Origin of the sequence: Curtobacterium sp. BNK-1, assembly GCF_048685235.1 — a bacterium.
Classification (GTDB): domain Bacteria; phylum Pseudomonadota; class Gammaproteobacteria; order Enterobacterales; family Enterobacteriaceae; genus Pantoea; species Pantoea agglomerans.
The window spans coordinates 2,348,695-2,406,365 of record NZ_JBLQTJ010000001.1 but is presented as its reverse complement, the minus strand read 5'-3'; the positions used below and the strand labels follow the sequence as shown (position 1 = coordinate 2,406,365).

Below are 57,671 nucleotides of genomic sequence, written 5' to 3'. Positions count from 1 at the left end.
CTGATAATTCTGGTAGCTGTCGTGAGTGTGGCGGCGCAGGAAGCCTTCGGTATAGCCACGATGTGCCAGGCCTTCCAGGGTTAACAGCAGTGAGGGATCAAACGGCTTACCGGCAGCGGCATCATCAATCGCCCGGCGATAAACCTGAGCGGTGCGGGCGCAGTAGTAGTAGGACTTGGTGCGTCCCTCAATCTTCAGCGAATGAACGCCCATCTCACTGAGCCGCTCCACGTGCGCAACCGCGCGCAGATCCCGCGAGTTCATGATGTAGGTGCCGTGCTCATCTTCGAACGCGCTCATCACCTCGCCGGGCTTCATCTTCTCTTCCAGCAGAAACACCTTGTCGGTGGGCTGACCAACGCCCAGCGTTGGCGTCACATCCTGTACGGCGACAGGCTGGTGGATACCGACGATATTCCCCACCTCATCCTGCTGACCCTCCGCCACTTTATACTCCCAGCGGCAGGCGTTGGTGCAGGTTCCCTGATTCGGGTCGCGTTTGTTCATATAGCCGGAGAGCAGGCAGCGACCGGAGTAGGCCATGCAGAGTGCGCCATGGACAAAGACTTCCAGCTCCATCTCCGGGACCTGCTGGCGGATCTCGGCGATCTCCTCCAGCGACAGCTCACGTGACAGAATCACCCGGCTCAGGCCCATCTGCTGCCAGAACTTTACCGTGGCCCAGTTGACCGCATTGGCCTGCACCGACAGATGAACCGGCATCGTCGGGAAAGCGTCGCGCACCAGCATGATCAGGCCGGGATCGGACATGATCAGCGCGTCGGGCTGCATCGCCACTACCGGCGCTAAGTCACGAATAAAGGTTTTCAGCTTGGCGTTGTGCGGCGCAATGTTCACCACCACGTAGAATTTTTTACCCAGCGCGTGCGCTTCACTGATGCCCAGTGCGAGGTTTTCGTGGGTGAATTCGTTGTTGCGCACCCGCAGGCTGTAGCGCGGCTGGCCGGCATAGACGGCATCGGCACCATAAGCAAACGCGTAACGCATGTTCTTCAGGGTGCCAGCGGGGGAAAGCAGTTCGGGTTTCATGATTTTCTCACTGATGTCAGGTCAGCATGTCGCCTCAGGCGGCAGGTGCAGGGCAGTTAAGCCCTGCAAAAGGTGCGGAATTGTAGGCAGTGAGAAAAGGGAAGTAAATTGATCGGGATCAAACTAGATCAAATGACAGGCATCGGCTTCCCAGCGATAGCCCATGCCGTAGACGGCGCGGATAAAAGGTTGCTCGCTGTCGAGAGTCTCCAGCTTGCGCCGCAGGTTCTTTATATGGCTGTCGATGGTGCGGTCCGTGACCACGCGGTAGTCATCATAGAGATGGTTAAGCAGCTGTTCGCGTGAAAAGACCTTGCCCGGCTCCAGCGACAGCGTTTTCAGCAGACGGAACTCCGCCGGCGTGAGATCCAGCGGCTTGTCGCGCCAGCTGGCGAAGAAGCGGCTCTCATCGACGCGAAGTAACGAGGCGCTTTGCGGCTCTTCCGCCGACCGTTTTACCCGGCGCAGAATCGTTTTAACTCGTGCCACTACTTCACGCGGGCTGAAGGGTTTACAGATGTAGTCATCCGCGCCCAGCTCCAGCCCCAGCAGCCGATCGATCTCCTCGGTGCGGGCGGTGACCATAATAATCGGCAGTTCGGAATGACGACGGATTTCACGGCACAGCGTTAAACCGTCGGTGCCTGGCAGCATCAAATCCAGCAGCATCAGGTCGGGTGGCGTCTGGCGCACATACTCCAGCACCGCGTTACCGTCGGCGATGTGATGGGTACGGTAGTTCGAGGCATGCAGATAATCGATCATCAGCTGCGCCAGTTTCGGCTCATCTTCGACCACCAGAATCAGCGGGTCGTGGTTTTCCAGGCTCATAAGCGTCTACACAAGGGGAACATAGCGCAAGTGTAGCGCGATTTTCAGTCCACCTAAATCAGAGTGCGCCGCATGAATATCGCCGCCATGCGCGTCAGCGATATTTTTACAGATGGCCAGGCCCAGGCCCGAGCCACCGCTGGCGCGATTGCGCGAGCCTTCGGTGCGGAAGAAGCGCTCAAAAATCTGGGCCTGATGTTCCCCATCCACGCCCGGTGCGCTGTCATCAAACTCGATGCGCCAGTTGGGTGCCTCATAGTTCAGCGTCACTTCAACCCGGCCCCCGCTGTCGGTGTAGCGCAGGCTGTTCTCCAGCAGATTAGTGAACAACTGCATCAGGCGGTCGGGATCGCCAAAGAAGGGGGCGTTATCGGGCAGATTGAGTTTCAGCGTCAGCCCGTGTGCACGATAGCGTTCGGCAAAGCTGCCCGCCGTCACTTCCAGCAGTTGCACCAGATCGGTTGCCTGCTTGCGATAGGCAAGGGCGCCCTCATCGGACAGCGACAGCTGGTGCAGATCGTCGACCAGCTTGGTCAGCACCACCACTTCGCTCTGTAGCGAGGCGATCGCTTCCGGCGTCAGTTTGCGCACGCCATCCTGCATCGCTTCCAGTTCACCGCGCAGGATCGCCAGTGGAGTGCGTAACTCATGGGAGATATCGGCCATAAAGGCGCGGCGCATGCTCTCATTTTTCTCCAGCGAGCTGGCAAGGAGGTTAAAGTCCCTGGCCAGCTGGCCCAGCTCATCCCGGCTGCTGACCTCAACGCGGGTGGCAAAATTACCGGCCGCCAGATGATGGGTGCCGTCAACCAGTCGTTTGACCGGAGCCAGCAGACCGCGCGCCATCAGCCAGGTTGCCAGCGCCGCCAGCAGCGTGGACAGCCCGACGATAATCCAGCTGGTGCGCCGCTGCTGCTGATCAAAGTTAATGTCGGTGCTGCGCGTCAGCCGCTCCGGCGGCGAGCCGATGACCCAGCCGACCACTTTATTATTGCTGGTGGTGATATTGCGTCGCGTGCCTTCGGGCGGCACCGGCGATTTTGGCCCGGCCAGCACTTTATATTGCTGATCGAGGATCCAGAACTGGGTGCGCCAGCCGTGCGGCGGCAGCTGACTGTTACTGTCGGGATTCTGCTCCAGCGAGCGCAGCATGGTGAACACCAGCCGATCGTTGTGGCGCAAAAAATCCCAGTTGCCGTGCTGCTCATACTGATCGGCCAGGGCATCGCTGAGCAGATTTAACCGCTGCTCGTTGCCGCGCTTAATGTAGTCGACAAAGCCATGCTCGAAACTGAGGCGAACCCCCCAGTGCATGGTAATCAGCACCAGCATGCAGGTGGCGAAAATCGCCATAAACAGTTTGGCACCGATGCCCAGGCGCAGGTTATCTCTCATTTTTTTCTCCGGCGTCGCAAATCAACGTTGGTACTCACCTGTGGCGGCACGCGCCAGAACACCAGCGCGGGCAGGATGATAATCAGCGACATGCAAAGGTAGGTATAAATAAACATCTGATGTTCCGCCGTGCTGTTCGCTGCGCTTTCCTGAGCAAATGCCCCCAGCAGCAGCCCGGCCACGGTAACGCCAATACTCATCGACAGCTGCATAATCATCGACAGCAGGCTGTTGCCGCTGGACGCCAGCTCATCAGGCAGCTCCTTCAGCGTCAGGGTATTCATTGAAGAGAAGCGGATGGCGTTGACCATGCCCTGCAGAAACAGCACCAGTGGCAGCAGCCAGACCCAGCCCAGAATTGCCACCAGCGGAAACAGCAGGACCACCAGCGCCAGCGCCACGGTCGACATCACCAGCACGTTGCGGTAGCCATAAAGATTGACGATGCGCACCACAATGCGTTTCATCCCCATATTCCCCAGCACCATCGGAATCATCATCAGACCAGCATGAAACGGGCTGTAACCCATGCCGAGCTGCAGAAAGATAGGCGTCATAAAGGGCAGCATGCCGCTGCCGATGCGGCCGGTAAAACTGCCGAGCAGACCAATGGAGTAGATGCGATTATCAAACAGCTTCAGGCTGAACAGCGCATTATCATTGCTGCGCGCATGCATCAGGTAGAACAGCAGAGAGAACATACCAATGAGGATCATGGCACCCAGCAGCAGCGGAGAGCCGCCACTGCTGCGCTGACCATCCAGCGCCAGCGTCAGGGTTGCCATTCCGGCGGCCAGCAGGATAAAACCGCCGAAATCAAAGCGCCGCGTCTGCATGCTGTAGTTGGGCATCAGCATCAGGGTGGCAATAGCGCCTGCAATGCCGACCGGGATATTGATCAGAAAGATCCAGTGCCAGCTGGCGTACTCCACCAGCACACCGCCCAGCGCCGGACCCAGCAGCGGACCGATCTGGCCGGGCAGAGTGACAAACGTCATGGCGGACATATACTGCTCGCGCGGCACGATTTTCATCACCGTCAGACGACCCACCGGCACCATCATTGCCCCGCCAATCCCCTGAACCACCCGCGACAGCACCAGCTGATCGAGGGTGCCGGAGAGGGCGCACAGCAGTGATCCCAGGCTGAACAGCACAATGGCGCAGAAGAAAATGTTGCGCACGCCAAAGCGATCGGCCAGCCAGCCGCTGACCGGCAGCATCACCGCTACCGTCAGCACGTAATAGACGATGACCGAGTGCATGTGCAGCGGGCTGACACCCAGATCGTGCGCCATCGACGGGATCGCGGTATTCACGATGGTGGTATCCAGCGTCTGCATAAAGAAGCCGATGGCAACAATCCACAGTTGCCAGCGGACGTTAGTGCTTTGCGTACTCATCGATCCCCCCGATAAAGGCGTCACGTCCGATGCCTGCTGCTGCCATACCTGTTACGGCTGCTGCGCGGCAGCCAGCGGGCGTTTTTTACGGCGCAACTTATCCATCATTAAATAGACCACCGGCGTGGTGTAGAGCGTCAGTAACTGGCTCATTACCAGCCCGCCTGCAATGGTAATCCCCAGCGGCTGACGCAGCTCTGCGCCGTCGCCGCTGGTCAGCACCAGCGGCAGCGCGCCAAACAGCGCCGCCAGCGTCGTCATCATAATCGGCCGGAAGCGCAACAGGCACGCCTGGAAAATTGCCTCCCGCGCGCTGAGCTGGCCGTTGCGCTCTGCCTCCAGCGCAAAATCGACCATCATGATGGCGTTCTTTTTCACGATACCGATCAGCAGCAGAATACCGATCAGCGCAATCAGGCTGAAGGGCGTATCGAACAGTTCCAGCGCCAGCAGCGCACCGACACCCGCCGAGGGCAGGGTAGAGAGGATCGTCAGCGGATGGACATAGCTCTCATAGAGGATCCCCAGCACGATATAGACCGCCGCAATCGCCGCCAGCATCAGCCAGAGCTGATTACTTTGCGACTGCTGAAACACCTGCGCCGTACCGGCAAAGCTGCCGCGAACGCTGGAGGGCACGCCAATCGCGGTCATGGTGCGTTCAATCGCCTCCGACGCCTGCGACAGCGACACCCCTTCCGGCAGGTTAAATGAGATGGTCGAGGCGGCAGACAGCCCTTCATGATTGACCGAGAGCGGCGCATTCGCGGGCTGCCAGTGGGCGAACCACGACAGCGGAATCGCTTTACCTTCGCTGTTTATCACGAACATCTGCGACAGGGCGCTGATATCCTGGGTGTAGCGCGGATCGACCTCCATCACCACTTTGTACTGGTTAAGCGGCTGATAGATGGTGGAGATCTGACGCTGACCAAAGGCGTTATTCAGCAGGGCATTGGCCTGAGAGACATCGATGCCAAGCCGCGCCATGCTTTCCCGGTCATAGGTCAGCGCCATCTCGCTGCCTTTATCCTGCTGATCGGAGTTCACATCCGCCAGCTGCGGCAGGGCAGAGAACGCCTGACGGATTTTTGGCTCCCACTCACGCAGGGCGTTGAGGTCGTCCGACAGCAGGGAATATTGATAACCGGCATTCGATTCCCGACCGCCGACGCGCAGATCCTGCACCGCATTCAGATAGAGACTCGCCCCGGGTTCTTTCGCCAGCTTATTGCGCAGGCGGGCGATAATCTCCACTGCACTCTCTTTCCGCTCCGACAGCGGCTTCAGCGAGATAAACATAGAGCCGCTGTTGGTACGCATCCCGCCGGTGAAGCCCACCACGCTCTCTACCGCCGGATCGGCCCCGACAATCTCCATAAAATCCTGCAGCTTACTGCGCATCGCCTGAAACGAAATGCTCTGGTCGGCAGAGATGAAACCGGAAAGTCGTCCGGTATCCTGCTCCGGCATAAAGGTTTTCGGAATATGAACAAACAGCCAGCCGGTCAGGACGATGGTGGCGAAAAACAGCACCATCACCCAGCGCGCATGGTTCAGTACCACGCTAAGCGAGCGGCCATAGCCCTGCTGGACCGCCATCAGCAGCCGGCCCGCGCCGCGCTGACGCGGCTGACTGCGCGGCGCGTGCGGCTTCAGCAGATAGGCGCACATCACCGGCGTCAGGGTGACCGAGATAAACAGCGAGATGACGATAGCCACCGACAGCGTAATGGCAAATTCTGAGAAGAAGCGGCCAATCAGTCCGCCAATCATCAGCAGCGGCAGGAACACGGCAATCAGTGACAGGCTCATCGACAACACGGTAAAACCAACTTCCCGCACCCCTTTCAGCGCGGCAGCCAGCGGCTTCATGCCCGCTTCCACGTGTCGGGCAATGTTCTCCAGCACCACAATCGCATCATCCACCACAAAGCCGGTGGCGATGGTCAGCGCCATCAGCGACAGGTTGTTGAGGCTGAAGCCGCACAGGTACATCGCGGCAAAGGTGCCGATCAGCGAAACCGGCACCGCAACGGCGGGGATCAGCGTGGCGCGGCCCGAGCGCAGGAAAACAAACACCACCAGAATCACCAGCGCCACGGCGATCACCAGCGACTGCTCCACCTCATGCAGCGAGGCGCGAATGGTGGGTGAGCGATCCTGAGCGATCTGCAGATCGATGGCGGCCGGGATCACCTCATGCAGCAGCGGCATTTCGGCGCGGATGCGGTCCACCGTATCGATGACGTTGGCTTCAGGTGTTTTGCGGATCAGCAGCAGCACCGCCGGTTTACCGCGCGACATCCCGGCGTTGCGTACGTCCTGCACTGAATCTTCGACTGTCGCCACATCCGACAGCCTGACCGCCGCGCCGTTGTTGTAATGCACTATCAGCGGCTGATACTCACTGGCGGTCTGCAGCGCGTCATTGGTACGCAACTGCCAGCGCTGCTGCGAATCATCCAGTGCGCCCTGCGGCCGTCGCTGATTGGCGTTGGAAATGGCGGTGCGCACTGCATCCAGCGAGACGCCCTGATTAAACAGCGCCTGTGGATTCAGGGCCACGCGGACCGCAGGCAGCGAGCTGCCACCCACGGTGACGTCGCCCACGCCCTCAATCTGTGACAGTTTCTGCGCCAGCTGGGTCGAGGCGTAATCGTAGAGCTGACCCGGATTATAGGTATCCGAGGTCAGCGTCATGATCATAATCGGCGCATCTGAAGGGTTCACTTTACGATATGTCGGGCGCGACGGCATCCCGGTAGGCAGCAGGCTTTGCGCCGCGTTAATCGCGGCCTGAACATCGCGCGCGGCTCCGTTGATGTCGCGATCAAAATCAAACACCAGAATGATGCGGGTGCTGCCCAGCGAACTGGTGGAGGTCATTTCACTGACGCCCGCGATGCGTCCCAGTGAACGCTCCAGCGGTGTGGCTACCGACGACGCCATGATCTCCGGCGCGGCACCCGGCAGCGAAGCCGAGATAACGATCACCGGAAAATCAACCTGCGGCAGCGGCGCCACCGGCAGCAGCCGGAAACCCAGCATCCCCGCCAGTGCGATGGCCAGCGTCAGCAGCGTGGTGGCGACGGGCCGGTTGATGAACAGGGCAAAGAACTTCACTCTGCGGCCTCCGTGCGGGCAAAGCGGCGGCGGGTAGCGTGCGCCAGTCGATCAAACAGCAGGTAGATCACCGGGGTGGTAAACAGGGTCAGCACCTGGCTCAGAATCAGCCCGCCGACCATGGCAATCCCCAGCGGATGACGCAGTTCGGCACCGACGCCGGTGCTGAGCATCAGCGGCAGCGCGCCGAGCAGTGCGGCCAGCGTGGTCATCAGAATCGGGCGGAAGCGCAGCAGGCAGGCCTGATAAATGGCATCAACAGGCTTCATACCCTGTTCACGTTCGGCCGCCAGCGCAAAGTCGATCATCATGATGGCGTTCTTTTTCACGATGCCGATCAGCAGGATGATGCCGATTATCGCCACGATATCCAGCTCATTGCCGCTGAGCATCAGCGCCAGCAGCGCGCCGACACCCGCTGTGGGCAGCGTTGAGAGAATCGTGATGGGGTGAATAAAGCTTTCATAAAGCACGCCCAGCACGATGTACATCGCCACAATGGCCGCCACAATCAGCCAGACGGTGCTGCTCAGCGCCGCCTCAAACGCCAGCGTGCTGCCCTGGAACTGCGTCATCAGCTCTGCGGGCATGCCAAGCTCGGCTTCAGCCTGCGACACCGCTTTCACCGCATCTTCCAGCGAATAGCCGTCAGCCACGTTGAAGGAGAAGGTCGCCGACGGGAACTGGTCGAGATGATTAATGCTGAGCGGCGTGTTGCGCTGTTCAATGCGGGCAATGGCGCTCAGCGGTACGCTGCCGCCGTCGCTGCTGTTAAGGCGAATCGCATTCAGGCTCTCCATGCCTGGAGTGGCACTATTGTCCTGCTCCAGCACCACCCGATACTGGTTCGCCTGGGTATAAATGGTGGAGATGAGCCGCTGACCAAAGGCGTTGTACAGCGCGTTATCGACATCCGCCATGCTGATGCCGAGGCGGCTGGCGCTGTCGCGGTCCACTTTGACATAGGCTTCCAGTCCCTGATCCTGCCAGTCACTGCTGACATCGCGCAGCTGTGGCAGGGTGCTGAGCCGGGTCAGCAGCGCCGGAACCCAGGTGCTGAGCGACGACAGTGAACCCGATTGCAGCGTGAACTGATAGGGCGTGCGGCTCGCCTGGGTATCGATGGTGAGATCCTGCACCGCCTGCAGCCACAGCTGCACGCCCGGTACCTCACTGACCTGCTGTTGCAGGCGCTGCTGAATGGCAGGAATGCGGTCGTCGCGTTGATCCAGCGGTTTGAGGTTGATCTGCAGACGCGCGCTGTTCAACGAGGCATTGGTGCCATCCACGCCGACAAACGAAGTCATGCTCTCCACTGCCGGATCTTTCATGATGATGGAGGCGACGTCGCGGGTGCGCTGCGCCATGCTGGCATAGGAGACCGACTGCGGTGCCTGCAGCGTGCCCTGAATAATGCTGTTGTCCTGCTGCGGGAAAAAGCCTTTCGGGATGATCATCCACAGCAACAGCGTCAGCACCAGGGTGCCAAGCGCCACCGACAGCGTGAGCCAGGGATGATTAAGTACCCGTTTCAGGCCGCGGCCATAGGCGGCCACGATACGATCAAACATCGCTTCGCTGGCCCGCGAAAAGCGGTTCTGTTTGCGCAGCGACTCTGCGCTCAGCATCCTGGCACACATCATCGGCGTCAGGGTCAGTGAGACCACCGCTGAAATCAGGATCGCCACCGCCAGCGTCACAGCAAATTCGCGGAACAGACGACCGATCACGTCGCCCATAAACAGCAGCGGGATCAGGACCGCAATCAGCGAGAAGGTGAGGGAGATAATGGTAAAGCCGATCTCGCCGGCACCTTTCAGCGCGGCGGTGAGCGGCTTTTCCCCTTTCTCGATATAGCGTGAGATGTTCTCAATCACCACGATGGCATCATCGACCACAAAGCCGGTGGCGATGGTCAGCGCCATCAGCGTCAGGTTGTTAATTGAAAAGCCGAGGAAGTACATCGCCGCGAAGGTGCCGATCAGCGACAGAGGCACCGCAACCGCCGGGATCAGCGTGGCGGGCACGTTGCGCAGAAACAGATAGATAATCATGACCACCAGCGCCATCGCCAGCATCAGCTCATACTGCGTGTCGTTGACCGAAGCACGAATATTGGTGGTGCGGTCGGTGAGCAGTTTAACCTCCACCGACTTCGGCAGGGCTGCGGTCAGGGCAGGCAACATGGCACGGATATTATCTGCTGTGGCGATGATATTGGCACCAGGCTGACGCTGAACGTTGAGCACAATCGCTGCATCGCGGTTGGCCCAGGCGCCAAGCCAGCTGTTTTCTGCTCCCTGTTCTATGGTCGCCACATCGCCAAGACGCACCGGTGCGCCGTTTTTGTAGCTGATAATCAGCTGGCGATAATCCTCCGCTGATTTCATCTGATCATTGGCTGACAGGGTAACTGAGCGGGTCGGACCATCCAGGCTGCCTTTGGCCGAATTTACGTTGGCATTGCTGATGGCGGTCCGCACTGTTTCGCTGGTCAGACCCAGTGCAGCCAGCGCCTGCGCATTCATTTTCACCCGCACCGCCGGACGCTGACCGCCCGATAGCGTCACCAGTCCGACGCCGCTGACCTGAGAGATTTTCTGCGCCACCCGCGTTTCCACCATGTCCTGCACCTGCGTCAGCGGCATGCTGCGCGTGGTGACGGCAAGCGTCATGATCGGTGGATCGGCAGGATTCACTTTGCTGTAGACCGGCGGATTAGGCAGGTCGTTGGGCAGCAGGTTAGTGGCGGAGTTAATGGCAGCCTGCACCTCCTGCTCTGCCACATCCAGCGGCAGCGTCAGCTGGAACTGCAGCGTCACCACCGAGGCACCGCCGGAGCTTTGCGACGCCATCTGTTTCAGGCCAGACATCTGACCAAACTGGCGCTCAAGCGGCGCGGTGATGGAGGAGGTGACCACATCCGGGCTGGCACCCGGATAGAGCGTGACGACCTGGATCGTCGGATAGTCGACTTCGGGCAGCGCCGAGACCGGCAGGAAGCGGTAGCCCAGCACCCCGGCCAGCAGGATCGCAATCATCAACAGCGTGGTGGCGACCGGCCGCAGGATAAACTGGCGTGACGGTCCGCCACTGTGATCGGGAGGCATGACCTGCATTACTCACGCTCTCCTTTTGACGGCAGGGTGGCGCGGGTAGCGCGCGGTGCGTTGCTCTGCGGCGCGACCACCTCGACTTTTGCGCCTTCCGTGAGGCGATCCAGCCCATCGGTCACGACGCGTTCGCCCGCCTCCAGACCGGCGCTGACCACCACTTTCTCGCTATCCTGCAAGCCGGCAATCACGCTTTTCTTGCTGACCTTGTTGTCACTGTTAACCACCCAGACAAAGTTGCCTTCGTTGCCCATCTGCAGCGCGGCAGGTGGGATAACAATCGCATCCTGCAGGGTGTTGACCTTCAGCCGCACATTCACGAACTGATTGGGGAACAGCGTGTCGTCCTGATTATCAAAACGCGCTTTGATTTTGATGGTGCCGGTGGTGACATCAATCTGGTTATCGAGGCTTAGCAGTTTGCCGCTGGCGATCAGATTCTGATTACTGCGATCCCAGGCCTCCACCAGCAGCGATTCACCGCTTTTCTGCGCCTTGAGAATGGAACTGATGCTGTTCTCAGCCAGGGTAAAGACCACATCAATCGGGTGCGTCTGGGTGATCACCACGATACCGGTGGTGTCGCCGCTGGTGACGTAGTTGCCGACGTCCACCTGTTTCAGCCCGACCCGGCCGGCAATCGGTGCGGTGATCCGGCTGTAGGTAAGATTGAGCTGCGCACTGGCGACGCTTCCCTCATCCGCTTTCAGCGTGCCCTGCGTTTCACTGACCAGTGAGCGCTGGGTATCCAGCTCCTGTTGCGACACCAGCGAGGTTTTTGCCAGCTTCTCGAAGCGTGCCAGGTCACGACGGGCGTTGGCCAGCGTCGCCTGATCTTTCGCCAACTGGCCCTGCGCCTGCGTTAACGCCACCTGATAAGGCCGCGGGTCGACTTCTGCCAGTAGCTCGCCCGCTTTCACCTGCTGCCCTTCGGTGAAGTGGATTGCCAGCAGATCGCCATTGACCCGGCTGCGCACCGTGGCCGTGTTAGCCGCGGTCACCGTACCCAGTCCACTCAGATAGTGCGGCACGCTCTGGCTGGTAGCCGTAGCGGCCTGAACCGGCGCGAGGGGACGACGGGCACCGTCACCGCCGCCTTTGCCGCCACGTGGCGCAGGTGCGTCACTCTGACTGCTGCTCTGCGGCTGGGCATGGCGCTGCCAGGCATAATAGCCGCCAGCGGCCACGGCGATCAGGGCCAGCACGATAAGGGTTTTCTTCATAACAGGATGTCGGGTGCTCATGATTGTTGGTGCTCTCCAGCAGTGACGTAGTCCCAGGCGCAGGCATCAAATGGGTAGCCTGCAAACGACAGAGTGTAGCCGCCTCTGACGGGCAGAAGTTGAAGGAAATAAGGATATCTGTCAGGGCGGGGTAATTATGCCTGTTCTTTCATTAATCGCATCACAATCGTCATAAAGCCGTGAAATCACTTTGCTATGCTGAAAGACAGACGGTTTTTTCAGGCAAATAAGGAGCAGGAAATGAGTCAGAATCAAACCCGGCAGTTGGGTGACAGTGGTATCGCGGTGCCGTTGCTGACGTTTGGCGGCAACGTGTTTGGCTGGACAGTGGATCAAACCACCTCCTTTTCGCTGCTGGATGCGCTGGTGGATCGAGGCCTGTGGTTTATCGATACCGCCGACGTCTATTCCCGCTGGGCACCGGGCAATAAAGGCGGTGAATCGGAAACCATTATTGGTGAATGGCTAAAAAAAAGCGGCAAACGCGACCAGATCGTGCTGGCAACCAAGGTTGGCATGGAATTGTCGCCGGAGAAAACCGGGCTGAAACCGCAATATATCCGTCAGGCGGTCGAAGATTCACTGCGCCGGTTGCAGACCGACTATATCGATCTCTACCAGGCGCACCGCGACGATCAGGATACGCCGCTGGCGGAAACCCTGAGCGCCTTCGACAGCCTGATCAGAGAGGGCAAAGTGCGGGCGATTGGTGCTTCCAATTACAGCGCGGCACGGCTGCAGGAGGCGTTGCAGGTCAGTGAAACGCAGGGGCTGGCGCGCTATGAAACCCTGCAACCTGAATACAACCTTTATGACCGCCAGCCCTATGAGTCGGAGCTGGAGCCGGTGGTGATGGCGCAGGGGCTGGGCGTTATTAACTACTACTCACTCGCCAGCGGCTTTCTCAGTGGCAAATACCGCGAGGCGGCAGATGCGGGTAAAAGCGCGCGCGGTCAGGGTGTCGTAGATAAATACCTTAACCCGCGCGGTTTGCGGATCCTCGACGCACTGGACGCTATCAGCGAAGCGCATCAGGTGACGCCGACGCAGGTGGCGCTGGCCTGGCTGATCGCCCGTCCCGGTATCACCGCACCGATTGTCAGTGCCACCTCGCTGAAACAGCTCGACGATCTGACTGGCGCGATGCAGCTGACGCTGACCCCGGCGCAGATTGAACAACTGAATCAGGCAAGCCAGTAAACACAAGGGGCGATAGCGCCCCTTTTTACGCTGCACCTGTCAAAAAATACGCACCCCGCCCAGAGAGTAACCAATCAGAGATCCCGATCACAAATGCGTTAATAAACGGATGTTACGGGTAATTATGCGCACGTATTTACAAAAAACAGAGGTTATCCAGCACTATCCTCTGCGCGTCATTTTCCGTAACTTACATAAGAATAAGCAAGATGAAAAACAGAAAAGCAGAGCAGCGTTTCCCGCTGCGCCGTGTGGCAACCGGCACCCTGATCCTGGCCATGTTTTCCGCGCAGGCGTTGGCCGCTGACGCCCTGAGCCCGGACTCCGAATGGATGTTTGGTGACTGGGGCGGTTACCGAACGCAGCTGCAGGACGACGGCATTAAGTTTGACGTTAACTACACCATGGAAAGCGCCGCGAATTTAGGCGGCGGGGCAGATACCAACACCACCATGCGCTACAGCGATCAGTGGACGTTCGGCACCAATTTCGATCTGCAGAAGCTGCTGGACTGGCAGGATGCTGAGTTCCAGATGACCGTGACCAGTCGTAACGGACAGAATCTTTCTGAACAGGTCGCGGATCAACGCACCGGTATGCTCTCCTCGGTGCAGGAGGTTTACGGTCGCGGCCAGACCTGGCGTCTGACCCAGTTCTGGTTACGCAAAGGATTGTTTAACGATGTGGTCGATGTGAAAGCCGGGCGGGTGACGGTAGGGGAAGACTTCGATAACTTCGATGGCAATCTGTTCCAGAACCTGGCGCTGGGTAGCGGGCAGGCGGGTAACTGGCGCGGCGATCGCTGGTTTAACTGGCCGGTCTCGCAGTGGGGCGGCCGGGTGAAATTCAATATCACGCCGGACGTTTTCTTCCAGGTCGGTTTCTATAATCAGAACAGCGCTAACTACGATCGCGGTGATGGTTTCCGTCTGGATACCAGCAATTCAGAAGGGAATCTGGTGCCGGTCGAACTGGGCTGGAAACCAACCTTCGGGCCGGAGAAATTACCGGGTAACTACCGCATCGGCTATTACTATTCCTCAGTGGATGGCGATGTTTATGGCAGCTGGCGCAACGGCGGCTATCAGGATCAGGCCCATTCCTATGGCGGCTATCTGCTGTTACAGCAACAGCTGACCGCGCAGGATGGCGATGTGAATCGCGGTCTGGGCGTGCGGGTGCAGGCGGTGATGAACGATCACAAGACCTCAAAGACCGACAACTATCAGTCTATTGCGTTTACCTGGACAGGACCGTTTGATGCCCGTCCTCAGGATGAGATCGGCGTGGGCGCGTCACGTATTCATGTGAACAGCGACTATACCCGCTCACTGCGTCAGCAGAATCAGGCTAATGGCGAGAGCCGCTTTGACAGCCCGACCTATCTGCCGATTCAGGAAGGTTCAGAGTACAACTATGAGGTTTACTACAACGCTAAAGTAACTAACTGGATGTCACTGCGACCTAACCTGCAGTATGTGGTTGCACCGGGCGCAGTCAGTGAAGTGAAAGATGCGTTTATCGGTGGTATCAGCGCCAATATCGCCTTCTGATTTTCCGGGCGAGCGAGCCGCAGTGCGGGCCAGCGCACCTCTGCTGCTGCCGGGCCGTCCTCGCGCCGCTCACGCGGTACCTTCGGCTTTGACGCCGTGCCGACGAACCGTTCGGGGATCGGCCCTCCCTGGCCGGCTCCGAACTGTCCACGCTTCCCGGCGTGGACTTCTGGCCCGGCGTCACGCCTCAGCGCTGCGGATAGCCCTTTCAGCAGCAGAGGCGCTCAGGCCTTCACTCTCGTGCCCTTTCTGACAACATGCACTCAAGCTTCAGAGCAGGCCGGGGCCCGGCACCAGACTGCGTTATCACCTGTCGCTTAACTGACTGGCATTACACCCTCAGGTGCCGTCTTTGTTATTGCAGTGCAAGCCTAGCGGAACATCACTTCCGCCCAGCGGGCCAGCCCTGCGGTGACGGAGGCGAAATCATCGCCGCCCGCAATCGGTGTATCCGGCAGCGTCTGCTGCAGCGCCGCGCGCAGCAACGGCGAACGCGCACTGCCGCCGGTCAGGTAAATCACATCAGGCTTAATCTGGCTGGTGGCTAATGCCAGCTGCACCTGTTCCAGAATTTTCTCCAGCGGCTGACTGATGGCGTCCTGCAGCTGATCCACGCCAATCTCTGTCTCTAATGCGGCGGCAATAAAGTCCAGGGAAGCGGTATGCGCCGGGCTGGCTGACAGCGCAATCTTGCTCTCTTCCGCTGCGCGCACCAGGCGATAACTGAGCTTCTGCTGCCACACTTTCAGCAGGCGAGCCACCACGTCACCCTGTTCCGCATCACGCACTAAATCCCGCAGCCACTTTCCGCAGGCGGGACTGTAAAAGTCACTTTGTGCCGGAACATCATTGATGGCGATCGCATTCCACCACGGCAGCGCAGGCAGGGCGGTGCCTTTCTGGGTGTTACCGCCCAGACCGAGTAGCGGCATCAGGGTCTTAAACGTCAGCATGATGTCCAGGTCGTTACCGCCGACGCGGCAACCGCTGTGGCCCAGCAGACTTTCACGGCGGTCAGCTTTATCACGCCACTTCGGCCCCATCAGCAACATTGAGCAGTCGGTAGTACCACCGCCAATATCCACCACCAGTACCCGCGTCTCCTGCTGTAGCGTGGCTTCGAAATCGAGTCCGGCCGCCACCGGTTCGAACTGAAACTCCACGTCGCGGAAACCGGCGCGGTGGGCGGCGCGCAGCAGAATACCTTCAGCCTGCTGGTTAGACTCTTCACTGCCTAAACCCTGGAAGTTGACCGGGCGTCCGATTACCGCCTGATCGATAACCTGATCAAGCTGGCTTTCACCCTGCTTGCGGATGTGCAGCATCATGGCGCAGACCAGATCTTCAAACAGGGCAATCTGCTGTGGCTTCAGGCCAGTAGCACCGAGGAACGATTTGGGGGATTTAACGAACCAGACATCTTCGGGATCGACCATATAGTGCTGCAGCGCGGTGAGGCCAAACTGCACGCTATTGGGCTGGACATCGATATCTTCTTCGCGGTTATATCGCAGCGCCCGCTGCAGCAGCGCCGTGGTTTCGCTGTCAGGTGTCGCGACCTGATGATGACGATAGAGCCATTCGCTGATCGACTCGCGGGTCGGCGCACAAATCATCGACGGCAGCAGGCGCTGATCATTTTCCAGCGTTAACAGACGTGGCGTGCCATTTTCGCTGACTGCAATAGAGCAGTTAGCCGTGCCGTAATCGAATCCTATGAACATTTTCGCCCCCATGCCGGAAAAAAGGGGGCGACTTTAGCGCAGCTTCAGCAGGGTGGCAAGCGGGCAGCGCCGGAATTAACGAATAGCGAAGATGTGATCTTCAGCCAGTGAACGTAACGGCTGGCGCTCCGCCACGGCACTGCCCCAGACGCCGTTAACATCAAGGTTAGCCAGGGTGCTGAGCAGGGCCGGTACCGAAACCGGACCGGCCAGCACCGAGATATTGCGCTGTGTGGCCTGGCCCTGAATGATGGTCAGCAGCATCTCATCCATCAGGTTATTGTGAACGTTGGCAACCAGTTCAGGCGCCAGCACCAGATAATCGACCACCTCGTCACTCAGCAGATTGAAGGCATCCAGATTACGGCCAAAATGCTGCAATACGATGCGGCAGCCGCACTGCCGCACTTGCAGCAGCGCGGCATAGAGCTGATCGCCCTGGCTCAGCACGCTGGCGGCAGGGAAAGCAAAACCACAGCCGCTGCTGGAGAGACCGGCGGCGACAAAGCGCTGACAGAGTTGCTGCACAAAAGCGACATCACTCAGCACCTGAGCATTGAGCGGCAGAATCACCGGAATGCCTTTGTTATTGAGCCGCTGCACGTCGTGGCGGAAAAAAGCCTCAAGAATATTATTATCCAGCCGGCGACGCAGCGTTTCATCAGGTAGGTTATTGCGCAGCAGTGTCTCATCCAGCAGCAATCCGTCAGCGGTTAACAGCTGCACCTCAAGCAGCCAGATAAAGGCGGCCTGCGGCGTTTTTGGCGGGGCAACGGCCCAGGCGGGCAGTTCGATCTGCAGCGCATCAATCATCGCCGCATCCATGCCCTGATGGTTGCCCGACAGCGGTAAGCGATGCTGTTCGTAGACCACCAGCCGTCCGCGCCCGCTGCGTTTGGCGTTGTAACAGGCGATGTCCGCCTGCGAAAGCACGTCGCTGCTCTGACAGTTTTCTGCTGAAATCTGCGTCACGCCAGCACTGGCACCGACCTGATAGAGGCGTCCCAGCCACTGGAACCGGTAATCATTTACCGCGGCGACAATGCGCTGCACCACATCATGCGCCTGTCGGATATCGCAATCGGGCATCAGTAGTGCAAACTCATCACCGCCCAGTCGCGCAAGGAAATCGCTGCTGCGCAGAGGGTGCTGCATCAGATCGGAGAGTTCGCGCAGTAACGCATCGCCTGCAGCATGCCCGGCGCTGTCATTGACCGCTTTAAACTTATCAAGGTCGATAAACACCAGCACATGCTGATGCTGATGTTCAGCGGCATCAAACAGCAGACGCTTAAGCTGAAGTTCGAAGCTGGCGCGGTTAGGCAGACGGGTCAGGGTGTCATGCAGCGCGCTGTAGCTCAGGCGCTTCATCAGTTTGCGTGACTCACTCACATCCTGAATGACCATCACCGCCCCCTGTTCCAGGCCCGCTTCCGAACGCAGCGGCGTGATGCTGTAGTGAATATCGATATGGCCGCCGTCCGGGGTATGCAGCACCAGATCTTCAGCGAGACCGGGGGTGACTTTTTCCGGCGGCAGCTGGCATAACAGCAAACTCTCTACCTCAGGGCCGTTACGTCCCTGCGTGATATGCAGCAGCTCACTCAGCGGCTGACCGGCGGCCTGCTCCTGCGACCAGCCACTCATTTTCTCCGCCACCGGGTTCATAAAGGCAACGCGCATCTCTTTATCGGTGCTGATGACCGCTTCGCCGATCGAATCCAGGGTGATCGCCATGCGCTCTTTCTCCTGAAACAGCGCCTCGTTAAGATTGCGTAGCGGCGTGATGTCCTGACAGATGCCCAGCATGCGCTCAATGCGCCCCTCTTTGCTTAGCAGCCGGTTGGCCTGAGTGCGCACCCAGCGATGTCCCTGGTCATCGACCACGCGGTACTCCATGTGAAACGCGCTGCGAAGCTCAATCGCCTGTTGCACCGTCAGTGCGGCATACTCGCGATCGGCGGGATGCAGCAGATGGATCCAGAGGTCATAGCTGGGTGACTCATGCGGGGCAAGACCAAACAGCGCGTACATGCGCTTGTCCCATAACATCTCGCCGGTCAGCAGGTTCCACTCCCATACGCCAATGCCACCCGCTTCGTTGGCCAGCGTAATACGCTCCATCAGCCTGCGATTCACCTGTTCGCTCTGCTTCAGCTCAGAGATATCGATAATCTGCGCAATAAAGTAGAGCGGTTCCTGGTTACCATCGCGCACCAGCGATACCGTCAGCCGCGCCCAGACAATCTCGCCATCTTTGCGGAAATAGCGCTTCTCAAAGGTGTAGGTATCAATCTCACCCGCCAGCAGTCGGTTCGCATGTTGCAAATCGAGGCTGAGATCGTCGGGATGGGTGATCTGCTGAAAAGTCAGCCGCTTCAGCTCCTCAGCCGGGTAGCCCAGGATCTGGCACAGCGAGCGGTTGACCTGCAACCAGCTGCCGTGGGGCGCCACCAGCGCCATCCCGATGGCGGAGTACTCCATGGCGTGACGGAAGCGGGTTTCACTGTCAGTGATATGGAGCTTTTCGCGCCGGAACGCATCCATCACCAGCGACATAATGTGACTGGGGACTAGCACCAGCAGGAACGGCAGCCAGCTGGAGACCGGGCCCAGCGCGCTGTTGTTGTTCACCACGCTGACCAGATCAAAGGCGAGCAGTATCGAGATAAAACTGGCGTTCAGGAAGAACAGCACGAACGCCTGCAGCTTGGGCAGGCGGACCGCGCACCAGAAGAGGATCACCACGATAAAGGTAAAGGGCCACGGCAAAAAGCGCAGCGCCAGATAACTGGCCCCGAGGGTGAGAAGAAGCGTCAGCAGAGCTTCGGCCAGGCGCAGATTGCTGAACCCCGTGCGACGCAGCGGCCACGGCAGAAGTAACAGCATCGGGCCTAACACCAGCATGCCGATGATTTCGGAGATCACCCAGGTATAAAAGAAGGGAAAAGAGGCGTGGCCGCTGACCTGTAGCGTCCAGAGTGCCAGCAGGCCGCCGAGCACCGGCGTCACGATGCCCACCGACAGTACCATCCGTGCCCAGTCATGCAGTGAATCCAGCGGCGCGCGCCGATCCAGCAGGGCGCGCAGCAGCATGCCACCCACACCGGCCTGGATAAGATTGAGCAGGGCGAATTTAATGTTCGAGAGGGCAGGCCCGATGATGATGGCGTTAGCCCCGGCGGTGCCAAGCACGCAGGCTGTCAGCAGCAGCGGGAGCTGGCGTGACGGGCAGCGGAAAACCACGACTGTCATTAACGTAGTCGGAAACCAGAGCGGGGAGATTTTGCCGCTGACGACGATCAGTTCCAGACAGAAGAGTGTCAGGACAAACACCACGCAGCCAAGGAGCAGCGCCGAGAGCCAGCGGTTTGGCGTGCTATTTTGCGGGGACAGGATCTCTATCGTCATGCGGACTTCCGGCAGGGTGCAGCGCTCCACAATGGCGTATCAGGCACCAGTCATTCTCTCACTGCATGCTAGCACATCCGGCAAAGAAAAAAGGGGTGAAATCAATATTGCCCGTTATTCGGCGAATTGACGGGCACGCTAAGATTGATTGCCAGCACGTTGATTACTGGCGGAAAAGATCGGCGCGGGTATAGGGTTTCTCCATGCCCGCAAGGCTGGCGGCGAAACGCTCCAGGAACTGCTGCGTGGTGGCGACACGACCGTGACTCATCAATACAAACGGCACTAACAGCGCAGCACCGACCTGCGGCCAGCTGAAGCCTTTGAGCGAGGTGCGACGCTGGGATATCAGAAACGCCGTGCTCAGCGTGAAGCCCAGCAGCAGCCCGGTGACCACCTCACTTTTTGAGTGTGCGTGGATGACCAGGCGGGAGAAACCGACCATCAGGGGAATCAGATAGCCAACCCCAATCGCCGCAATGCGCCACATCGCGGACCAGCGCCCGGAAATCAGCCACAGCATGACCGGCCACAGCGTGGCGGACATGGCACTATGACCGCTGAAACCGGTAAAATTAAAGCGGGCGCTGCCGATGCCAAACCCCAGAAACAGAATTTTAGAGATGCTGACGGTCAGGCCAGCCAGGCCAAATGCCACAATCCAGTAAAAGACCGTATGACGATTATCACTCTTCCACGGCAAAATCAGCGCAATAATTACCGCTGTTGGAATCAACAGCATGCTGTCGCCAAAATAGGTCAAAGTCTTCCAGTGCATACCACTCCTGATGCATCTTCGGTCGTCACGTTAGCGACACGCTTTGTCTGAACAGCGCGCCGCGCAGGCCATTTTTTTTATAGTATGGTGTGCCGCTAGTTTATCGGTGAAATGAGTGGCGTCCAAAGGAGAAAGTCTGAAAAGTCGTCGACGCCATTTCTCTGGCATCAAAAGGCCGAAATCCCTATACTTAGCGCGAACACACCCTCTCCATTTCGGCCCGTCCGCTGCCCGCGTAATGTGTGACCAGTGGCAGGCTCCAGTTATCAGGTCTTAAAAAAGTATGACTGACAAGTCTCATCAGTGCGTGATTGTAGGCATTGCCGGCGCTTCCGCATCCGGTAAAAGTTTAATTGCCAGCACGCTCTATCGTGAAATCCGTGATCAGGTAGGTGGCGAGCACATCGGGGTCATCCCGGAAGATGCTTATTACAAAGATCAAAGTCACCTCACCATGGAAGAGAGGGTTAAAACCAATTATGACCATCCGAGCGCGATGGATCATGATTTGCTGTTGCAGCATCTGCAGGCGGTTAAAGCTGGTCAGGATATTGAGCTGCCGGTCTACAGCTACGTTGAGCACACCCGCACCCAGCAAACGCATCATCTGAGCGCAAAAAAGGTCATTATCCTTGAAGGCATTCTGCTGTTAACCGATGCCCGTCTGCGCCAGGAACTCAACTTCTCTATCTTCGTGGACACGCCGCTCGACATCTGTCTGATGCGTCGTATGAAACGTGACGTCAATGAGCGTGGCCGCTCAATGGATTCGGTAATGAGTCAGTATCAGAAGACCGTGCGTCCGATGTTCCTGCAGTTTATCGAGCCATCAAAACAGTACGCCGATATCATTGTGCCGCGCGGCGGAAAAAACCGTATCGCCATCGATATCCTCAAGGCGAAAATCAACCAGTTTTTTGAATAACGCACGTCCGTCCGGACGTGATGCAGACCGGCGGCAGGCACGCATGCCGGTTTGCTACACTAATGCCATGGAGTTACCGCAATGAGATTATGCGATCGCGATATTGAAGCCTGGCTGGACAATGGCAAACTGGCCATTGAGCCACGCCCGCCGGTCGAGCGCATTAACGGGGCCACCGTCGATGTGCGTCTGGGTAATCAGTTCCGCACCTTCAGCGGTCATACCGCGGCCTTTATCGATCTGAGCGGCCCGAAACAGGAAGTGAGCGCGGCACTGGATCGGGTCATGAGCGATGAGATCGTGTTGCCTGATGGCGAAGCCTTTTTCCTCCATCCGGGAGAGCTGGCGCTGGCGGTGACGCTGGAGTCCGTGACGCTGCCTGACGATCTGGTCGGCTGGCTGGATGGCCGTTCATCGCTGGCGCGACTTGGGTTAATGGTACACGTTACGGCTCACCGCATTGATCCTGGCTGGCAGGGCCGTATCGTGCTGGAGTTCTACAATTCAGGTAAACTGCCGCTGGCTCTGCGTCCCGGCATGTTGATCGGCGCGCTGAGTTTTGAACCGCTTTCAGGCCCGGCTGCGCGTCCCTACAACCGGCGTGAAGATGCGAAATATCGCGGTCAGCAGGGCGCTGATGCCAGCCGTATCGACAAAGACTGATCTGAGGATGTAATGAAAAGAGTGATAACCACGCTGGCCATCCTGTTAGTGGTGGTCGTAACGGGAATGAGCGCGCTGGTGCTGCTGGTCAATCCCAACGACTTTCGTGCCTATATGGTGCAGCAGGTCGAACAACGCAGTGGTTATCGCCTTGAGGTCAGCAGCGATCTGCGCTGGCACGTCTGGCCTCAGCTCAGCATCCTTGCCGGCCGGATGAGCCTTACCGCGCCGGGCGCCAGCCAGCCGATGGTCTCGGCGGAAAACATGCGGCTGGATGTTGATCTCTGGCCACTGTTATCCCATCAGCTCAGCGTCAGCCAGGTGATGCTGAAAAATGCGATAGTGCGGGTGACGCCAGATAGCCGCGCGCAGCGTGCCAGAAATGCGCCCCAGGGTCCGCGTGATGCGGAGCCGGCTTCGCCTTCCAGCGGCTGGTCATTTGATATCGCTAAACTGCGGGTAGCAGACAGTCTGTTGATCTGGCAGCAGCCAGGCGGCGACGAATATAATTTCCGCGACCTCAACATTAATATGGAACAGGACGCGAACAAGCTGGCGACCCTGTCGCTGAGCACTACGCTGATGCGCAACCAGCGCAACGCCACACTGAATCTCAAAGGCCAGCTGGATGCCGCGCAATATCCCCATCGCCTCAGCGGCCAGTTGCAGCAGCTTGATTACACGTTGTCCGGCGCCGATATTCCGGCACAGGGGATCAAAGGCTCGCTGAGCCTGCAGGGCGAGTGGGATGGTGACCGCCAGCAGCTCTCCTTCAGTAATCTGCAGCTCACCGCCAATGACAGCACCCTGACCGGGCAGGGCAGTGGCCATATTGCGCCACCGCAGCAGCTGGCGCTGGATCTGAAAGCCAGCAACCTTAACGTCGATAATTTACTCACCAGTGCGCCCGTCTCTGACTCGCCTGGCGTGCAGCACGCCACCGTGGCTCGTTCGCCGGTGATTGCTGAGCCGCAGGAACGCAGCAACGCCGACTCTCCGCTGAATGACCTGGATCTGGCGCTGAAGTTACAGGCTGACAATGCGGTATGGCGCGGACTCTCTCTGACCAGTCTTTCGGTGAACGCCAGCAATCAGCAGGGAGTGATGACGCTGAAGACGCTCAGCGGCAAGCTGGGCAATGGCAGCTTCTCCATTCCCGGCAGTATCGATATCCGTCAGCCAGAGACGCGGGTCAGCCTTAAACCCCAACTCCGGTTAATTGCAATTCAGCCGCTGCTTAAAGCGTTTGAACTGCCGGAAAGTGTGCAGGGGAACCTGAGTCTGGATGGCGACCTGTCGGGCGATACGCTGACGGTCGAAGCAGCCAAACGTCGCTGGCAGGGCAGGGCGACCATCAGCGCCAGCAACCTGAAGCTGGCAGAGCTGAATCTGCAGCAGATGGTGCAGCGTGCCGTGGCGCGGGTCAGCGATAAGGTCAGCAGCGATCAGGCGGTGGATGAGGGGATTGAGTCGATTAGCGCACAGGTGGCGCTGAATAAGGGCGTACTCAGCTTCAGCGATATCAATGGCAACGGACAGAATCTGGGCCTGCAGGGTGCGGGCAAAGTTGACATGGTGCAGCAACAGCTGGATATGACCCTGGGGCTGAAAATCAGCGGCTGGCGTGGCGATGATGCGCTGGTGAAGGCGCTCTCCAGTCAGCCGGTTCCGCTGCGCATGTATGGTAGCTGGGACAGCCTGCAATACTCTCTGCCGGTGGATGACGTTCTGCGTAACCGGCTGCAGAGTGAGGCGAAATCACGGCTGAATCAGTGGATCGATCGCCAGAAAGAGGGCGAGAACAAAGAGAACCTGAAGAAAATCATGCGCCCGTAGCGGGCGCATTCCCTTCTGCCAGCTAACCACTCAGACCTCGTAACTGATATCGGGCTGCAGCAGGATCTCGACTTTCTGCACCCGATGATTTTCGACCTGCAGCGTTCGCAGCAGATAGTCACCCAGTTGCAACACTTCGCCTTCCTGAGGGATGTGTTGCAGCTTATCCATCAGTAATCCCGCCAGCGTATGATAGTCACCCTGCTCATCGAGCGGCAATTTCACATAGAGCGCCAGATCTTCCAGCGGCATATGACCGTTAGCAATCCAGTGACCTTCATCCTGAATCTGAATATCGTAGCGAGCATCGATTTCACCCGCCTCATTCGGCAGATTGCCGGCGATGGTCTCCATTACATCGCTCAGCGTCACCACGCCTTCCACCGAACCAAACTCATCAACCACAAAGGCGAAGTGAGTATGGGCCTGACGAAACTGTTCAAGCGCCTGCAGCACCGTCAGCCGCTCAGGAAAGACCAGCGGCTGTCGAATCAGGGCGCGTAAATCCAGGGAATTGTGGTGCAGTGACTGATGCAGCAGATCGATAACGTGAACCACGCCCAGCGGTTCGCTGGAGTGATCCGTTATCAGTATTCGCGTGTGCTGATTGCGGTCGAGGCGCGACATAATCTCTGCCGGATCATCACTGAGATCGATATGTTCGACGTCGTGGCGCGAGGTCATGATGCTGTTAATGTGGCGCTGACCCATGCCCAGTACGCGGGCAATCATCACCCGTTCCTGCCGGTTAAACAGCATGCTGTCATCGCTGTCAGCAATCAGTGACGAGGTTTTCGCATCCAGCTCCGCCGGTTCTGCCGCGCCGCGCAGCAGCCGTAACACCGCTTCCGCCGTGCGCTGGCGTAGCGGACGACCGGCCGACAGCACCCGACGACGATTAAAGTGCGCCAGCTGGTTCAGTGCCTCAATCACCACCGAGAAGCCGATTGCCGCATAGAGGTAGCCTTTGGGGATCACAAAGCCAAAGCCTTCTGCCACCAGGCTGAAGCCGATCATCAGCAGAAAGCTTAAGCAGAGGATCACAATCGTGGGATGGTTGTTCACGAAGCGGGTTAACGGCTTGCTGGCGAGCAGCATCAGCAGAATGGCGATGGTGACCGCAATCATCATGACCGGTAAGTCATTAACCATGCCGACGGCAGTAATCACCGCATCCAGCGAGAAGATGGCATCCAGCACCACGATTTGCGCCACCACCGGCCAGAATTTAGCGCCGCCTTTTTGTTGACCGGACGCCTCATCACCCCCTTCAAGACGCTCATTCAACTCTGTGGTGGCTTTAAATAGCAGGAAAATCCCGCCTGTCAGCAACAGTAAATCGCGCGCACTGAAGGGGTGGCCCATAAGCGTAATCCAGGGTTCTTTCAGCGTAACCAGCCAGGAAAGCGATGCCAGCAGCAATAATCGGCACAATAACGCCAGCAGCAGTCCAATCACGCGCGCGCGGTCGCGAAGCGGTCCTGGAAGCTTCTCAACCAGGATGGCGATGAAGATCAGATTGTCGATGCCTAAAACCAGTTCCAGAACGATTAGCGTTACTAATCCCGCCCATAGCGAGGGATCTGCAATTACCTCCAGCATGCGTTGTTCACCTGAATGTCTTAAATTGAGTTTTCTCTGATGATAGTGGAGTGCGAAGCCACGTACAAATGGCAGGGCAGGGGGCATGTTCTCAGATAACCGCGCTATATCGTGCAAAATATGAACATAATAGTGTGACGCTTTGATTAACTTCACAGGGCGCAGTAGAGATAATTCTTAGTCATTGGCTGACAGGAAAGAGATATTCACCTGCCGGGCTTATGCGATTTATCTCATCGGGAGTATGGCATTAATCCGAATTGTGAAGAAAGGATTGCACTGCCCGTCAGGCCTCAATACTAATTGCTGGTAGTCTTTTTCCTAAAATAGTCCAGGGATGGCGGGACCTGCTTGTAAACAAGCCAGTAATAACTAGTATAGCAACAAGTTAGCAAACTCTGCCCCAGAGTCGTAATCTGCGTACCTATTCGACATTAATCGCAATGTCACGAATGAGTAATTCGCCTGTGAACGTCTGTATGATGCGTTGCGGTAACGCTAACACATTACGGGGAGCATTATGAATGATGACAGCGATATTGGCAGCGACAGCCAAGGGCGGTAGCGTGCCCGAATCGCGTTTTTGTTGATAAAGTGAGCAGCGCTGGCGGTGGTTAAGTCAGAGTAATCTGTTGGTATTCATCACGATATTATTGGTTTCATGGTTAAGATCATTGGCGTAAACGCCGCAGGAGCTCCCCTTAGAAACGGCTCACTCTGGAGAGGTTTCGTCGCTTAATGATTAAACAGGCGATAGCCGTTGCGGGTTTAAGGAAATAAAATAAAGAGTTAAATATGCGCGATACAGAATTTACGTTTAAAAGTCTTATTACCAAATTAATGCTGGCATGTTCAGACTTAATTTGTTTCAACGCAGCGTTCTTTTTGGCGATGATGCTAATTAATTTGCAGTCAGATTCGCCGCTGGCAGATATTTCTGAAAAAGAAATGAATTTAAAAATTGCCACACACATTTGTCTGTCGGTAATTTGTATTGGCTGGTTCTGGGTAAGGCTGCGTCACTACACTTACCGCAAACCTTTCTGGTTCGAATTAAAAGAAGTTTTTCGTACCATTCTTATATTTTCTGTTATCGACCTGTCGATTACCGCCCTGTCGCAGTGGCAGATGTCGCGTTTCGTCTGGTTATTGACCTGGATCCTGGCGCTGATTTTAATTCCGACCTGCCGCGCGCTTTCTAAACGTCTGCTGAATAAAAATGGCTTGTGGAAAAAACAGACCATTATTATCGGCAGCAGCAAAAATGCGCATGAAGCCTGGCAGGCGCTGCAAAGCGAAGAGGTCATGGGTTTTGACGTTATCGCCTTCTATGACGTTGATGGAACCTGTCCGCAGGAGATCATGAACGGCGTGCCGGTGCTGCGCGACGAGCAGGAGCTCTGGAGCCTCACCAACAGCGAAACGCAGTTTATCGTTGCCGTTGAGTATGAGCAGAGTCAGTACCGTGATGTCTGGCTTAAATCGCTGGCGATGCACAACTGCCGTTCAGTGTCAGTGATCCCAACCCTGCGTGGTGTACCGCTCTACGGTACCGACATGGCCTATATCTTCAGCCATGAAGTGATGATCCTGCGGGTTCAGAACAACCTGGCTAAACGCACGTCGCGCTTCCTGAAGCGGGCATTCGATATCGTGGGTGCGCTCTCGATTATCCTGATGCTGATGCCAGCGCTGCTGGTACTGGGCTTCCTGGTGGGTCGTGACGGTGGACCACCGATTTATGGTCACGAGCGTGTGGGAATGAATGGCCGTAAATTCAAATGCCTGAAATTCCGCTCGATGGTCATTAATTCAAAAGAAGTGCTGGAAGAGGTGCTGCGCACTGATCCGATTGCCCGTGCGGAATGGGATAAAGATTTTAAACTCAAAAATGATCCACGTATTACTAAAGTGGGCCACTTCATCCGTAAAACAAGCCTCGATGAGCTCCCTCAGCTCTGGAACGTGGTGCGCGGTGATATGAGTCTGGTCGGACCGCGTCCGGTCATTGAAGATGAACTCTGTCGTTATGCCGGTGATGTTGATTATTACCTGATGGCAAAGCCAGGCATGACGGGATTGTGGCAGGTCAGCGGTCGTAATGATGTTGACTATGAAACCCGCGTCTATTTCGACTCGTGGTACGTGAAAAACTGGTCACTGTGGAACGACATCGCGATTCTGTTTAAAACAGTGGGCGTGGTGTTGAAACGCGATGGTGCCTATTAATCGTGAGTCGGAATGAGCGCGTTAATGCGCGCTCAGAGGTGTTTTGCCGTTGTCAGGCGTGTCGTTGATAGTGGCCATCATCAGGGATATCGCTGTGCATCCATAGTCCGCTATGATGCGTGGCGTTCAGGGTACACCCTGGTAGATGGCCGCTACTTATAACAAGTGGAGCAAGGATAATGAACGACAGGTTCAGTGCTTAAGTCAGGTAGGATTTACTTTTTGTTGGACGCTTACACAGCGGCGGTTTCGCCTCTATCAATAAATAACTGATAGCGAAGATCTAAATGATTACAATCAAAATGAAATTGATACCCTTGCTGGTATCCGCCACATTCCTTAGCGGGTGTACGATCGAACCAGGTTCTCACCTTTCTACATCAGGAAAAGATGTTGTTGAACAGCAGGATAGCAACTTTGACATCGATAAATATGTCAACGTCTTCCCGTTAACGCCTTCACTGGTTGAAAGGATGCGTCCGAAGCCACTGGTGGCTCAGACGAATCCTGCCCTGCAGAACGAAATTCAGAACTACGAATACCGTATCGGTGTGGGCGATGTCCTGACCGTAACGGTCTGGGACCACCCGGAACTGACCACCCCAGCGGGTCAGTACCGTAGCGCCAGCGATACCGGTAACTGGGTGCATTCTGACGGCACCATTTTCTATCCCTACATCGGTCGTGTGCGTGTAGCGGGCCGTACCGTCGGCGAAGTGCGTGACGAAGTGTCACGTCGTCTGGCTCAGTACATTGAAAGCCCACAGGTTGATGTCAGCATCGCCTCGTTCAAATCACAGAAAACCTATGTGACGGGTTCAGTGACCACTTCTGGTCAGCAGCCCATCACCAACGTTCCGTTGACGGTGCTGGATGCGATCAACGCCGCTGGCGGCCTGGCCGCTGATGCTGACTGGCGCAACGTGGTGCTGACGCACAACGGTCGTGAACAGCGCATCTCTCTGCAGGCACTGATGCAGAATGGTGACCTGAGCCAGAACCACCTCCTCTATCCAGGCGATATTCTTTACGTTCCGCGTAACGATGATCTGAAAATCTTCGTGATGGGTGAAGTGAAGCAGCAGACCACCCTGAAAATGGACCGTAGCGGCATGACGCTGGCGGAAGCACTGGGCAATGCGGCCGGGATGGATCAAACCACCTCTGACGCCACCGGTGTATTCGTTATCCGTCCACTGCACGGCACCGATCGCAACAAGATTGCCAACATCTATCAGTTGAACACCAAAGATGCGGCATCCATGGTGATGGGAACCGATTTCCAGCTCCAGCCTTACGACATCGTTTATGTCACCTCTACGCCGCTGACGCGCTGGAACCGTGTGATTGGGCAGTTGATACCGACCATCGCAGGTATCAACGATGCAACACAGGCCGCATCGCGTATCCGTACCTGGGGTAATTAAGGTCCCGTCATGATTAAGTCCGTGTTAGTCGTTTGCGTCGGCAACATCTGCCGCTCTCCTACCGGAGAGCGCCTGTTTAAACGTGCGCTGCCTGATTTAGACGTTCGCTCTGCCGGCCTGGGGGCGCTGGTCGGCCACCCGGCCGACAAGACGGCGTCTGAAGTCGCTGCTGCGCAGGGTCTGTCGCTGGAAGGACATGAGGCGCAACAGTTGACGGCAGAGATGTGCCGCAACGTTGACCTGATTCTGGTGATGGAAAAGCGACATATTGAACAGGTGAATCGCATCGACCCGGCCGCGCGTGGCAAAACCATGCTGCTTGGGCACTGGCTCAATCAGAAAGAAATTGCGGATCCGTACAGAAAAAGCCGTGAGGCCTTTGAAGAGATTTACGGATTACTGGAAAACGCTACCCAGAAGTGGGTGAACGTATTAAGCCGATAGTTGGGATTATCCATGAATATAAAAAATAAGGTCAGAACCGCGCCGGGAGAGGATTCGAATGGATGGGATCTGGCGCATCTTGTGGGACAGCTAATTGATCATCGCTGGATCATTGTTGCCGTTACCGCTTTTTTCATGCTGGCGGGAACACTCTACACACTGTTTGCAACACCCATTTATAGCGCAGATGCGTTAGTTCAGGTTGAGCAGAAGAATGCCAGCACCGTTCTGAACGAAATTGACAGCATTCTGCCACCGACACCAGCCTCTGATACGGAAATCGAGATTCTGGAATCCCGTATGGTCATCGGCAAAACCGTTGACGATCTGGGTCTGGATACCGTCGTTGAGCAGAACTATTTCCCGGTTATCGGTAAAGGTCTGTCGCGCCTGATGGGCAACAAACCCGCCAGTATCGCGATTTCGCGCCTGGAAATCCCACGCACTATCGACAAACGTAACGTTGAACTGGAAGTGACCGGTCCGGATAGCTACACCGTCTCAAAAGATGGCGATGAGCTGTTCAAAGGTAAAGTCGGCCAGCTGGAGTCGCACGGCGACATCAGCATGCTGGTCAGCGAGATTCACGCTGATGAAGGCACCAGCTTCACCGTGACCAAGCTGAATAACCTGCAGGCGATCCGTTCAGTGCTCTCTAACCTGACCGTGGCAGACAAAGGTAAAGATACCGGCGTGCTGGGTCTGGAGTATCTGGGTGAAGATCCAGAGCAGATCAGCAAAGTGCTGAACCAGATTGTGAATAACTATCTGTTACAGAACGTTGAGCGCAAGTCAGCGCAGGCAGAGAAAAGCCTGGAGTTCTTACGCACTCAGCTGCCTGCCGTGCGCAGCAAGCTGGATGAAGCGGAAGACAAGCTGAACACCTTCCGTCGTCAGAACGAATCTGTTGACCTGTCACTGGAAGCGAAATCCGCTCTGGACTCCTCTGTCAGCGTGCAGAGTCAGCTGAACGAACTGACCTTCCGTGAAGCCGAAGTCTCTCAGCTGTTTACCAAAGATCACCCGACGTATCGCGCGCTGCTTGAAAAACGCAAAACGCTGGAAGGTGAGCAGGCTCAGCTGAACAAGAAAATTGCTGGCATGCCGCAGACTCAGCAGGAAATCCTGCGTCTGACCCGTGACGTTCAGTCTGGTCAGGAGATCTACATGCAGCTGCTGAACCGTCAGCAGGAGCTGGGTATCAGTAAAGCGAGCACCGTGGGTGATGTCCGCATCATCGATGGCGCGCAGACCGCTAACTCGCCTGTTGCACCGAAGAAGCTGCTGATCATCGCCGCGAGCCTGATTTTCGGTCTGTTCGTGTCAGTGGGTCTGGTTCTGCTGAAAGCGCTGCTGCATCACGGCATCGAGAACCCGGATCAGCTGGAAGAGCTGGGCATGAATGTCTATGCCAGCGTTCCACTGTCAGACTGGCAGCGTAAGAAGGATACCGAAGCCCTGGCGCGTCGTGGCAGCAAGGTGAAAACCGATCCGCACGAAACGCTGCTGGCGCTGGGTAACCCGACTGACCTCTCCATCGAAGCTATTCGTAGCCTGCGTACCAGCCTGCACTTCGCGATGATGGAAGCGAAAAACAATATCCTGATGATCACCGGTGCCAGCCCGGGTATTGGTAAAACCTTTATCTGTGCCAACCTGGCGACCCTGGTCGCGAAAGCGGGTCAGCGTGTTCTGTTTATCGATGGCGACATGCGTCGTGGTTATACCCACGAACTGCTGGGCGCAGATAACAAATCAGGTCTGTCCAACGTGCTGTCCGGTAAAACTGAGTTCAGCCCGGCGCTGATTCAGCAGGGCGTGTACGGTTTCGACTTCCTGCCACGTGGTCAGGTTCCGCCGAACCCGTCTGAGCTGCTGATGCATCGTCGCATGGGTGAGCTGCTGGAGTGGGCGAGCAAGAACTACGACCTGGTGTTAATCGATACGCCGCCAATCCTGGCCGTCACCGATGCCTCTATCATCGGTAAGCTGGCCGGCACCTCACTGATGGTGGCGCGTTTCGAAGCCAACACCACCAAAGAAGTGGACGTCAGCTTCAAACGCTTTGCCCAGAACGGTATTGAGATTAAAGGTGTGATCCTCAACGCCGTGGTGCGTAAAGCCGCTAATGCGTATGGCTATGGGTATGACTACTACGCCTATGACTACGGCAAGACGAACAAAAGCTGATCATTGAGCAATAAAACAGGGGGCGGTCTGACCGCCCCTTTTTATCGTCCCTTTGAATGACGACACGCATCAATTTACACAGGTTATTCTGTCCAAACCCACAAAAGCGATACATCTATAAATCGCATGGCGAGCGTCACTCAACAGAATTCATCACCAGCAGGCATCGCCCGCACGCAATTTGTGACCGTGCAATCAGACTCGCTGTAAAGCCAGTCGGTAAGGCGAAGCGTGATTATTGCTGGCATGAGAACTTGTGGAATTAAGGAATCACACCATGGCTCCATATTGGTATGTATCAGGCTTTTTACTGCTGCTTTCGCTGTTTGAAATAGCGCTAAAAAAAGACGAACGCACAAATTATATTCTGACCTGGCTACTCTGTTTTGCCGCCGTGACTTTGATTATTTTCGGGGGAATACGCGGTCTTGGTACCGGCATGGATGACTTTCAGTACCGGAGCTTCTTCGAAGACTTTGTAAGACGTATTGAGATTAATGGCTTCTTTAATACCGTTGCGTTTTTCCGTTACGAACCGCTGATTTTTGCGATGGCCTGGCTCACCAGCCTGTTTTCGCACAATGCCAGCATCTTCCTGTTTGTCTTCTGCGCCATTGCCGTTTCCATCAATACCTGGTTTTTCAGGAAGATGTCTCCGTATCCGGTGCTGGCGCTGGTGCTCTATTCGGCGCACATCTTTATCAACAAAGACATTAACCAGATTCGCTTTGGCCTGAGTTCTGCGCTGTTCCTTGGCGTTCTCTGGTCGATCTATCTCAAGCGCTACTGGTGGGCATTTGCCTTCTTTATTCTGTCGTTCACGAGCCATAACACCGGCGTCATGGTGGTGACGCTTGTGCCGTTCCTGTTTATCCGGGACTGGCGCTGGTGGCCGGTCATTATCATCGTTGCCAGTCTGCCGCTATCGGTTGTGGGCGGCTCGGGCTTTATTGCCCTGATTGCCGGTCATCTGGGATCGCTGGGAGAGAGGGCATCGGGCTATAACAATGACCCCTCCTATGCAATGGGTGGCAGCATCCTGGCCGTATCGAACCTGAAAAACATCATGCTGGTGTTTGTCTTCTTCTATTTCATGCTGACCGATAAGCTGAAGCGCGAGAATTACGCCCAGTATCGCCTTAACTATCTGCTGATTTTAAGTTTTGCCATCGGCGGAGCGATCAGGATCTTCCTGTATAACTTCCCGTCAGGTTCGCGCCTGTCCAACTATCTGCAGCAGGTTGAGCCGATCATCCTGACCTCGCTGATTTATCAGGCAAGGCGATCCTGGAAGCCAGCGCTGTATGCCATGCTGGTGTTCTTCCTGCTCTATTACCTCTACTACAACACCATTTCAACCAAACAGGCCGTTACCGGTTATGAAGTGGCGCGGGAGTTTTGGCTGATCCACTAATCAATCTGACGACCGCCTCTGGATGACGAGTTTCACCCAGGGGCGGTCGTCGGTCAGAACACAGGTTTTTCATCGACCGTTGTCGAATGAACTGTTTATTTTTGAACTACTTTAATGAGGTGCTGGCAATGAAGGACATTCGTTTCTCCATCGTAATTCCGGCTTATAACGCGTCAGAATCGATTGTCACGACGCTGGATTGCGTTAAAGCACAAACGTATCGCAATTTCGAAGTCATCATCGTTGATGATAAATCTGCGGATGCCGCCGCGCTGGCGGATGTGGTGCGCAGCGAACGCTACCGGGATCTCGATATCAATCTGGTGCTCTCCGAGGTCAAACTCAACGGAGCCGGTGCACGTAACAAAGGCATTGAGCTGGCGACCGGTGACTACGTCAGCTTCCTTGACGCCGATGATGAGTGGGCGGCGGACAAACTGCAGCAGGTGAGCGAAAAAATTGCTCAGCTGGACGCGCAGGGCAGAAAGAATTTCGTCATTTTCAGCCAGGTGAATATCTATCAGGATGGCACGTTCCTGAAAGTGATGCCGATGCAGCCGCCAGGCAAAAATGAAACGGTCGCGGAGTATCTGTTCGGCTGCTACGGCTTTATCCAGACCAGCACCATTGTGCTGAAGCGGGAAGACGCGGCGAAAATTCAGTTCGATACCCGCTACATCCGTCATCAGGACTATGATTTCTGCATACGTGCCGACCGCATGGGCTATGACTTTGTGATGATCGCTGCACCGCTGGCGAACTACCACCTGGTCACTAAGTTTGGCTCGAAACACAAAGGCGAATCGGTGAACTACTCGATGTTCTGGCTCGATAGCATGAAGCCGCATCTGACCCCGCGTGATATCCACACCTACAAAGCTTTTAAGCTGCCGCTGCGCTACAAGATGGATGGTAAGTCGCTGATGGCGAGCCTGAGCTTCGCGCGCTACTTCTTCCTCACCAACAAAGACAACCGTGCTTATTTCATGAACCGGGTTAAAGACAAGGTCAGAGCACGTTTCGGCGGTGAGAAAGCGATCTCCTGACGCGCGCCGCGCCTCGCTCTGCTCCTGATGCCAGGAGCGACTCTTTTTACGATTAATTCAGGGTTGAAGATGAATACTTCTGTTGGAACCGTTGGCATTGTCATGCCTATGTATAATGCACGTCAGACGGTGTTACGCGCGGTGCAATCGGTTATCAATCAGCACTATACCGACTGGCATCTCTATCTGGTCAACGATAAATCGACCGATGACTCGCTGGAATTTGTGCGTGAGCATTGTCAGGATCCGCGCATTACCATTCTGGATAACGCGGTCAACATGGGCGCAGCAGAAACCCGTAACGTCGGGCTGCGCGCGGCCACTGAAGAGATTATCGCCTTTCTCGACAGCGACGATGAGTGGCATGCGGATAAGCTGACCCAGCAGGTCGCTGCCATCGCGGCCGGTGATGATTTTGTGATTACCGAATATCACTATAAAACCCGCAAGGCTGAGCACGACATTACCTACGGCAAACCTTACCTGCAGCAGGAAAACTTTGTGAAGAAGCAGTATCGCGTCTGCTTCTCCTCCGTCTGTTTCCGCCGCCCGCCGCAGGGGCTTTTCTTCCAGCGCAAAGGCCACGAAGATTTCCTGTTTTTGTATGAATTATTCACCCGCTATAAGCAGGCACGCGTAATTCAGACGATTCTGGTCAACTATTACGAATTAGGCGATTCCCTTTCCCGTAATAAGAACAAAGCGGCCCAGTGGCACCTTGAATTATTAAGAATTATCTATAAAAACAATCCTTTAAAAATCTATTACTATTACGCCTGGTATATGGTGAATGGTGTGCTGTTTACCCTTAAGCATCGTTAAGCCTGTCGGCAGGATTGTCTTTAAAATTTGAGGTGGATAGCGTTTCATGAAAAAAATTGTCCTGGTGATCAAAGATGCTTATTCGTATGCGGGCACCGAGAACATCTGTAACTTCATGTCAGAGTGTCTTGGCGAGACCCATGAAGTCACCATCTACTCGCTGGAAGGCAGTGGAAAAACCTTTTACCCGTTTGAGCACGTCAAACAGATCGTCAGCTTTGAAGGGCAGAGCAATCCGATCAAAAGCGCGGTTGCCCGGATTCACGAAGAGGGTTTCGATACCGTCTTCCTGATCAGCATGGGTCGCCTGAGCGTGATGTTCGCTTTCTGGAATCTGCTGGCGATGAAGAAGAAGCGGGGCAAAGCCTACGCCTGCGAACACATCGCCATTAACTCCTTCAGCAAACCGATTAAGTTCCTCAAGTTTCTGCTGCTGCGCTACTACGACCGCGTGATTGTTCTGACCGACAAAGATCATCAGGTGTTCAGCCGCTGGCGCATTCCCAGCAAGCAAATCCCCAACCCGGTGGTTTACAAAGACTATCAGCGCCAGACCCGTCATCGCCAGGCGCTGGCCGTAGGCCGTCTGGATAACCAGAAGGGCTTTGACCTGATGCTGGATATCTGGCGCGACTTCGCCCGCAGCCATCCTGACTGGACGCTGGTGATTGCCGGTGACGGTGAACTGCGTCAGCAACTGCATGACCAGGCGGCGGTGCTGGGCATCACCGACAGCGTGAAGTTTGTCGGTAAGGTCAGCAATATCAACGACTACTATCGCGACAGCGATATGGCGCTGATGACCTCGCGCTATGAAGGATTGCCACTGGTGCTGCTGGAAGCAAAATCCTGGTCACTGCCGGTAGTGGCATATGACTGCCCGACCGGTCCACAGGAGATCATCAATCACGGTGAAGATGGTTTCCTGGTTCCGATGAACGACAAAGCCACGTTTCTGGCCCGAATGGAGCAGCTCGCCAGCGATGACGCGCTGTTCTATGCCATGAGCGAAAAAACGAAACAGACCGCGCTGAAATTCGACGGTAATCAGATTAAGCAAAGCTGGCTGTCACTGGTTTAACCGGAGCTGGAAAAGCTCACTTGCGACGTGCCTCAGGGACACCGCCATGGCCAATGGCCTTATTGACTACGGGAATTGATGCATGAAAAGAAGAGAAGTTTTACAGACCGCCGCCTCCGCTCTGGTGGGGGCTCTCTCCGTGAGCACCTTTTCCAGCTACGCTGCAAAAAGTAACGGTATCGCCCTGAAGCCGGTTGATGCCACTGACGTACCTAAAAGCGACGTGCCAATTCTGACCCCGGAAAATGTCTACGCCATGCCGCCGCAGTTCTGGCAGGGCTTTGAAGGCAAACTCTGGATTGGTAAAGCAGGTGCAGATGCCAGCAAACCGGGCAACCAGATCCCGGTCTTCCTGCGTGATGCCAGCGGCAAAGTGTCGGAGATTGCTCAGCCTATCGCGCTGAACAAAGGTAACTTTGCCCAGTTTATTCAGGACAATGCTGCGCTGATTGCCAATCCGTCGCATTCGATGGCAGTCGAGGACAGCAGCGGTCAGACGCTGTTCAACATCGCAGATGTCAGCCGTCCGGGCGCTGCAGATTTCAGCCAGCGTCTGGCACAGCCAGCGGGTTATCAGCTGATTGGTGAGATCCCGTCCGTAGCGGAGTTACGCAAAACCCGTCCGCTGTTTGAAGGGGCCAAGGTTAAGCTGAAAAGCTGGCATGAAGGACGGGAAGTCGGCGGCGGCGAGTTTGTCGGCAGCTTCCAGCCCGCTCAGAATGATGGCGGCGTAAACTTTGCCGGTGAGGGCTTTTCCTGGCGTCGCGTGGTAGACGATTTTAACCGCCTGACCCTGTTTGATTTCGGTGCGATTGCCGACGGCAAAACCGATACGGCGCCCGCCATTATGGCGATGTTCCAGTGGTCACAGCAGGCTAACCAGCAGATCTGCGTCCAGTTCCCGGCCGGGACCTTTATGGTCTCAGCCTGTAACCTTGGCGATAAGTATCTCAACTTCTTCCGCATGTCCGGTGCGATGGTAAACTTCGGCTACTTCCCGGCGACCACGATTGTCTCGGATGGTAAGTCAGAGTTCGTCTTTGAGATGAATGCCCGTCGGGTTGAGCTTTCCAACCTGAACTTTAACGGCAACAGCGATAAAAGCCCCAACAAGCAGGGCTTTTTCCATAATAACTGCCCTGGCGGACAATATTTCCGTGGTGCCTGCCTGCGCTTTAACGCAGTCGGCGGCACCGCCATCAGCCTGCAGGATACTCTGGATTGTAAAATCGACCAGTGGTACGCCTCACGCTGTAGCGGCGATGTGATCAAATCGGGCTGGTCAGGTCAGAAGCAGGGCAAATGGGACCACAGCACCGCGATTGAGCTGTCGAACTTTAATGCGCAGTACTGTCGTGGTGGCAAAGTCCTCAACCTGCCGCGCTGCGGCCAGTCGATTATCCATAACGGCTGGATTGAGCATTGTGATAACCCGGGCGATCTCTCCAACGGTCAGTGGATTGTCGATGCGCTGAGCCTGGAAGATTGTAAGAATCCGCTGATCGCGCATAACACGCGCCTGAATATGCGCCAGACCAGCCTGCAGTCGGGCAGCTGGATCGACAACTCCATGCAGGGCGACCGTCTGCTCAGCATCTGGGAGATGGGATCGACCCGCGTGGAGTCCTATGGCGTCGCGCTGGATGGCAGCCTGAAGTACAACTACATCACCTCGCGCTGGCGTTTAGAGAACAACACGAATCAGGAAACCTGGTTTGATCTCGGCAGCCTCTACTCCCCGACCGTGGGTGATTCGTGGGAGATCGAAATTTTTGGTCAGTCGCAGTTCAGCAACGGCAGTGGCGATAAGCCGCTGATGGACCTGATCGGTGACAAGACCACCGGTGGCCGCGCGATGATCCACGTACAGCGCAAAAAAGATCGCTCTGAAGCGAGCTGGTCGGCCGAAGGCAGCAGCCCGATTGTCGATGTGCGCTATGTGGCTGAGCATGACACCGATGTCCGCATCTTCGTCAAACTGGCGGGCTGGACGCCGTCGGTGGCCGTGCTGGTGAAAACCACCGGTAAAGATCGCTTTGTCACCGGTCGCTGTGCGCGCGTTAACGCGAAGATGGAGAAGGGCAATCCTCCGGCGGGCGACGCGACTAAACTCGCGCCGCAGCGCTTCAGCCTGCACAACGGCAAAGCGGGCGTGGGCGCTAATGAGCAGGGCGACCTGCTGATGGCTTCCCGTCCGCTCTCCGCCGATCAGGTCGATACCAGCAAGCCAGAAGGTTTTGTTTCCGTCGTGATCAACGGCAAACAGGTCGCACTGCCTTACTTCGCAATCAAGTCGTAACACCTTGCATCACGGCCGCCACAATGGAGGCGGCCGGTTTTAACAGGAGCACTACCTTTGGGTGCGTTATCCCGTAAAGCATTACTTTAAACAGAGTTCATTTTGCCCATTGCGGATCTGGGCGGCTTACAGAATTAAAAAAATTCATTCGGAGTTGTTATGAAAATTTTATTGGTGGGTAACCATACGTGTGGAAATCGCGGGGATGGCGCGATTCTTCGTGGACTGATTGATTCAATGAAGTCTGCACGCAGTGATTTAGAAATTGATGTTATAAGCCGTTATCCAACCAGCTCCGGTTATCTGCTTCAGCAGGATATTAAGCAGGATGCGCTGTATCTGCACAACAGCAAATCAGGCAAAGGTCTGGTCGGTTCGTTCAAGCGTAAAGTCGCGAACCGCCTGATGCCTGATATCATGATGGCGCATCTGGGCAAGGGCGGGATCTTTAAGTCGTTCGCTGTACCCCCGCACCTGAAGGCGTTTACTGACAGCCTGGCAAAATATGATGCGATTATTCAGGTTGGCGGATCGTTCTTCGTTGACCTCTATGGTGTGACCCAGTTTGACCATGCCCTCTGTGCGCTGATGGCGAAAAAGCCGATCTACCTGATCGGTCACTCGGTGGGGCCGTTCCAGAACCCGCGCGTCAATGCGCTGGCAAACTTTGTCTTTGATCGGGTCGACAGCCTGGTGCTGCGTGAATCGGTCAGTCTTGACCTGATGAAGCGCGATGGCGTGACCAGTTCTAAAGTCGCGTCTGGCGTTGATACCGCTTTCCTGGTGCGGGCACGCGAAGTCGAAAATCCGAGCCATAACCTGCTCTACTGGCAGGGCATTATCGATGGCCGTAAAACCATCGCGATCACCGTGCGTGAACTGGCACCGTTTGATAAACGTCTGGGTGTGACGCAGAAAGAGTATGAAGCGGCATTTGGCCGGGTGATCAACGCCATGATTGCTGAAGGCTATCAGGTTGTGGCGTTCTCAACCTGTACCGGCATCGACAGCTATGCCAAAGATGACCGCATGGTTGCACTGACCCTGCGTGACCACGTGACGCAGCCTGAACATTACCATGTCATTATGGATGAGTTTAATGACCTGGAACTGGGCATCCTGCTGAATCATTGCCATCTGACCATTGGTACCCGCCTGCACTCGGCGATTATCTCCATGAACTTTGGCACCCCGGCTGTGGCGATCAACTACGAGCACAAGTCGATGGGTGTGATGAACCAGCTTGGTCTGCCGCAGATGGCAACCGATGTGAAAAGCCTGATGGATGGCTCGCTAATCGACAAGGTGAAAACTGTGCTTGCCGATTACGACAACATCAAGCTTAAGGTCGACACGGCCGTTGCGAATGAAAGGGAAATTGGCAACCGGATCACTGAAGAGATTCTCAAAGTATTAGGGTAATGTGATGAAACTGACTTTTTTCACCATGCGTTTCCCGGTTGCCTCTGAGACATTCGTATTAAATCAGGTAACCCACTTTATTGATGCCGGTTACGAGGTGGAGATTATTTCAGTCTTTCCCGGCGATTTAGTGAACCGGCATGCCGCTTTTGATGAGTATGGTCTGGCGGCGAAGACGCATTATCTGCTGCCGGAAGAGAAGATCTCGATTGTCGATAAGCTGAACCAGCGCATCAAGCTGGTGCTGCCAAAAGTGACGAAGCCGTCGCTGCTGCGTTCGCTGAATGTGCGCCGGTATGGCGCGCAGTCCAGCAAACTGCTGCTGCCGTCGATTGTGGCGAATGCAAAGCAGACCTTCACCGCAGATGTGTTCCTGGTGCATTTCGGCTATGCCGGTGCGCTGGCGAACAAGCTGCGTGAGCTGGGCGTGCTCAAGGGTAAACAGGCGACCGTGTTTCACGGCGCCGATATTTCCCGTCGTCACATTCTGGAAGAGCACAAACTCGACTATGTGAATCTGTTCCGCCAGAGTGAGCTGATGCTGCCTATCAGCAATCTGTGGAAGAACAAGCTGATTGAGATGGGCTGCCCGCCGGAAAAAATTCACGTTACGCGTATGGGCATTGAGCCGGAAAAGTTTAACTTCCAGCCGCGCCAGGCGTTTCAGACGCCGCTGCGTATCGTTTCGGTGGCACGTCTGACCGAGAAGAAAGGGCTGGATGTGGCGGTCAAAGCCAGCGCCATCCTGAAGCAGCGTGGCGGTCAGTTTCAGTACACCATTATCGGTAACGGCGATCAGGATGAGATGATGCGTGATTTCATCGCCCGCGAGGGGATGGAAGATTGCGTCAGCATGCCGGGCTTTAAACCGCAGGAGGAGATCCGTCGCGCGCTGAGTGAGGCTGACATCTTCCTGCTGCCCTCCAAAACCGCCGCAGATGGCGATATGGAAGGTATTCCGGTTGCATTGATGGAGGCGATGGCGGTCGGCCTGCCGGTGGTCTCAACCTTCCACAGCGGCATTCCGGAGCTGATCGAAAACAACGTATCTGGCTGGCTGGTGGAAGAGGACGATCCTGAGGCGCTGGCGGAGACGCTGCTGAAGCTCTCTCAGGGTGAAGTGGATGTGGCGCCCGTGGTCGCGGCCGCCCGTCACAAAGTTGAGACTGAATTTAATCAGCATATCGCCTACGGCGAACTGGCACAGATTCTGGAGCGACTGGTGTGAGTGGATTTAAGTCACAGGCGATTTGGCTGTTCGGCAGCACCTGCTTCTCGGCAGTGCTGCAGGTTGCACAGCTAAGCTTTCTCGCCCGCAAACTGGAAACCCACGAGCTGGGTCTGTTAGCCATCATCAACGCCATCCTGGCGGTGGCGGGTGTGCTGCAGGATATGGGGATGAGCAGTTATCTGGTGCATCGCCAGAACATTACCCGTCGTGAGCAGAGCACTATCTACTGGGTGAACGTCTCACTCAGCTTGTGTACTGGCCTGATCATGCTGCTGATCGCCTTCCCGGTCTCCTGGTTCTATCACCTGCCGGAGCTGGTGGGTCTGATCATGCTGACCAGCCTCAACTTCCTTGTGCTGGGGCATCTGTCGCAGTATCAGGCGCACTACATCAAAACCAAGCGGATGGTTTCGCTGGCGAAGATTGAGATGGGCACCAAGCTGTTTGCCTTCCTCTGTGTGGTGGCGATGCTGGAGTTCACCTCGCTCACCGTAGCGGCGGCGATTCTTGGTCTGTTTATCAACGCCTTTACCCGCATCCTCTGCATGATTGCGCTGGGTGAGAAGTCGTGGCGTCCGACCTGGGAGTTCGATAAAGCGACTTTTATTGGCGCGATTCGCTACGGCAGTTATCAGCTCGGCTCGCAGACCATTAACCAGCTGCGAACCCAGGCCGATGCGCTGGTGGTCGGTAAAGTGATGGGCGCCGAGATGCTGGGTGTCTACTCGCTGGCGAAAGAGCTGGTGCTGCAACCGCTGAAGCTGGTGACGCCGGTGATTAACCGTCTGGCACTGCCGCGCTTTGCAGAGAAGCAGCACGATGCCGAGCAGTTGAAGAAGCTGTTCCTCAAAGGCACGCTGGGGATCATGCTGTTCAGCAGCGCGATGTACCTGGTGATTGGCATCTTCTCGCCGGTTATCGTTCGTGTGCTCTACGGCGCATCCCACGAGCAGGTCTATCACCTGATTCCGCTGATGCTGCTGTTTGGTATGCTGCGGCCGATGGGCGGACTGACCGGAGCGATTTCCCAGGCCAACGGACGCACCAACGTTGAGTTCTACTGGAACATCGTGGCGAGTATTGTGGTTCTGGCGGTGCTGGCAACCACCTTTATCTGGCCGAACGTGCTCTATGTGGCGCTGACGCTTTCCATCTCGCAGATTCTGATCTCGGCACTGGCTCATCCGTTCTTTATCAAGCCGGTGATTGGCATTCGGTTTATCCCTTATGCCCGACAGTGGGTGGCGGTGTCGGTGGTATTTGTCGGCATAATGCTGCTGGTCAATCACTTTAATCTGTTTGTGATGCCAGAGTGGTTTGAAGGCTGGTTGTAATCACAATTGCGTTATATCAACGGGCGGCCTCAGGGTCGCCCGTTTTCATTTATGGCTGGTCTCAGCCGTGCGGCGACCAGGGGTTGAAATAACAGAGGCGATATTCGATTACTGATTGTCTTTATTCAGTTTATGCCGTTGCTGGCAATGGGCAAAATGCCGAATTTCCAAGTTATGACAGAGAGTTACTGTCCGATTTTCAGATAAAGATTATACTTGCTCTTCCGGCCGATCCTGCATAATCGACCCACATCTTCATTTTATTAAACGGAATAAATATGACCAAGCTTAAAGCAGTAATCCCGGTTGCGGGCCTCGGTATGCATATGCTCCCTGCGACTAAAGCCATTCCGAAAGAGATGCTGCCTGTCGTCGACAAACCGATGATCCAGTACATCATTGACGAGTGTGTTGCCGCGGGTATTAAAGAGATTGTGCTGGTCACGCATGCATCGAAAAATGCCGTAGAAAACCATTTCGACACCACCTATGAACTCGAAGCGCTGCTTGAAGCGCGCGTGAAGCGTCAGCTGCTGAGCGAAGTGCAGTCTATCTGCCCGCCAGGCGTAACCATCATGAACGTGCGCCAGGCGCAGCCGCTGGGTCTGGGCCACTCGATTCTCTGTGCCCGTCCGATGATCGGTGATAATCCGTTCGTGGTCGTGCTGCCTGACGTCCTGCTGGATGATTCTACCGCTGACCACATGCGTTACAACCTCGCAGCAATGGTTGCCCGTTTTGAAGAGACCGGCCACAGCCAGGTCCTGGCGCAGCATATGCCCGCGTCCAATCTCACTGAGTACTCGGTAATCACCACTGCAGAGCCGATTGATCACCCTGGCGACATCAGCACCATTACCGATTTCGTTGAGAAGCCTGAAGATACCGCCGGACTGAACTCTGACCTGGCTGCGGTAGGCCGCTATGTCCTTTCTGCTGATATCTGGGCGGAACTGGAGCGCACTGAGCCAGGCGCGTGGGGCCGTATCCAGCTGACCGATGCCATCGCCAGCCTGAGCAAACATAAAACCGTTGATGTTTCGCTGCTGACCGGTCACAGTTTTGACTGCGGTCGTAAGCTCGGTTACATGCAGGCGTTTGTCTCTTACGGCCTGCGCAGCAACGCGCAGGGTCGCGATTTCCGCGAAGCTATCCAGACCATCCTCGCAAAACAACAGTAATTTATTTGCCGCGTCCTGCGCGGCAGATTGAAAGGAGCTCACATGGCAATTTTAGTCACGGGCGGAGCAGGGTATATCGGCTCCCATACGGTACTGGCGCTGTTGCAGCGCGGTGATGATGTTGTGGTTCTGGATAACCTCTGCAATGCCTCACGCGAAGCGATTAACCGCGTTGAGAAACTGGCAGGCAAAAAAGCGACCTTCGTTGAAGGCGATATCCGTGATCGCGCCTGTCTGCGTGACCTGTTTGCATCCAACAGCATTTCAGCCGTAATCCACTTTGCTGCACTTAAAGCGGTTGGTGAATCCACGCGTATGCCGCTGGAGTACTACGAGAACAACGTCGCGGGCACCGTGGTGCTGCTGGAAGAGATGCGTGATGCCGGCGTCTGGAACTTCATCTTCAGTTCATCAGCAACAGTTTATGGCGCAGATGCCCCGGTTCCTTACGTTGAGACCACCCCGATTGGCGGCACCACCAGTCCATACGGCACCTCTAAGCTGATGACCGAATTCGTGATGCGCGACTTCGCCAAAGCGGAGCCGAAGTTCAAGGCGATTGCGCTGCGTTACTTCAATCCGGTTGGCGCGCATGAGTCAGGCGAAATCGGTGAAGATCCGGCGGGCATCCCAAACAACCTGCTGCCGTACATTGCACAGGTTGCGATTGGCCGTCTGGAGAAGCTGGGCGTGTTTGGCGGTGATTACGATACGCCAGACGGCACCTGTCTGCGTGACTACATCCATGTCGTTGACCTGGCGGAAGGGCATCTGAAAGCACTGGATTATCTGAGCAAAGTTGAGGGCTACACCGCCTTTAACCTGGGCGGCGGCAAAGGCTTCTCGGTGCTGGAGATGATCAAAGCGTTTGAGAAGGCGTCCGGCAAGGCGATCCCGTTTGAGATCAAGCCACGTCGCGATGGCGACCTGCCTGCGTTCTGGGCCGATGCGTCACTGGCAAACACCACGCTCGACTGGCGCGTGACGCGCGGCATCGATGAGATGATGCGCGATACGTGGAACTGGCAGAGCAAGAACCCGGATGGGTTCAGGTAGTTGAAAAAATAGTTAAAAAAGCCTGTCTCTGGACAGGCTTTTTTGCGTTATGAATCAAAGAAATCTACAGACTTTGAACTACACCAGGATAATGATAATATCGCAGGTTTAATATCCTTAATTGCCTACTAAAGAGGATGATTGTCTGTAAGTAATCAGCACCTCTGCAATGTAACGACAGAATTCTAAAATTTGGCTTGGTATGTAGTCTTGTGGTAGCTGTTAAGCCAGGGGCGGTAGCGTGGTTTATGCACCTGTCGAACATAAATTAATCATTTTAAAAGTTGAAAACAGAGCGTAATTTATGAAGTATAGTCTAGGTTATCTCATTGATTTGGTGACAGTTATCACTGAGAAAGAGCTTAAGGTTAGATATAAAAGTAGTTTTTTAGGTTATTTATGGTCCATAGCAAACCCCCTTCTTTTTGCGATGATTTACTACTTTATCTTCAAACTGATCATGCGGGTTCAAATTCCCAATTACACAATTTTCATCATTACCGGATTATTCCCATGGCAATGGTTCGCAAGCACAACATCGAATTCTCTTTTTTCATTTATTGCTAATGCACAGATAATAAAAAAGACGGTGTTTCCCAGATCGGTTATTCCGTTCAGTAATGTCATGATGGAGTGTTTACACTTTTTGTGTACTATTCCAGTAATTATAGTTTTCTTATATATTTATGACATGACGCCGCATTGGAACTGGATATATGGAATACCATTGATTGGTATAGGTCAGTTGTTATTTTCATATGGAATAGCACTTTTCCTCTCAACGCTTAACCTGTTTTTCAGAGATTTAGAAAGGTTTGTTACATTAGGGATCATGTTGCTTTTCTACTGTACTCCAATACTGTACGCAGGAGACATGATACCAGCGAATTACCAGTGGTTAGTTGAATATAATCCTTTGGCGGATATGGTATTGAGCTGGCGGGAATTGTTTATGAACGGTAATGTTGATTATGAAAAAATCCTTTCTCTGTATGGGATGGGAATAATCACTGTTATTGTTGGTTCCTGGGTATTTAATAAATTAAAATTTCGGTTTGCAGAGATCTTATAATGGAAGTTGCAATAGAGTTCACATCCGTTACAAAGCGTTATCCTTTATATCATCACATTGGCTCCGGAATAAAAGAGCTGATTTTCAATCCCAGGCGCGCGTTGACACTACTCTCTGGCAGAAGTTATCTGGCAATTGAAGATATCTCCTTTACTGTCAAGAAAGGCGAGTCTGTAGCACTGATTGGTCGGAATGGTGCGGGAAAGAGTACTTCGCTTGGACTGGTTGCTGGAGTCATTAAACCTACTACAGGCACAGTTAAGACCAATGGCAGAGTTGCCTCTATGCTGGAATTAGGAGGGGGGTTTCATCCGGAACTTACTGGCCGGGAAAATATTCGCCTGAACGCCACTCTCCTGGGATTGCGACGTAAACAACTCAATGAGCGAATAGATAAAATAATAGAGTTTTCCGAATTAGGTGAATTTATTGATGAACCTATTCGTGTTTATTCAAGTGGAATGCTGGCCAAGTTAGGTTTTTCGGTCATCACGCAGGTAGACCCTGATATTCTCATTATTGATGAGGTTTTAGCAGTTGGGGACTATGCATTTCAAAAGAAATGTATCGAAACCATAAATAAATTTAAAGATAAAGGCGTCACGATTTTATTTGTCAGTCATAATCTTGGCGACATCGAGAAAATTTGTGACCGCGTCATCTGGATTGAAAACCACCGATTAAAAGCGAGTGGTAGTGCCGAAAATATATTACAACAATATCGTTCTTCAATGTAAGGAAACATCGAATGATTACTCATCAAGATAAAGTTAAACTCTATACAAGTCATCATAAACCGAGCGCTTTCCTCTCGTCACCGGTTATTAAACCTATCCATGTTGGCAAAGCCAATAACTATAATGATATTTGTTGTGAAGGTGATGATTCCGGTTACAACATTTCAATCAAAAATCCATTTTATTGTGAGCTGACTGCACAATATTGGGTATGGAAGAATGATGTTTCTTCTGAATATATAGGATTTATGCATTACAGGCGTCATCTTAATTTTTCAGAAAAACAAGATTATCCAGAAGATGTCTGGGGCGTAGTGAATGATGAAATTATCTCTGAAGAGTACGAAGAAAAATTTGGCTTGAATGAAGAGTCAATTATCCGGGCGATTGCTGATAATGATATTTTATTACCTAAAAAATGGAGTGTCAGGCAGGCAGGCAGTAAAAATAACTATGAGCATTACAAGATTTCACCACACCTGCATATTGAGGACTATCAATCAGCCATAGATAGTCTGTTATATCTCTATCCAGAATATGCAGCGGCAGTAAAAGCGTTTAATAGTGCGCATGACGGTTATTATACTAATATGTTTGTCATGAAGTCCGGGCTTTTTAAAGAATATTCAGAATGGTTATTTAGCATATTCGATGATCTTGAAGTTAATTTTTCAATGAAAAATTATAACGCGCAAGAGAAGCGAGTGATCGGGCACATTTCAGAGCGCCTTTTCAATATATTTCTAATCCATAAAGAGAAAGTTTCCGGGCTAACGAAAAAGGAATTGCAAAGGACTTTTGTCAAAACTGAAACTTTCAATGGAAAGCTAAAGCCAGCTTTCACAGAAAACAACATACCCATTGTTATTTGCTTCGATGACAATTATTCTTTAAGCGGTGGCGCACTTATTAATTCTATTATTAAAAATAGTAATTCGAGCGACAATTATGATATCGTCATATTAGAGAATGGTGTTTCAGTCAGAAATAAATCCCGATTTTATTCTTTGCTGAAAGGAAGAAAGAATTTTTCGTTACGTTTCTTCGATGTGAATGCATTTAGTGAAATGAAAAGCGTCTATACGCGCGCTCATTTTAGTGCTGCAACCTATGCAAGACTTTTCATACCATCTCTTTTCTACAACTTCGAAAAAGTGCTGTTTATAGATGCTGACACGATAGTTGAAAGCGACGTCGCGGAACTTGTTCATACGGAGCTTGGGGAAAACTTAATCGCTGCTGTCAGAGACATTGTGATGGAAGGGTTCGTAAAATTTGGGGCTATTGCACATATAGATGAACCTAAAGACCTGACTGCGAATCAGTATCTCGAACAAGTGTTAGGAATGAAGGAAACGCACAATTATTTTCAGGCTGGTATTATTCTTTTTAACATTAATCAAATGAGAAAAGAGAATACGTCTGCAAGTCTGATGGAAACAATGAAAGCGCGCAGATATTGGTTCCTCGATCAGGATATTATGAATAAAGTATTCTACGGCCGTGTCCACTACCTTCCAGGGGAATGGAATGTCTATCATGGTAACGGAAATACAGATGATTTCTTCCCCAATTTGAAGTTTGAAACGTATATGGGTTTTTTGAAGTCACGTAAAAATCCTAAAATGATTCACTTTGCTGGGGAAAATAAACCATGGGATGCACCTCATGTTGATTTCTTCGATAACTTTATGTCCTACATTCATGAGACACCCTGGCAGAAAGAGGTCTATGACCGCTTAAATAAAACAGGTGTGGCAATGCCCTCCGTGATAGTTCATCAGCAGGTTTTACTTCAGACCAGGATAAAAAGAAAAATCATGCCTTATTTCAATAAGTTTGCCCCGGTTGGAAGTAAGCGCAGGCAAATGATTGCTCGTAACTATTACAAAATTCGTCGCGTGATTTTAGGTTAACTTATGAAAAAGAATATTCTAATTGTGGGTGCTGGCTTTTCGGGTGCAGTTATTGGCCGCGAACTGGCAGAAGATGGGCACAATGTTCGTATTATCGATGCACGTAATCATATAGCAGGCAACTGTTACAGTGAAAGAGATGTCAACACTGGTGTAATGGTGCATACCTATGGACCCCATATTTTTCACACTGACAATGAAAAAGTATGGAACTATATTAATGCCCATTGCGAAATGATGCCTTATATTAACCGTGTCAAAGCAACGGTTAATGGGAGTGTTTACTCACTGCCTATTAATCTGCATACAATCAATCAATTTTTTGGCAAAACATGTAACCCAGCTGAAGCCAAAGAGCTCATTGAGTCGAAAGGCGATAAATCTATCCTTGATCCTCAAACTTTTGAAGAGCAAGCTCTACGCTTTGTAGGAAAAGAGTTATATGAAGCTTTCTTTAAAGGCTATACAATAAAACAATGGGGAATGGAACCTAAAGAGTTACCCGCCTCCATCTTGAAAAGGCTGCCAGTAAGATTTAACTATGATGATAATTATTTCAATCATAAGTTTCAGGGTATGCCAAAGGAGGGTTATACACCTATTGTTGAGTCGATCCTGCAGCACAAAAATATCAAAGTTGAATTGAACACTTTCTTTAATAGAAGTGAAAAAGAAAACTATGATCATGTGTTTTATAGTGGTCCGCTGGACGGTTATTTTGATTTTACATCAGGCCGTCTGGGTTATAGGACTCTGGATTTTAAACGTTTTGATGCCGAAGGTGATTATCAAGGCTGTGCAGTGATGAACTACGGCGAAGTCGACGTTCCTTATACGCGAATCACGGAGCACAAATATTTTGCTCCCTGGGAGTCTCACGATAAGTCTGTATGTTATAAAGAATTCAGCCGGTCTTGTACCGATAAAGATATCCCTTATTATCCAATTCGCCAGATGGGAGAAATGCAACTTCTGAATCAATATCTGGATGAAGCGGAAAAAGAGGAAAATATTACTTTTATTGGTCGTCTTGGTACTTATCGTTATCTGGACATGGATGTTACTATAAAAGAAGCTTTAGAAGTAGTTGATAAATTCCGTGACGCTCTGAATAATAATCAGAAAATGCCTGTTTTCTCGGTTAATCCCAGATGAAAATTGCCGCTTTAATCGTCACCTATAATCGTATTGAAAAGCTTAAAAAGTGTTGGGCCGCTGTAGAGTCTTTACCTTTTCATGAAATAGTTATAGTGGATAATGCGTCAACTGATGGCACCTTTGATTGGTTAATGAACTTAAGTGATCCTCGAATAAAAGTAATTTCCAGTGAAGTGAATGATGGCGGAGCTGGAGGTTTTTTTAGAGGTTCTCAATGGATAGCATTAAACAGCACCCCAGATTGGGTGCTGTTTTTCGATGATGATGCTTATCCGGATTTGCTGTTGCTTGAAATCTTTATGGCAAGTGACAAGCGAAATGCTCAGGCCATTGCTACCAGAGTATTAGATAGTCATGGTAAACGCTGCAAAATGAATATCCCTTGGATGAAAATTCCCAATTCTTTTGGTGAATTATTAGAATATCCACGGAAAAGTCATAAGTTTGAAGCCATTGAGTCGAATGTGACAGAAATTGAGGCATTTTCTTTTGTTGGGGTTTTTGTTGCTTTTAATACACTCAAAGAGTCATATAAATTTATTAACAAAGATCTTTTCATCTACTTTGATGATGTTTTTTATTCGTGGAAGTTAAAGGTTTCTGGATGTAAGTTGCTTTATAATCCAGACCTTGTTTTTTACCATGATGTTGTTGAATCCAGCACTGCCATGATGCCATGGAAAATATACTATTTATCCAGAAACTTAATATCTTCACGTTATCTTTTTCCTGAAAATAAACCATTTAGTCTCCTCTCTATTTTCTTACGGCTAATTAAATATTATTTAATGGTTTTGAAGTCCCAAAATAAGTTCAAGTATCTAACGTCCTTGACTAAGGGTATCGTTGATGGATGTTTATTCAAAGTCAATGGTGTTAAAAATGGCAGGCAGTAATGAAAAAACTTTGTTTTTATATCAACTCTGATTGGTATTTCAATTTACACTGGAAAGAGCGGGCCCTTGCAGCAAAAGAGAATGGATATGAAGTTCATGTCGTCTGTAATTTCGAGAATCAAAAAATCTTTAATGATTTTGAAAAGTCTGGCCTTATACCCCACAACTCCAGGATGTCTGAACAATCTCTGAACCCATTTGTAATCATCAGAGACTTCTTCAAATCACTTCATATTATCAGGAAAATTAATCCTGATATTTTACATTGCATCACCATTAAGTCGTGTATTATCGGCGGCTTCTATGCGAAAGTTTTTCATAAAAAGCTTGTTTTAAGTTTCGTTGGACTGGGGCGTGTGTTTTCCTCGAAGTCTGCTAAATACGAATTCATAAAATTTAATGTATCAGCTTTTTACCGTTGGATTAGTAAAAAACACGATGTTTTTTTTATATTCGAGCATGAATTAGATCGCGAGAAAATCATCTCAATTACGGGTATTGATTCGCAAAAGACCATGGTGATCGATGGTGCGGGAATCGATACTGAACAGTTTAAGTATACGCCTGATCCAGATAATTCTCTTCCTGTTGTATTATTTGCCAGTCGCCTTATCTGGAGTAAAGGTCTGTCCGATTTAATCGAAGCCAGGAAGATTCTGGAGAAAAAAGGCGTATTTTTTATATTAAAAGTAGCAGGTATTAGCGTTAAGAATGATCCGGACTCTATTCCTGATAGCGTTATAAAAAAATGGTCAGATGCAAATGATATTGTCTGGCTTGGTCAACGCGATGATATGAAGACACTAATCGAAGAGTCTAATATTGTTGCATTACCTTCAGTATATGCCGAGGGTGTGCCCAGGATTTTGATTGAAGCAGCGGCCGTCGGTCGTCCTTCAATTGCCTATAACACTGGCGGATGCAGTAGTATTATTGTTAATGATGTTACGGGTTTTATAATTAATAAAGATCTGGAAGATCTTGTTTGCAAACTTGAAATGTTGATTAAAAGTAAGGAAATGAGGTTGGATTTTGGTATCAATGCTCGAGCTTGGGTGATGTCGCGTTTTTGCTTAACATTTGTAATAGAAAAAACATTGGGAGTATACAATGAACTTGAGTGACAAAGTCGAGAGATCAATGCCTTCAAAAATAGTTGTAGAGGTTCCTGTCTCCTGGACGAAAAACCCAGTCGATGGTCACAAGCATAAGTCCTTTATTACTAATCTCATTCTATCTTTGACTGAAAGAAAAATCCCACTTTACTTTAGAGAAGTTCCGTTCGGAGCAGATGAGGCGCCCAGGAAACCAGAAAAAGGAACATTAGTTTTTTCATATCATTCATGGGGTGATGAAAAAAATATTGTGAGGATGAAAGAAGCTGCTGTCACGCCGTTATTTTCAATGGATTTCACAGGCTATTCCGGTTGGTCAGATATTTCGCTAAACTTTGATAAATACAAATCAAAAATTGAGAGTTTAGATGAAAAGGATGTTGAAAAAACTCTAAATGACTGGAAGTTGAAGTTTATCGAAAAAAATGAATCAAAATACCCTCAGTCTGATGAAGAATTGCCAGAAATTACTCAGGGTTTCGTTTTCTATCCGATGCAGGTTCAAAATGATCCCGTCGCTATTCACAGTGAGTATGATGGTATCAGATTACTTCTGGAAGCTGCCGAGCTTGCCAAAGAAAATAAAGTTTATTTATTTGTCAAACGGCATCCTTTCTGTCAGTCTTTTGCCGTTGAAGAAACTATTACTTTGTTAACTCAAAACAATCCTTGGGTGGTTAGAACTAATAGTAATATTCACACTTTAATTAGGAAGTCTAACTCAGTTATTACAGTGAATTCTGGAGTCGGAATTGAAGCATTAATTGATGGAGCTTCTGTTTTTTGTGCAGGTAAGTGTGAATGGCAGCATTGTTGTAACATCGTTAAGGATAAAAACGATCTTAAGAAAGCGTTCTTACATTACCCTGATAAAATGAATGCCTTTCAAAAAAAAACACTGGCCTTCCTTTTAACAGATTATTGGATCGATCCATCGTCTCCTTCAAATTATGATGATGCTATCGATAATGCGTTAGCAAACTTTGATCCTGGGTATGGTGATGTAGATTCTCATATAAATCACTCAGATGTATTATTACCGATCATACTGGATCTTCACGGGCGCCTCGAATACGAGCAGCGCAAGGCAAAGCAATCTACTCTCGATGCTTATGCAGCAATAGATTTGTACGAAAACCTTAAGAATGAAAAGGAAAGCATAGCATCAGAACTTCAACAATACATTGAACGTGTAAGAATCTGTGAAGAAGAGTTAGAACAGTTACGCAATAGAAAATAAGCGTCATTTCGAGCTTTTGACAATGACATCTTCTAATTTTTTTGTCTGTTAGTGCTTGATTTTATAAGCCGATTTAATTTTTAAATGACATCATGTATCATCAAAAGTGCTTTTTTTGAATGATTATTAGTATCAAACTCAGACAGGAGTAAATAATGTCCAAGCAACAGATCGGCGTTGTAGGTATGGCAGTGATGGGCCGTAATTTGGCTCTTAACATTGAGAGCCGCGGTTACACTGTTTCTATCTTTAACCGTTCACGCGAAAAGACTGATGAAGTCATCGCCGAGAACCAGGGCAAGAAACTTGCTCCTTTTTACACCGTTGAAGAGTTTGTCGAATCGCTGGAAAAACCTCGTCGTATCCTGCTGATGGTTCAGGCGGGTGAAGCGACCGATAAGACAATCGCCTCCCTGACCCCACACTTGGATAAAGGCGACATCCTGATCGATGGCGGTAACACCTTCTATAAAGATACTATCCGTCGTAACAAAGAGCTTTCTGACCAGGGCTTCAACTTCATCGGTACTGGTGTTTCCGGTGGTGAAGAGGGCGCACTGAAAGGACCCTCTATCATGCCTGGCGGTCAGAAAGAAGCCTACGAGCTGGTTGCTCCTATTCTGGATAAAATTGCTGCACGCGCAGAAGATGGCGAAGCCTGTGTGGCTTACATCGGTCCGGACGGCGCGGGCCACTACGTGAAGATGGTTCACAACGGCATCGAGTATGGCGACATGCAGCTGATCGCAGAAGCCTACGCTCTGCTGAAAGGCGCGCTGGGTCTGAACAACGAAGAGCTGGCTGAGACCTTCACTGAGTGGAACAACGGCGAACTGAGCAGCTACCTGATCGACATCACCAAAGATATCTTCACCAAGAAAGACGAAGAAGGTAAATACCTGGTTGATGTGATTCTGGATGAAGCAGCGAACAAGGGCACCGGTAAATGGACCAGCCAGAGCTCACTGGATCTCGGCGAACCTCTGTCACTGATCACTGAATCTGTGTTCGCTCGTTACCTCTCCTCGCTGAAAACCCAGCGTGTGGCAGCCTCTAAAGTACTGAGCGGTCCACAGGCGAAGGCCTTCACCGGTGACAAAGCGGAGTTCGTCGAGAAAGTTCGTCGCGCTCTGTATCTGGGTAAAATCGTTTCTTATGCTCAGGGCTTCTCACAGCTGCGTGCCGCGTCTGAAGAGAACAACTGGGATCTGCACTACGGTGAAATCGCGAAGATCTTCCGCGCTGGTTGTATCATCCGTGCCCAGTTCCTGCAGAAGATTACTGATGCATACGCAGAAGATGCAGGCATCGCTAACCTGTTGCTGGCACCGTACTTCAAAGATATCGCCGATCAGTATCAGCAGGCATTGCGTGATGTGGTTTCCTACGCGATTCAGAACGGTATCCCGACGCCAACCTTCTCTGCGGCGATCGCTTACTACGACAGCTACCGTTCAGAAGTGCTCCCTGCTAACCTGATTCAGGCGCAGCGTGACTACTTCGGCGCGCATACCTATAAGCGTATTGATAAAGACGGTGTGTTCCACACCGAGTGGTTAGACTAACTAAAATTGTAAAGGCCTCTTCGGAGGCCTTTATTTTTTGTACTCTTTAAAGTAAGTTATTTCAGACAACGCTCAGAAATTACAAAACATTAGGACTATGATGTTTATTAATTGAGTTATCAGAGGTTTTCTTAAGTCTCTTATATATCGGCAATTCAAAACGGTTGTATACGAAGTGTGAAATGGAAATTAACACCGTTATGAAAATGAGAGTTTGAATTGCTGTATTGCTCTTCCTGAAGAAGTTGGCCTGGTCAAGAAGCAACATCAAAGGCGTATGTAGTAAATATATCGAAAAACTGATATTGCCGAAGTATACCATAGCCTTGTTAGATGCCAGGGTATTCCAGAAACTGGAATAATTTATCAGTGTAAAGAATATATAACAGAAAGAAACGATTACCAGCCCGTCATAAGCATGGATAGTGTCTTTTGAATAAATGAAGAATCCAGACATAGCGACGGCGACTGTCTGGAAAACCGTGGTCAGGAAACCAGCATTTTTTTTAGAAGAAGTATAATTCGATAAGTTTGATATCAATACTCCCAGTGAGATGCCTGCGATACATTTAAGTATGCCCGATGAGAATAAAAACAAATGAACATCTGTTGCTGCTTCAAGATTATGATGTCTTGCATAAACAAGAATATAACAAATAACGGCAATGACTATCAGCGTGAAATTATTTTTGATTCTTATTAAGAAAGGGAATGCTAAAATAGATGCATATAGCTCTACTGATATTGACCAACTCGGGTCATTCCAGTTCCAGGATGACGCAAAACCTAAGCCATGTATTAAAAGCATATTATACAGAGCGGTAAGGCCTGGATTTTCGAAAGGGAAGCTATCGAAGAATTTACTATAAATCAGATAAGTAATTACAAAAGTCAGGATATGCAAAGGGTAAAGTCGCTCTAAGCGATGTAATGAATACTTAAAAAACTCTCTGCTGGAACTCAATAATTTTTCTTTATAGATGTAAGAAAGTACTATACCAGACAGTATGAAAAAACCGTCTACAGATATGTAGGAATGAGAAAAATTGACATTGACCCATCCCATCCTGCTACCGATCCAGTGCCCCGCAACCACTGTCCAGCATAGTAACCCTCTGCAACCATCAAGCTCCAATAGCCTTTGCTTCATATATCCTCAAATCTACTGCGTAAAAGGTAAGGAAATTGTAAGGCTTTTTAATTTAATTTGTTACAATAAGCAAGCACTAAGAGCTTTTTTGTTAAAATCTCTTAACTGCTACCGAGCTATGGAATGAATAGATGCTTTAACTAACTTTTGTTACACCACCAGCAAATCCCCGCTCCGAATCTCTCGCTCACCTGCCAGCCTCACAACCAGCATGCCTGCCGTCGCAAACTTAGCCCAGTGTCTCGCATAGAGAATACCGCCATGTTCCGTCACCAGCGGGGTAATCTGGTCAGTTATCGGGTCAACAATCTCCGCCACCACTTCTCCCGGCCGAATCTTTGCGCCCAGCGGTTTACGATGCAGGATCAGTCCGGATACCGGCGAATGAATATATTCACAGCCCGCTAACGGCGTAGGTGGATTTTTCAGGGCAGGGGAGGCCGCCGCCGATCCTTCGCTGTGGCGCTCTTTGATGACGCCAGCTTCTCCAGGTGCTTCAGCGATATCTGGCACGTTTAAACCAATCGGGCCGTCATTGATAGCCACGATATCGTCTCCGCCCGCGCTCGCCGGGACAAGTTCGTCGCCACCGATCACGGGCGCCGCCACTTCCACGGAAATCGCTGGCTCGCTGTAGCTGATGTAACCGCCTTCCTGTAGCGCTGAAATAATCGCCTCCGCGTCTTTCTCTGCCTGTTCAGGCGACACATCACGCACGCCACGCAACTCCAGCGTCACCGGCAGCAATCCGCGTGGCATCGGATAATCTTTGCCAAACCGTTCCGCCAGCGTCAGCCAGGGTTCGCAACAGGCTTCATCAAACGGCTCACCGCCAGAGATCTGCGCCAGCAGCTGCACCTCGCTGCCTAACCAGCGCGCCAGCGGTTCAATGTCCGGCCAGGCGTGCGGCGTGGTGTACAGGTGCGGCACGGCTTCCCAGTCACAGTGCAGGTCAATCATCAGATCGGCCTGACTGGCCATCCGCATCAGCGTGTGGCGTTGCGCATCCAGCTCGGTTTTTGGCACGGTATCACGATAGTGGCGATCAATCGCCTCGCGGATCAGGCTTTTATTCTGCGTTTCACTCTGGGTCAGACTCTCAGCCAGCCCGGCCGCCAGGGTTGCGCCCAGTGACGGGAAACGGCGGTTGAAGTCCTGGCCAGAGAGTGTATGGAATCGGCCCAGATGGGTGCCATGCCAGTGCTGTCCCAGCGCCAGGGGATTGGCAACCGGCACCAGGGTAAAGGCGGCTTTAAGTTGACCGGCGGACTCCAGCGCCTGTAGTCGCTGCTTTAAAAACCACGCCACTGCCATACCGGGCAGTTCGTCGCCATGCAGCGCAGCCTGAATGTAGACCTGACGCTCGTTGTCTTCCGCGAAATGGAAACTGATGATTTCACGCTGGGTGCCTAAAGAGGCGCTTAACAGTGGATGATGTTGTTGATGCATACCGTGTTAATGTCCTTTAATCGGCAAAGGACGACAGCGCGCCGTCCCGAAATAGTTAGAGTATAGTGCCGGATCGCGGTGAGGATGAAAAAGGGCGACCGCGAGGTTAAGGCTGGATAGAGATATCCGTGGCGAAGTAGCGCTTCTGAATCTGGTCAAAGGTGCCATTCTTTTTGATTTCGATGAAGGCGTTATCCAGTGCGGTTTTCAGCTCGGTATCGCCTTTACGCAGGCCAATCGCCGTGCCGGGGCCGATGATCGGATCCTGTATAATCGGGCCAGCCAGTTCAAAATCTTTGCCCTGCGGATGCTTCAGGAAGCCGATGGCAGCCTGTGCCGCATC

General features: G+C 52.9%; 41 protein-coding genes (2 of these 41 only partly in view). 27 read left to right on the top strand and 14 right to left on the bottom strand.

The features are described from left to right. The 7 genes from trhP to ACMGGP_RS11405 all read right to left on the bottom strand — a co-directional run. A protein-coding gene (gene trhP, locus ACMGGP_RS11435; RefSeq protein WP_154210360.1) for a prephenate-dependent tRNA uridine(34) hydroxylase TrhP crosses the window boundary here: on the bottom strand, positions 1–1,050 show its 5' portion. Its footprint begins 330 nt before the window's first position; 1,050 of the gene's 1,380 nt are visible here — the first part of the coding sequence; the start codon lies at positions 1,048–1,050; the stop codon falls past the left edge of the window. Between the two features lie 123 nt (positions 1,051–1,173). Continuing rightward, positions 1,174–1,881: an envelope stress response regulator BaeR gene (gene baeR / locus ACMGGP_RS11430; protein ID WP_010248188.1), complete on the bottom strand. Its 708-nt coding sequence runs from the start codon at positions 1,879–1,881 to the stop codon at positions 1,174–1,176. A gap of 6 nt (positions 1,882–1,887) precedes the next feature. Further along, positions 1,888–3,276 carry an envelope stress sensor histidine kinase BaeS gene (gene baeS, locus ACMGGP_RS11425; protein WP_010670989.1) on the bottom strand — a complete coding sequence of 463 codons (1,389 nt, stop codon included), beginning with the start codon at positions 3,274–3,276 and terminating at the stop codon, positions 1,888–1,890. Beyond that, positions 3,273–4,679 (bottom strand): MFS transporter, encoded by a 1,407-nt coding sequence (locus ACMGGP_RS11420; RefSeq protein ID WP_010248184.1) that lies wholly within the window; start codon positions 4,677–4,679, stop codon positions 3,273–3,275. The genes baeS and ACMGGP_RS11420 overlap by 4 nt, the downstream gene beginning before the upstream one ends. A gap of 51 nt (positions 4,680–4,730) precedes the next feature. Beyond that, a complete protein-coding gene (gene mdtC, locus ACMGGP_RS11415; RefSeq protein ID WP_033778769.1) occupies positions 4,731–7,805 on the bottom strand; it encodes a multidrug efflux RND transporter permease subunit MdtC in 3,075 nt (1,024 codons plus the stop codon). After that, on the bottom strand, positions 7,802–10,924 hold the full coding sequence (locus ACMGGP_RS11410) for an MdtB/MuxB family multidrug efflux RND transporter permease subunit (protein ID WP_033772219.1): 3,123 nt from the start codon (positions 10,922–10,924) through the stop codon (positions 7,802–7,804). The genes mdtC and ACMGGP_RS11410 overlap by 4 nt, the downstream gene beginning before the upstream one ends. Then, the gene (locus ACMGGP_RS11405) at positions 10,924–12,141 is read right to left on the bottom strand and encodes an MdtA/MuxA family multidrug efflux RND transporter periplasmic adaptor subunit (RefSeq protein ID WP_498798454.1); all 1,218 of its coding nucleotides are present in this window, start codon (positions 12,139–12,141) and stop codon (positions 10,924–10,926) included. Before ACMGGP_RS11405 ends, ACMGGP_RS11410 begins: the two co-directional genes overlap by 1 nt. Positions 12,142–12,402: 261 nt before the next feature. On the opposite strand from ACMGGP_RS11405, the gene ACMGGP_RS11400 reads away from it, so the two are divergent. Both ACMGGP_RS11400 and ACMGGP_RS11395 read left to right on the top strand, forming a co-directional pair. Beyond that, positions 12,403–13,362 carry an aldo/keto reductase gene (locus ACMGGP_RS11400; RefSeq protein WP_033778771.1) on the top strand — a complete coding sequence of 320 codons (960 nt, stop codon included), beginning with the start codon at positions 12,403–12,405 and terminating at the stop codon, positions 13,360–13,362. A 209-nt stretch (positions 13,363–13,571) separates the two neighbouring features. Beyond that, a complete protein-coding gene (locus ACMGGP_RS11395; RefSeq protein ID WP_498798453.1) occupies positions 13,572–14,915 on the top strand; it encodes a carbohydrate porin in 1,344 nt (447 codons plus the stop codon). Positions 14,916–15,286: 371 nt separating this feature from the next. Here the strand turns inward: ACMGGP_RS11395 and yegD are convergent, their stop codons facing one another. The 3 genes from yegD to ACMGGP_RS11380 all read right to left on the bottom strand — a co-directional run bounded on the left by yegD (position 15,287) and on the right by ACMGGP_RS11380 (position 20,828). Further along, positions 15,287–16,639: a molecular chaperone gene (yegD, locus tag ACMGGP_RS11390; RefSeq protein WP_033788265.1), complete on the bottom strand. Its 1,353-nt coding sequence runs from the start codon at positions 16,637–16,639 to the stop codon at positions 15,287–15,289. A gap of 75 nt (positions 16,640–16,714) precedes the next feature. Continuing rightward, positions 16,715–20,050 (bottom strand): diguanylate cyclase, encoded by a 3,336-nt coding sequence (locus ACMGGP_RS11385; protein ID WP_498798452.1) that lies wholly within the window; start codon positions 20,048–20,050, stop codon positions 16,715–16,717. A 163-nt stretch (positions 20,051–20,213) separates the two neighbouring features. Further along, complete coding sequence (locus tag ACMGGP_RS11380; RefSeq protein ID WP_010248160.1) at positions 20,214–20,828, bottom strand: phosphatase PAP2 family protein; 615 nt, start codon at positions 20,826–20,828, stop codon at positions 20,214–20,216. Positions 20,829–21,111: 283 nt separating this feature from the next. Between ACMGGP_RS11380 and udk the strand changes: the two genes are divergently transcribed. From udk to asmA, 3 genes are all read left to right on the top strand, one after another. Then, on the top strand, positions 21,112–21,753 hold the full coding sequence (gene udk, locus ACMGGP_RS11375) for a uridine kinase (protein ID WP_010670982.1): 642 nt from the start codon (positions 21,112–21,114) through the stop codon (positions 21,751–21,753). Between the two features lie 81 nt (positions 21,754–21,834). Next, positions 21,835–22,416 carry a dCTP deaminase gene (gene dcd, locus ACMGGP_RS11370; protein WP_004571280.1) on the top strand — a complete coding sequence of 194 codons (582 nt, stop codon included), beginning with the start codon at positions 21,835–21,837 and terminating at the stop codon, positions 22,414–22,416. A 12-nt stretch (positions 22,417–22,428) separates the two neighbouring features. Next, on the top strand, positions 22,429–24,252 hold the full coding sequence (gene asmA, locus ACMGGP_RS11365) for an outer membrane assembly protein AsmA (RefSeq protein ID WP_498798451.1): 1,824 nt from the start codon (positions 22,429–22,431) through the stop codon (positions 24,250–24,252). Between the two features lie 30 nt (positions 24,253–24,282). On the opposite strand, the gene ACMGGP_RS11360 is transcribed toward asmA, so the two are convergent. After that, the gene (locus ACMGGP_RS11360; protein ID WP_010670979.1) at positions 24,283–25,854 is read right to left on the bottom strand and encodes a TerC family protein; all 1,572 of its coding nucleotides are present in this window, start codon (positions 25,852–25,854) and stop codon (positions 24,283–24,285) included. 795 nt (positions 25,855–26,649) lie between these two features. Here ACMGGP_RS11360 and wbaP point away from each other — a divergent pair. From wbaP to gnd, 22 genes are all read left to right on the top strand, one after another. Then, positions 26,650–28,083 (top strand): undecaprenyl-phosphate galactose phosphotransferase WbaP, encoded by a 1,434-nt coding sequence (gene wbaP / locus ACMGGP_RS11355; protein WP_010248148.1) that lies wholly within the window; start codon positions 26,650–26,652, stop codon positions 28,081–28,083. 302 nt (positions 28,084–28,385) lie between these two features. Then, complete coding sequence (locus ACMGGP_RS11350) at positions 28,386–29,510, top strand: polysaccharide export protein (RefSeq protein WP_498798450.1); 1,125 nt, start codon at positions 28,386–28,388, stop codon at positions 29,508–29,510. A 9-nt stretch (positions 29,511–29,519) separates the two neighbouring features. Continuing rightward, positions 29,520–29,954, top strand: coding sequence for an arsenate reductase/protein-tyrosine-phosphatase family protein (locus tag ACMGGP_RS11345; RefSeq protein ID WP_010248142.1), 435 nt, complete (start codon positions 29,520–29,522; stop codon positions 29,952–29,954). Positions 29,955–29,966: 12 nt separating this feature from the next. Further along, the gene (gene wzc, locus ACMGGP_RS11340; protein ID WP_010248139.1) at positions 29,967–32,144 is read left to right on the top strand and encodes a tyrosine-protein kinase Wzc; all 2,178 of its coding nucleotides are present in this window, start codon (positions 29,967–29,969) and stop codon (positions 32,142–32,144) included. Between the two features lie 277 nt (positions 32,145–32,421). Next, a complete protein-coding gene (locus ACMGGP_RS11335) occupies positions 32,422–33,558 on the top strand; it encodes an EpsG family protein (protein WP_010248137.1) in 1,137 nt (378 codons plus the stop codon). Between the two features lie 128 nt (positions 33,559–33,686). Beyond that, positions 33,687–34,604, top strand: a complete 918-nt coding sequence (locus ACMGGP_RS11330; RefSeq protein ID WP_498798449.1) for a glycosyltransferase family 2 protein — start codon at positions 33,687–33,689, stop codon at positions 34,602–34,604. A gap of 69 nt (positions 34,605–34,673) precedes the next feature. Beyond that, entirely contained in the window at positions 34,674–35,426 is a 753-nt protein-coding gene (locus ACMGGP_RS11325) for a glycosyltransferase family 2 protein (RefSeq protein ID WP_010670978.1), read from the top strand. A 46-nt stretch (positions 35,427–35,472) separates the two neighbouring features. Further along, complete coding sequence (locus ACMGGP_RS11320; protein ID WP_010670977.1) at positions 35,473–36,507, top strand: glycosyltransferase; 1,035 nt, start codon at positions 35,473–35,475, stop codon at positions 36,505–36,507. Positions 36,508–36,589: 82 nt separating this feature from the next. Then, positions 36,590–38,806 (top strand): phage tailspike protein, encoded by a 2,217-nt coding sequence (locus ACMGGP_RS11315; RefSeq protein ID WP_498798448.1) that lies wholly within the window; start codon positions 36,590–36,592, stop codon positions 38,804–38,806. A 159-nt stretch (positions 38,807–38,965) separates the two neighbouring features. After that, positions 38,966–40,228, top strand: a complete 1,263-nt coding sequence (gene wcaK / locus ACMGGP_RS11310; RefSeq protein WP_010248124.1) for a colanic acid biosynthesis pyruvyl transferase WcaK — start codon at positions 38,966–38,968, stop codon at positions 40,226–40,228. A 4-nt stretch (positions 40,229–40,232) separates the two neighbouring features. Next, the gene (locus ACMGGP_RS11305; protein WP_010248122.1) at positions 40,233–41,456 is read left to right on the top strand and encodes a glycosyltransferase; all 1,224 of its coding nucleotides are present in this window, start codon (positions 40,233–40,235) and stop codon (positions 41,454–41,456) included. Beyond that, positions 41,453–42,793: a lipopolysaccharide biosynthesis protein gene (locus tag ACMGGP_RS11300; RefSeq protein WP_010248120.1), complete on the top strand. Its 1,341-nt coding sequence runs from the start codon at positions 41,453–41,455 to the stop codon at positions 42,791–42,793. Before ACMGGP_RS11305 ends, ACMGGP_RS11300 begins: the two co-directional genes overlap by 4 nt. Positions 42,794–43,071: 278 nt before the next feature. After that, positions 43,072–43,974: a UTP--glucose-1-phosphate uridylyltransferase GalF gene (gene galF / locus ACMGGP_RS11295; protein ID WP_010248118.1), complete on the top strand. Its 903-nt coding sequence runs from the start codon at positions 43,072–43,074 to the stop codon at positions 43,972–43,974. A 42-nt stretch (positions 43,975–44,016) separates the two neighbouring features. Next, positions 44,017–45,030, top strand: a complete 1,014-nt coding sequence (galE, locus tag ACMGGP_RS11290; RefSeq protein ID WP_010670976.1) for a UDP-glucose 4-epimerase GalE — start codon at positions 44,017–44,019, stop codon at positions 45,028–45,030. Positions 45,031–45,334: 304 nt separating this feature from the next. Beyond that, a complete protein-coding gene (locus ACMGGP_RS11285) occupies positions 45,335–46,102 on the top strand; it encodes an ABC transporter permease (protein ID WP_089414004.1) in 768 nt (255 codons plus the stop codon). Continuing rightward, a complete protein-coding gene (locus ACMGGP_RS11280; RefSeq protein WP_089414005.1) occupies positions 46,102–46,839 on the top strand; it encodes an ABC transporter ATP-binding protein in 738 nt (245 codons plus the stop codon). Before ACMGGP_RS11285 ends, ACMGGP_RS11280 begins: the two co-directional genes overlap by 1 nt. An 11-nt stretch (positions 46,840–46,850) precedes the next feature. Then, entirely contained in the window at positions 46,851–48,755 is a 1,905-nt protein-coding gene (locus ACMGGP_RS11275) for a DUF4422 domain-containing protein (protein WP_191919939.1), read from the top strand. A 3-nt stretch (positions 48,756–48,758) separates the two neighbouring features. Continuing rightward, a complete protein-coding gene (gene glf / locus ACMGGP_RS11270; protein ID WP_089414007.1) occupies positions 48,759–49,910 on the top strand; it encodes a UDP-galactopyranose mutase in 1,152 nt (383 codons plus the stop codon). After that, a complete protein-coding gene (locus tag ACMGGP_RS11265) occupies positions 49,907–50,809 on the top strand; it encodes a glycosyltransferase (protein ID WP_167423434.1) in 903 nt (300 codons plus the stop codon). Before glf ends, ACMGGP_RS11265 begins: the two co-directional genes overlap by 4 nt. Next, positions 50,809–51,933: a glycosyltransferase family 4 protein gene (locus tag ACMGGP_RS11260; protein ID WP_089414009.1), complete on the top strand. Its 1,125-nt coding sequence runs from the start codon at positions 50,809–50,811 to the stop codon at positions 51,931–51,933. The genes ACMGGP_RS11265 and ACMGGP_RS11260 overlap by 1 nt, the downstream gene beginning before the upstream one ends. Beyond that, the gene (locus ACMGGP_RS11255; protein WP_089414010.1) at positions 51,920–53,164 is read left to right on the top strand and encodes a capsular polysaccharide export protein, LipB/KpsS family; all 1,245 of its coding nucleotides are present in this window, start codon (positions 51,920–51,922) and stop codon (positions 53,162–53,164) included. Before ACMGGP_RS11260 ends, ACMGGP_RS11255 begins: the two co-directional genes overlap by 14 nt. Positions 53,165–53,319: 155 nt before the next feature. After that, positions 53,320–54,729, top strand: coding sequence for an NADP-dependent phosphogluconate dehydrogenase (gene gnd, locus ACMGGP_RS11250; protein ID WP_163850288.1), 1,410 nt, complete (start codon positions 53,320–53,322; stop codon positions 54,727–54,729). 79 nt (positions 54,730–54,808) lie between these two features. Here the strand turns inward: gnd and ACMGGP_RS11245 are convergent, their stop codons facing one another. The 3 genes from ACMGGP_RS11245 to ACMGGP_RS11235 form a co-directional block, all read right to left on the bottom strand. Next, positions 54,809–55,879 carry an acyltransferase family protein gene (locus tag ACMGGP_RS11245; protein WP_498798447.1) on the bottom strand — a complete coding sequence of 357 codons (1,071 nt, stop codon included), beginning with the start codon at positions 55,877–55,879 and terminating at the stop codon, positions 54,809–54,811. A 150-nt stretch (positions 55,880–56,029) separates the two neighbouring features. Beyond that, positions 56,030–57,328 carry a succinylglutamate desuccinylase/aspartoacylase family protein gene (locus tag ACMGGP_RS11240; protein WP_404562435.1) on the bottom strand — a complete coding sequence of 433 codons (1,299 nt, stop codon included), beginning with the start codon at positions 57,326–57,328 and terminating at the stop codon, positions 56,030–56,032. A gap of 106 nt (positions 57,329–57,434) precedes the next feature. After that, a protein-coding gene (locus ACMGGP_RS11235) for an ABC transporter substrate-binding protein (protein WP_172608005.1) crosses the window boundary here: on the bottom strand, positions 57,435–57,671 show its final stretch. It continues 555 nt past the right edge of the window; the window shows 237 of its 792 coding nt (coding positions 556–792); its start codon lies beyond the right edge, outside the window — the gene reads right to left on this strand; it ends in the stop codon at positions 57,435–57,437.

Coding starts and splice junctions, on each gene's coding strand:
- ACMGGP_RS11260 (WP_089414009.1), top strand. CDS start 50,809: ATGAAAAAACTTTGTTTTTATATCAACTCTGATTGGTATTTCAATTTA.
- gnd (WP_163850288.1), top strand. CDS start 53,320: ATGTCCAAGCAACAGATCGGCGTTGTAGGTATGGCAGTGATGGGCCGT.
- ACMGGP_RS11350 (WP_498798450.1), top strand. CDS start 28,386: ATGAAATTGATACCCTTGCTGGTATCCGCCACATTCCTTAGCGGGTGT.
- ACMGGP_RS11320 (WP_010670977.1), top strand. CDS start 35,473: ATGAAAAAAATTGTCCTGGTGATCAAAGATGCTTATTCGTATGCGGGC.
- ACMGGP_RS11385 (WP_498798452.1), bottom strand. CDS start 20,050: ATGACGATAGAGATCCTGTCCCCGCAAAATAGCACGCCAAACCGCTGG.
- ACMGGP_RS11345 (WP_010248142.1), top strand. CDS start 29,520: ATGATTAAGTCCGTGTTAGTCGTTTGCGTCGGCAACATCTGCCGCTCT.
- ACMGGP_RS11280 (WP_089414005.1), top strand. CDS start 46,102: ATGGAAGTTGCAATAGAGTTCACATCCGTTACAAAGCGTTATCCTTTA.
- ACMGGP_RS11420 (WP_010248184.1), bottom strand. CDS start 4,679: ATGAGTACGCAAAGCACTAACGTCCGCTGGCAACTGTGGATTGTTGCC.
- baeS (WP_010670989.1), bottom strand. CDS start 3,276: ATGAGAGATAACCTGCGCCTGGGCATCGGTGCCAAACTGTTTATGGCG.
- ACMGGP_RS11240 (WP_404562435.1), bottom strand. CDS start 57,328: ATGCATCAACAACATCATCCACTGTTAAGCGCCTCTTTAGGCACCCAG.
- ACMGGP_RS11380 (WP_010248160.1), bottom strand. CDS start 20,828: ATGCACTGGAAGACTTTGACCTATTTTGGCGACAGCATGCTGTTGATT.
- ACMGGP_RS11325 (WP_010670978.1), top strand. CDS start 34,674: ATGAATACTTCTGTTGGAACCGTTGGCATTGTCATGCCTATGTATAAT.
- ACMGGP_RS11410 (WP_033772219.1), bottom strand. CDS start 10,924: ATGCAGGTCATGCCTCCCGATCACAGTGGCGGACCGTCACGCCAGTTT.
- asmA (WP_498798451.1), top strand. CDS start 22,429: ATGAAAAGAGTGATAACCACGCTGGCCATCCTGTTAGTGGTGGTCGTA.
- wzc (WP_010248139.1), top strand. CDS start 29,967: ATGAATATAAAAAATAAGGTCAGAACCGCGCCGGGAGAGGATTCGAAT.
- wcaK (WP_010248124.1), top strand. CDS start 38,966: ATGAAAATTTTATTGGTGGGTAACCATACGTGTGGAAATCGCGGGGAT.
- galE (WP_010670976.1), top strand. CDS start 44,017: ATGGCAATTTTAGTCACGGGCGGAGCAGGGTATATCGGCTCCCATACG.
- glf (WP_089414007.1), top strand. CDS start 48,759: ATGAAAAAGAATATTCTAATTGTGGGTGCTGGCTTTTCGGGTGCAGTT.
- yegD (WP_033788265.1), bottom strand. CDS start 16,639: ATGTTCATAGGATTCGATTACGGCACGGCTAACTGCTCTATTGCAGTC.
- ACMGGP_RS11315 (WP_498798448.1), top strand. CDS start 36,590: ATGAAAAGAAGAGAAGTTTTACAGACCGCCGCCTCCGCTCTGGTGGGG.
- ACMGGP_RS11330 (WP_498798449.1), top strand. CDS start 33,687: ATGAAGGACATTCGTTTCTCCATCGTAATTCCGGCTTATAACGCGTCA.
- ACMGGP_RS11245 (WP_498798447.1), bottom strand. CDS start 55,879: ATGAAGCAAAGGCTATTGGAGCTTGATGGTTGCAGAGGGTTACTATGC.
- baeR (WP_010248188.1), bottom strand. CDS start 1,881: ATGAGCCTGGAAAACCACGACCCGCTGATTCTGGTGGTCGAAGATGAG.
- udk (WP_010670982.1), top strand. CDS start 21,112: ATGACTGACAAGTCTCATCAGTGCGTGATTGTAGGCATTGCCGGCGCT.
- ACMGGP_RS11275 (WP_191919939.1), top strand. CDS start 46,851: ATGATTACTCATCAAGATAAAGTTAAACTCTATACAAGTCATCATAAA.
- ACMGGP_RS11400 (WP_033778771.1), top strand. CDS start 12,403: ATGAGTCAGAATCAAACCCGGCAGTTGGGTGACAGTGGTATCGCGGTG.
- ACMGGP_RS11395 (WP_498798453.1), top strand. CDS start 13,572: ATGAAAAACAGAAAAGCAGAGCAGCGTTTCCCGCTGCGCCGTGTGGCA.
- wbaP (WP_010248148.1), top strand. CDS start 26,650: ATGCGCGATACAGAATTTACGTTTAAAAGTCTTATTACCAAATTAATG.
- dcd (WP_004571280.1), top strand. CDS start 21,835: ATGAGATTATGCGATCGCGATATTGAAGCCTGGCTGGACAATGGCAAA.
- ACMGGP_RS11305 (WP_010248122.1), top strand. CDS start 40,233: ATGAAACTGACTTTTTTCACCATGCGTTTCCCGGTTGCCTCTGAGACA.
- ACMGGP_RS11335 (WP_010248137.1), top strand. CDS start 32,422: ATGGCTCCATATTGGTATGTATCAGGCTTTTTACTGCTGCTTTCGCTG.
- ACMGGP_RS11405 (WP_498798454.1), bottom strand. CDS start 12,141: ATGAAGAAAACCCTTATCGTGCTGGCCCTGATCGCCGTGGCCGCTGGC.
- ACMGGP_RS11265 (WP_167423434.1), top strand. CDS start 49,907: ATGAAAATTGCCGCTTTAATCGTCACCTATAATCGTATTGAAAAGCTT.
- galF (WP_010248118.1), top strand. CDS start 43,072: ATGACCAAGCTTAAAGCAGTAATCCCGGTTGCGGGCCTCGGTATGCAT.
- ACMGGP_RS11360 (WP_010670979.1), bottom strand. CDS start 25,854: ATGCTGGAGGTAATTGCAGATCCCTCGCTATGGGCGGGATTAGTAACG.
- ACMGGP_RS11255 (WP_089414010.1), top strand. CDS start 51,920: ATGAACTTGAGTGACAAAGTCGAGAGATCAATGCCTTCAAAAATAGTT.
- ACMGGP_RS11285 (WP_089414004.1), top strand. CDS start 45,335: ATGAAGTATAGTCTAGGTTATCTCATTGATTTGGTGACAGTTATCACT.